At 55.0% G+C, this 57,671-nt stretch carries 54 protein-coding genes (2 of these 54 running past the window's edge); 38 read left to right on the top strand and 16 right to left on the bottom strand.

Annotation, left to right across the window (positions count from 1 at the left end; translation table 11 throughout):
• The 18 genes from rsmH to argJ form a co-directional block, all read left to right on the top strand.
• On the top strand, positions 1 to 634 hold the 3' portion of the coding sequence (gene rsmH, locus PHACT_RS14975; RefSeq protein WP_070119080.1) for a 16S rRNA (cytosine(1402)-N(4))-methyltransferase RsmH. 314 nt of this gene lie to the left of the window's left edge; only the last 634 of its 948 coding nucleotides appear in the window; the start codon falls outside the window, past its left edge; its stop codon occupies positions 632 to 634.
• 64 nt (positions 635 to 698) lie between these two features.
• Entirely contained in the window at positions 699 to 1,067 is a 369-nt protein-coding gene (gene ftsL, locus PHACT_RS14970) for a cell division protein FtsL (RefSeq protein WP_083264716.1), read from the top strand.
• Positions 1,060 to 2,787, top strand: coding sequence for a peptidoglycan D,D-transpeptidase FtsI family protein (locus tag PHACT_RS14965; RefSeq protein ID WP_083264714.1), 1,728 nt, complete (start codon positions 1,060 to 1,062; stop codon positions 2,785 to 2,787). Before ftsL ends, PHACT_RS14965 begins: the two co-directional genes overlap by 8 nt.
• A 5-nt stretch (positions 2,788 to 2,792) precedes the next feature.
• Positions 2,793 to 4,340 carry a UDP-N-acetylmuramoyl-L-alanyl-D-glutamate--2,6-diaminopimelate ligase gene (locus tag PHACT_RS14960; RefSeq protein ID WP_245730827.1) on the top strand — a complete coding sequence of 516 codons (1,548 nt, stop codon included), beginning with the start codon at positions 2,793 to 2,795 and terminating at the stop codon, positions 4,338 to 4,340.
• Between the two features lie 8 nt (positions 4,341 to 4,348).
• Complete coding sequence (locus tag PHACT_RS14955; protein ID WP_211284415.1) at positions 4,349 to 5,704, top strand: UDP-N-acetylmuramoyl-tripeptide--D-alanyl-D-alanine ligase; 1,356 nt, start codon at positions 4,349 to 4,351, stop codon at positions 5,702 to 5,704.
• The gene (mraY, locus tag PHACT_RS14950; RefSeq protein WP_070119078.1) at positions 5,704 to 6,786 is read left to right on the top strand and encodes a phospho-N-acetylmuramoyl-pentapeptide-transferase; all 1,083 of its coding nucleotides are present in this window, start codon (positions 5,704 to 5,706) and stop codon (positions 6,784 to 6,786) included. Before PHACT_RS14955 ends, mraY begins: the two co-directional genes overlap by 1 nt.
• A gap of 50 nt (positions 6,787 to 6,836) precedes the next feature.
• Entirely contained in the window at positions 6,837 to 8,189 is a 1,353-nt protein-coding gene (gene murD, locus PHACT_RS14945; RefSeq protein WP_245730826.1) for a UDP-N-acetylmuramoyl-L-alanine--D-glutamate ligase, read from the top strand.
• Positions 8,186 to 9,376: a putative lipid II flippase FtsW gene (gene ftsW, locus PHACT_RS14940; RefSeq protein WP_083264711.1), complete on the top strand. Its 1,191-nt coding sequence runs from the start codon at positions 8,186 to 8,188 to the stop codon at positions 9,374 to 9,376. Before murD ends, ftsW begins: the two co-directional genes overlap by 4 nt.
• Complete coding sequence (gene murG / locus PHACT_RS14935) at positions 9,373 to 10,470, top strand: undecaprenyldiphospho-muramoylpentapeptide beta-N-acetylglucosaminyltransferase (RefSeq protein ID WP_070119076.1); 1,098 nt, start codon at positions 9,373 to 9,375, stop codon at positions 10,468 to 10,470. Before ftsW ends, murG begins: the two co-directional genes overlap by 4 nt.
• A 25-nt stretch (positions 10,471 to 10,495) precedes the next feature.
• Positions 10,496 to 11,884 (top strand): UDP-N-acetylmuramate--L-alanine ligase, encoded by a 1,389-nt coding sequence (gene murC, locus PHACT_RS14930; protein ID WP_070119231.1) that lies wholly within the window; start codon positions 10,496 to 10,498, stop codon positions 11,882 to 11,884.
• 14 nt (positions 11,885 to 11,898) lie between these two features.
• The gene (locus PHACT_RS14925) at positions 11,899 to 12,831 is read left to right on the top strand and encodes a D-alanine--D-alanine ligase (protein ID WP_397389523.1); all 933 of its coding nucleotides are present in this window, start codon (positions 11,899 to 11,901) and stop codon (positions 12,829 to 12,831) included.
• Positions 12,828 to 13,739, top strand: a complete 912-nt coding sequence (locus PHACT_RS14920; RefSeq protein WP_083264706.1) for a cell division protein FtsQ/DivIB — start codon at positions 12,828 to 12,830, stop codon at positions 13,737 to 13,739. Before PHACT_RS14925 ends, PHACT_RS14920 begins: the two co-directional genes overlap by 4 nt.
• Before the next feature lie 16 nt (positions 13,740 to 13,755).
• Entirely contained in the window at positions 13,756 to 15,000 is a 1,245-nt protein-coding gene (ftsA, locus tag PHACT_RS14915) for a cell division protein FtsA (RefSeq protein WP_070119073.1), read from the top strand.
• Positions 15,001 to 15,070: 70 nt separating this feature from the next.
• Positions 15,071 to 16,258, top strand: a complete 1,188-nt coding sequence (ftsZ, locus tag PHACT_RS14910) for a cell division protein FtsZ (RefSeq protein WP_070119072.1) — start codon at positions 15,071 to 15,073, stop codon at positions 16,256 to 16,258.
• A 141-nt stretch (positions 16,259 to 16,399) separates the two neighbouring features.
• Entirely contained in the window at positions 16,400 to 17,311 is a 912-nt protein-coding gene (gene lpxC, locus PHACT_RS14905; protein WP_070119071.1) for a UDP-3-O-acyl-N-acetylglucosamine deacetylase, read from the top strand.
• Between the two features lie 41 nt (positions 17,312 to 17,352).
• Positions 17,353 to 18,285, top strand: coding sequence for a M23 family metallopeptidase (locus tag PHACT_RS14900; protein ID WP_070119070.1), 933 nt, complete (start codon positions 17,353 to 17,355; stop codon positions 18,283 to 18,285).
• A gap of 89 nt (positions 18,286 to 18,374) precedes the next feature.
• Positions 18,375 to 21,149, top strand: coding sequence for a preprotein translocase subunit SecA (secA, locus tag PHACT_RS14895; RefSeq protein WP_070119069.1), 2,775 nt, complete (start codon positions 18,375 to 18,377; stop codon positions 21,147 to 21,149).
• An 18-nt stretch (positions 21,150 to 21,167) separates the two neighbouring features.
• Positions 21,168 to 22,391: a bifunctional glutamate N-acetyltransferase/amino-acid acetyltransferase ArgJ gene (argJ, locus tag PHACT_RS14890; RefSeq protein WP_070119068.1), complete on the top strand. Its 1,224-nt coding sequence runs from the start codon at positions 21,168 to 21,170 to the stop codon at positions 22,389 to 22,391.
• Here the strand turns inward: argJ and PHACT_RS14885 are convergent.
• The 6 genes from PHACT_RS14885 to PHACT_RS14860 all read right to left on the bottom strand — a co-directional run bounded on the left by PHACT_RS14885 (position 22,369) and on the right by PHACT_RS14860 (position 28,258).
• Entirely contained in the window at positions 22,369 to 23,397 is a 1,029-nt protein-coding gene (locus PHACT_RS14885; RefSeq protein WP_083264704.1) for a Nudix family hydrolase, read from the bottom strand. The two genes, argJ and PHACT_RS14885, sit on opposite strands and share 23 nt — an antisense overlap.
• Complete coding sequence (gene yacG / locus PHACT_RS14880; protein ID WP_211284414.1) at positions 23,390 to 23,599, bottom strand: DNA gyrase inhibitor YacG; 210 nt, start codon at positions 23,597 to 23,599, stop codon at positions 23,390 to 23,392. The genes PHACT_RS14885 and yacG overlap by 8 nt, the downstream gene beginning before the upstream one ends.
• A gap of 10 nt (positions 23,600 to 23,609) precedes the next feature.
• Complete coding sequence (coaE, locus tag PHACT_RS14875; RefSeq protein WP_070119067.1) at positions 23,610 to 24,218, bottom strand: dephospho-CoA kinase; 609 nt, start codon at positions 24,216 to 24,218, stop codon at positions 23,610 to 23,612.
• Entirely contained in the window at positions 24,218 to 25,123 is a 906-nt protein-coding gene (locus PHACT_RS14870) for a prepilin peptidase (protein ID WP_070119066.1), read from the bottom strand. The genes coaE and PHACT_RS14870 overlap by 1 nt, the downstream gene beginning before the upstream one ends.
• Positions 25,124 to 25,178: 55 nt before the next feature.
• Positions 25,179 to 26,225, bottom strand: coding sequence for a type II secretion system F family protein (locus PHACT_RS14865; RefSeq protein WP_070119065.1), 1,047 nt, complete (start codon positions 26,223 to 26,225; stop codon positions 25,179 to 25,181).
• 269 nt (positions 26,226 to 26,494) lie between these two features.
• On the bottom strand, positions 26,495 to 28,258 hold the full coding sequence (locus PHACT_RS14860) for a GspE/PulE family protein (RefSeq protein ID WP_169819494.1): 1,764 nt from the start codon (positions 28,256 to 28,258) through the stop codon (positions 26,495 to 26,497).
• 225 nt (positions 28,259 to 28,483) lie between these two features.
• On the opposite strand from PHACT_RS14860, the gene PHACT_RS14855 reads away from it, so the two are divergent.
• Entirely contained in the window at positions 28,484 to 28,927 is a 444-nt protein-coding gene (locus tag PHACT_RS14855; protein ID WP_070119063.1) for a pilin, read from the top strand.
• 146 nt (positions 28,928 to 29,073) lie between these two features.
• Positions 29,074 to 29,469, top strand: coding sequence for a c-type cytochrome (locus PHACT_RS14850; RefSeq protein ID WP_139141593.1), 396 nt, complete (start codon positions 29,074 to 29,076; stop codon positions 29,467 to 29,469).
• A 20-nt stretch (positions 29,470 to 29,489) separates the two neighbouring features.
• Here the strand turns inward: PHACT_RS14850 and nadC are convergent, their stop codons facing one another.
• A complete protein-coding gene (gene nadC / locus PHACT_RS14845) occupies positions 29,490 to 30,353 on the bottom strand; it encodes a carboxylating nicotinate-nucleotide diphosphorylase (protein WP_070119061.1) in 864 nt (287 codons plus the stop codon).
• A gap of 46 nt (positions 30,354 to 30,399) precedes the next feature.
• Positions 30,400 to 30,960 carry a retropepsin-like aspartic protease family protein gene (locus tag PHACT_RS14840; protein WP_070119060.1) on the bottom strand — a complete coding sequence of 187 codons (561 nt, stop codon included), beginning with the start codon at positions 30,958 to 30,960 and terminating at the stop codon, positions 30,400 to 30,402.
• Positions 30,961 to 31,010: 50 nt separating this feature from the next.
• Here PHACT_RS14840 and ampD point away from each other — a divergent pair, with 50 nt between their 5' ends.
• From ampD to aceF, 4 genes are all read left to right on the top strand, one after another.
• Entirely contained in the window at positions 31,011 to 31,559 is a 549-nt protein-coding gene (gene ampD / locus PHACT_RS14835) for a 1,6-anhydro-N-acetylmuramyl-L-alanine amidase AmpD (protein ID WP_317622295.1), read from the top strand.
• Positions 31,556 to 31,819 carry a hypothetical protein gene (locus tag PHACT_RS14830; RefSeq protein WP_070119058.1) on the top strand — a complete coding sequence of 88 codons (264 nt, stop codon included), beginning with the start codon at positions 31,556 to 31,558 and terminating at the stop codon, positions 31,817 to 31,819. The genes ampD and PHACT_RS14830 overlap by 4 nt, the downstream gene beginning before the upstream one ends.
• A gap of 102 nt (positions 31,820 to 31,921) precedes the next feature.
• A complete protein-coding gene (aceE, locus tag PHACT_RS14825; protein WP_070119057.1) occupies positions 31,922 to 34,612 on the top strand; it encodes a pyruvate dehydrogenase (acetyl-transferring), homodimeric type in 2,691 nt (896 codons plus the stop codon).
• A 45-nt stretch (positions 34,613 to 34,657) separates the two neighbouring features.
• On the top strand, positions 34,658 to 36,352 hold the full coding sequence (gene aceF / locus PHACT_RS14820) for a dihydrolipoyllysine-residue acetyltransferase (protein ID WP_070119056.1): 1,695 nt from the start codon (positions 34,658 to 34,660) through the stop codon (positions 36,350 to 36,352).
• A gap of 117 nt (positions 36,353 to 36,469) precedes the next feature.
• Here the strand turns inward: aceF and PHACT_RS14815 are convergent, their stop codons facing one another.
• The 4 genes from PHACT_RS14815 to PHACT_RS14800 all read right to left on the bottom strand — a co-directional run bounded on the left by PHACT_RS14815 (position 36,470) and on the right by PHACT_RS14800 (position 40,430).
• Entirely contained in the window at positions 36,470 to 37,414 is a 945-nt protein-coding gene (locus PHACT_RS14815) for an HpcH/HpaI aldolase family protein (protein WP_070119055.1), read from the bottom strand.
• Positions 37,415 to 37,567: 153 nt separating this feature from the next.
• Positions 37,568 to 38,344 carry an ABC transporter ATP-binding protein gene (locus PHACT_RS14810; protein WP_070119054.1) on the bottom strand — a complete coding sequence of 259 codons (777 nt, stop codon included), beginning with the start codon at positions 38,342 to 38,344 and terminating at the stop codon, positions 37,568 to 37,570.
• Positions 38,341 to 39,321 (bottom strand): FecCD family ABC transporter permease, encoded by a 981-nt coding sequence (locus PHACT_RS14805; RefSeq protein WP_245730825.1) that lies wholly within the window; start codon positions 39,319 to 39,321, stop codon positions 38,341 to 38,343. Before PHACT_RS14805 ends, PHACT_RS14810 begins: the two co-directional genes overlap by 4 nt.
• A 119-nt stretch (positions 39,322 to 39,440) precedes the next feature.
• Positions 39,441 to 40,430, bottom strand: a complete 990-nt coding sequence (locus PHACT_RS14800) for a 2-dehydropantoate 2-reductase (protein WP_070119053.1) — start codon at positions 40,428 to 40,430, stop codon at positions 39,441 to 39,443.
• Positions 40,431 to 40,503: 73 nt separating this feature from the next.
• Here PHACT_RS14800 and PHACT_RS14795 point away from each other — a divergent pair, with 73 nt between their 5' ends.
• The 5 genes from PHACT_RS14795 to groL all read left to right on the top strand — a co-directional run bounded on the left by PHACT_RS14795 (position 40,504) and on the right by groL (position 45,255).
• The gene (locus PHACT_RS14795; protein ID WP_070119052.1) at positions 40,504 to 40,986 is read left to right on the top strand and encodes a YajQ family cyclic di-GMP-binding protein; all 483 of its coding nucleotides are present in this window, start codon (positions 40,504 to 40,506) and stop codon (positions 40,984 to 40,986) included.
• Between the two features lie 3 nt (positions 40,987 to 40,989).
• Positions 40,990 to 42,438, top strand: a complete 1,449-nt coding sequence (locus PHACT_RS14790; protein ID WP_070119051.1) for an AmpG family muropeptide MFS transporter — start codon at positions 40,990 to 40,992, stop codon at positions 42,436 to 42,438.
• Positions 42,439 to 42,495: 57 nt separating this feature from the next.
• Positions 42,496 to 43,020: an FxsA family protein gene (locus PHACT_RS14785; protein ID WP_070119050.1), complete on the top strand. Its 525-nt coding sequence runs from the start codon at positions 42,496 to 42,498 to the stop codon at positions 43,018 to 43,020.
• A 212-nt stretch (positions 43,021 to 43,232) separates the two neighbouring features.
• A complete protein-coding gene (locus PHACT_RS14780; protein ID WP_070119049.1) occupies positions 43,233 to 43,523 on the top strand; it encodes a co-chaperone GroES in 291 nt (96 codons plus the stop codon).
• A 73-nt stretch (positions 43,524 to 43,596) separates the two neighbouring features.
• Entirely contained in the window at positions 43,597 to 45,255 is a 1,659-nt protein-coding gene (gene groL, locus PHACT_RS14775) for a chaperonin GroEL (protein WP_070119048.1), read from the top strand.
• 98 nt (positions 45,256 to 45,353) lie between these two features.
• Here groL and PHACT_RS14770 read toward each other — a convergent pair whose 3' ends face one another.
• Positions 45,354 to 46,487: an OmpA family protein gene (locus tag PHACT_RS14770; RefSeq protein ID WP_070119047.1), complete on the bottom strand. Its 1,134-nt coding sequence runs from the start codon at positions 46,485 to 46,487 to the stop codon at positions 45,354 to 45,356.
• 159 nt (positions 46,488 to 46,646) lie between these two features.
• Between PHACT_RS14770 and PHACT_RS14765 the strand changes: the two genes are divergently transcribed.
• The 5 genes from PHACT_RS14765 (at position 46,647) to PHACT_RS14745 (ending at position 50,520) form a co-directional block, all read left to right on the top strand.
• Positions 46,647 to 47,585, top strand: a complete 939-nt coding sequence (locus tag PHACT_RS14765) for a sodium-dependent bicarbonate transport family permease (RefSeq protein WP_070119046.1) — start codon at positions 46,647 to 46,649, stop codon at positions 47,583 to 47,585.
• A gap of 2 nt (positions 47,586 to 47,587) precedes the next feature.
• On the top strand, positions 47,588 to 47,896 hold the full coding sequence (locus tag PHACT_RS14760) for a P-II family nitrogen regulator (RefSeq protein WP_070119045.1): 309 nt from the start codon (positions 47,588 to 47,590) through the stop codon (positions 47,894 to 47,896).
• A gap of 66 nt (positions 47,897 to 47,962) precedes the next feature.
• Positions 47,963 to 48,454: a 5-(carboxyamino)imidazole ribonucleotide mutase gene (gene purE / locus PHACT_RS14755; RefSeq protein ID WP_070119044.1), complete on the top strand. Its 492-nt coding sequence runs from the start codon at positions 47,963 to 47,965 to the stop codon at positions 48,452 to 48,454.
• A gap of 6 nt (positions 48,455 to 48,460) precedes the next feature.
• Positions 48,461 to 49,549, top strand: a complete 1,089-nt coding sequence (locus PHACT_RS14750; protein ID WP_070119043.1) for a 5-(carboxyamino)imidazole ribonucleotide synthase — start codon at positions 48,461 to 48,463, stop codon at positions 49,547 to 49,549.
• A 47-nt stretch (positions 49,550 to 49,596) separates the two neighbouring features.
• Positions 49,597 to 50,520 carry an alpha/beta hydrolase gene (locus PHACT_RS14745; protein ID WP_083264697.1) on the top strand — a complete coding sequence of 308 codons (924 nt, stop codon included), beginning with the start codon at positions 49,597 to 49,599 and terminating at the stop codon, positions 50,518 to 50,520.
• Positions 50,521 to 50,546: 26 nt separating this feature from the next.
• Here PHACT_RS14745 and PHACT_RS14740 read toward each other — a convergent pair whose 3' ends face one another.
• Both PHACT_RS14740 and PHACT_RS14735 read right to left on the bottom strand, forming a co-directional pair.
• Positions 50,547 to 51,338 (bottom strand): OmpA/MotB family protein, encoded by a 792-nt coding sequence (locus PHACT_RS14740; RefSeq protein WP_245730824.1) that lies wholly within the window; start codon positions 51,336 to 51,338, stop codon positions 50,547 to 50,549.
• Positions 51,328 to 52,137: a motility protein A gene (locus tag PHACT_RS14735; protein ID WP_070119042.1), complete on the bottom strand. Its 810-nt coding sequence runs from the start codon at positions 52,135 to 52,137 to the stop codon at positions 51,328 to 51,330. The genes PHACT_RS14740 and PHACT_RS14735 overlap by 11 nt, the downstream gene beginning before the upstream one ends.
• A 517-nt stretch (positions 52,138 to 52,654) precedes the next feature.
• On the opposite strand from PHACT_RS14735, the gene PHACT_RS14730 reads away from it, so the two are divergent.
• The 4 genes from PHACT_RS14730 to PHACT_RS14715 are packed head-to-tail and all read left to right on the top strand — an operon-like array spanning position 52,655 to position 57,321.
• A complete protein-coding gene (locus PHACT_RS14730) occupies positions 52,655 to 54,049 on the top strand; it encodes a methyl-accepting chemotaxis protein (protein ID WP_245730823.1) in 1,395 nt (464 codons plus the stop codon).
• A gap of 60 nt (positions 54,050 to 54,109) precedes the next feature.
• On the top strand, positions 54,110 to 55,261 hold the full coding sequence (locus PHACT_RS14725) for a porin (RefSeq protein ID WP_070119041.1): 1,152 nt from the start codon (positions 54,110 to 54,112) through the stop codon (positions 55,259 to 55,261).
• 10 nt (positions 55,262 to 55,271) lie between these two features.
• Positions 55,272 to 55,667: a type 2 periplasmic-binding domain-containing protein gene (locus PHACT_RS14720; RefSeq protein WP_070119040.1), complete on the top strand. Its 396-nt coding sequence runs from the start codon at positions 55,272 to 55,274 to the stop codon at positions 55,665 to 55,667.
• A gap of 58 nt (positions 55,668 to 55,725) precedes the next feature.
• Positions 55,726 to 57,321, top strand: a complete 1,596-nt coding sequence (locus tag PHACT_RS14715; protein ID WP_070119039.1) for an EAL domain-containing protein — start codon at positions 55,726 to 55,728, stop codon at positions 57,319 to 57,321.
• Between the two features lie 34 nt (positions 57,322 to 57,355).
• Here PHACT_RS14715 and secD read toward each other — a convergent pair whose 3' ends face one another.
• A protein-coding gene (gene secD / locus PHACT_RS14710) for a protein translocase subunit SecD (RefSeq protein WP_070119038.1) crosses the window boundary here: on the bottom strand, positions 57,356 to 57,671 show its final stretch. The gene runs 2,264 nt beyond the window's last position; 316 of the gene's 2,580 nt are visible here — the last part of the coding sequence; the start codon falls outside the window, past its right edge; it ends in the stop codon at positions 57,356 to 57,358.

Genomic DNA, 57,671 nt, shown 5'->3' with positions numbered 1-57,671 from the left:
GCTGGATCTGGGCGTGTCGTCGCCTCAACTTGATCAGGCAGAGCGTGGCTTCAGCTTTACCCAGGATGGGCCGCTGGACATGCGCATGAACCCACGGGCTGGTATCAGTGCGGCTGAGTGGCTTGCCAGTGCTGCCGAACAGGATATTGCGGATGTCATCTATCGCTATGGCGAAGACCGATTCTCGCGACGTATAGCTCGTGCCATTGTAAAGGAGCGCGACGTGGCGCCAATACAGCGAACGCTGCAATTGGCTGAAATCGTGAAGCAGGCCAATCCCGCATGGGAAAAGCACAAGCATCCCGCAACACGCGCTTTTCAGGCAATCCGCATACACATTAACGATGAGCTGGTGTCGCTTGAAAAGGTATTGGACAAGGCGCTGTCTGCGCTTAAGCCGGGAGGCCGGCTGGTAGTGATCAGCTTTCACTCACTGGAGGATCGGCTGGTCAAACAATTCATTCAGAAGCAAAGCAAAGGGGACGATTTCCCCAGAGACCTGCCAGTCACCGTGTCGGCATTGAGTCCAAAACTGATCAAGGTAGGCAAGGCGGTGAAGCCGACGGAACAGGAGATAAGACATAACCCGAGGGCGCGAAGCGCTGTGATGCGGGTAGCGGAAAAACCGGCCTGACTATCAGTTGAACAATAGTCAAACAAAGGCCAGATGCAGGAAAATTTATAACAGACAAGAAGTCATGATGAAGACAGAGCGCAGCAAAGACGAATCAGTAACACCGGCAGAATCAAGGGTGACTGAGACACCTGTGTCTGTTGTTGCCTGGCTGCAGTTGTTCAGTTCACGCTACCTGGGACTGATGATTCTGTTCGCGGCAGTCATGGTGTCGGCACTGGCGGTGGTCAATACCAGTTTCAAAAGTCGAACAGTATTTTACGAGTTACAGAAGCTGCGCGCTGAGAGTAACGAGCTTGATGTGCAGCGGGGACAGTTGCTGATCGAGCAAAGCACCTTCGGATTGGAGGGGCGCATAGAGCAAAAAGCCATGGAGGAGCTTGAGATGACGTTGCCGGACTGGTCAAGAATAATAATGGTGCGCCATGACTGATATGCACTCACAAAAGCGGTTTGGTGGCTGGCGCTTGTCGCTGGTCTGGTTTGCACTTGCACTGGCGGTTTTGGCCTTGCTGTGGAAATTGCTTACGCTGCTGCTGGTTGATCGTGATTTTCTGCAGGGACAGGGCGATGCCCGCACGATCCGGGTTGAGCCACTGGTGGCACATCGGGGCATGATTACCGATCGCAATGGCGAACCATTGGCAATCAGCACACCCGTTAAGTCGATCTGGGTGAATCCGCGCGAAATTGCAGGTGATCAGTCAGTTGTTCGTCGCCTGGCCCGATCCCTGCAGTTAAATGAAGACAGTCTTGTAGCCTCCGTGGAAGCCAATGCAGAGCGTGAATTCCTGTATGTGCGTCGGCGCATGCCTCCGGCTGAAGCCAATGCTGTGTTGGCGATGTCATTGCCGGGGGTTTACTCGCGTCAGGAGTATCAGCGCTATTACCCGCAAGGCGAAGTAACTGCTCACGTTCTCGGGTTCAGCAATGTCGATGATATTGGCCAGGAAGGTCTTGAGTTGGCGTTTGATGACTGGCTCAAAGGCGTGCCCGGACGTCAACAGGTCATCAAGGATCGACGTGGCCGCATCATTCGGGAGCTCGAAACCATCCAGACGGCTCAACCGGGCAACACACTGGCGTTGAGCATCGACTTCCGTATCCAGAATCTGGCCTACAAAGAGCTGAAGGCAGAGTTTGTGCACCGTGATGCCCGTGCTGCGTCAGCGGTTGTTCTTGACGTCAAGACCGGCGAAGTCCTGGCCATGGTCAATCAACCTTCCTTTAACCCGCACAATCGCTCAGGCCTGACAGATTTTGGTGCATTGCGAAACCGTTCAGTGACTGATCTGTTTGAGCCCGGGTCGACGTTAAAACCCTTTACTGCGATCGCTGCATTGGAATCAGGTCTGTATGACCGGAATACGATAATCAGCACTCATCCGGGCCGGATGCGCGTGGGCCGGGATGTGGTGCAGGACCGCGGACAGAACTTTGGTGACGTAACGCTGCAGGGCATGCTGGTGAACTCCAGCAACATCGCATCCGCCAAAATCGCGCTGGCAGTAGGCCATGAGGCATTACGTGATGTTCTGTTGCGCGTCGGGTTCGGTGAAAACCCCGCCAGTGGTTTCCCGGGAGAACGCGCCGGCGTAATGCCCAATCACCGGATCTGGCACGATATCGAACTGGCGACATTGTCATTTGGTTACGGTATGTCCACTTCCGCACTGCAATTGGCGCAGGCCTATTCTGTTATTGCCAACAAGGGGTTGCGGGTACCGGTAACACTGCTCAAGGACGGAAATGAGATGGCGGGGGCGAGTGAGCCACAGCGTGTCATCGATGCCAATGTTGCGGGGCAGGTTCAGAGCATGCTCGAAGCTGTCGTTGACCCGGCACAGGGTGGGTTTGATGGCGCCAGTGTTCCCTTTTACAGTATTGCTGGCAAAACCGGGACCGCCCGTGTCGTTGGTGCCAGTGGCTATGAGGCCAACCTTCATAACTCGATGTTTGCTGGCTACGCCCCGGCAGATGATCCGAGAATAGTCGTCATTATTGTGGTTAACGAGCCGAAGGGTGCTCAGCATTATGGCAGTCAGGTCGCCGCCCCAGTGTTCTCCCGAATTGCATCCGGGGCCATGCGCCTGCTTGAGGTGACGCCGAACGCAATTGATCCATCACGCATTATGACTCTGAGCGCGAGGTGAGAACTGTGAACACCGCCCGACAGACAGCTGCCGAGATGCCATTGACGCATTTGCTTGAGAGTCTCTCGCTTGATGGCGAGAGTCTGCAGGCATGTGATGGCATTTCCATTCGGGGCATGACCCTGGACAGTCGCAAGGCCAGCCCGGGAGACCTGTTTGTGGCGTTGTTCGGCAAGAATCACGATGCTCGCGACTATATTGATCTGGCGGTGCAACGCGGCGCCACGGCTGTGCTGGCCGATGCGAGCGGTGACTGGAAAGGGTGTCGCTGGGTTGGCAACGTGCCCGTTATCACAGTTGACAGTTTGCGCGTGAAGTTAGGTGCTATCGCGGCGCATTTCTATGCCCATCCATCTGAGCAATTGCCAGTTGTGGGCGTCACCGGCACCAATGGCAAAACCAGCTGTACTCAGTTTGTTGGTCAATTGCTGTCAGGCCTGGATCATCGCTGCGGTATCGTCGGAACGCTGGGTTATGGTGTGTTCCCGTCGCTGGAGGATACCGGTTTCACGACGCCTGATTCAATCGTATTGCAGGCAGCGTTAGCCGACGTTCTGCATCAGCGCGCGTCCTGTGTTGCTCTTGAGGTGTCGTCACAAGGTTTACATCAGCACCGATTAAATGGTGTCCGTTTCCATAGCGCCATTTTCACCAACCTGACGCGAGACCACCTCGACTATCACGGCAGCATGGCCGCGTATGCTGGCGCCAAGCGCCGACTCTTCGAACATGATGCTCTCAACGTGGGCATTGTTAATGCTGATGACAGTTATGCTGCCTGCATGCTGAATGCGCTGCCGCGATCAGCACAAAGCCTCACCTATAGCTTGAGTGACAGCCGGGCTGATGTATATGCCCGTGAGTTGAGTTTTGAATCCGATGGTTATCGCGCGCGTGTGCATACCCCCTGGGGTGAAGGCGACATCCGTGGCCGTCTGCTGGGTTCGTTCAATTTCAGCAATGTCCTGGCCGCCATAACAGCGGTGATGACATTGCCCTGGGAAACGGACCTGTCGGTCGTGCTGGCGCAGGCGGAACGTTTGAAGCCGGTTAGCGGTCGCATGGAACTGCTTGGCGATTCGGCCTCGGATGTCACTGCCGTTGTTGATTACGCGCATACGCCTGATGGTTTGCGCTCGGCGCTGAAAGCCATTCATGAACACGTGGATGGGCGTATCTGGTGTGTGTTTGGTTGTGGTGGCAACCGAGATCAGGGCAAACGTCCACTGATGGCCGAAGTCGCTGAAGAGCTGGCTGATTTTGTGGTGCTGACGGATGACAATCCACGTAATGAAAATCCCGACGACATCATTCGCCAGATACTGCTGGGCTTTGATCAGCGCGACAGTGTCCATGTCGAACGTGACCGAGCCAGTGCAATTGCCTATGCAATCTCTTCTGCAGCCCCTGGTGACATCGTGCTGGTTGCTGGCAAGGGGCATGAGAGTTATCAGGATATTTGTGGTCAGCGCATGGCGTTCAGTGACATTGCCCAGGTTCGTCTGGCGTTGCAGAAGCGCTCAGCGGCAGCAGACAGCGGGGTGCAGTCATGATAGGCACCATGAGCATCAGCGCCGTGAGTGAATATATGCCCGCCGCACTGGTAGGTAAGGATGTTTCGTTCTCGCGTGTCTGCACCGATTCCAGACAACTGGCAGCAGGTGACCTTTTTGTCGCCCTGAACGGTGAAAACTTTGATGGCAACCGTTTCGTGGCGCAGGTGGCCGAAAAGCACGCAGCGGCAGCCATTGTCAGCGAGGCGCAGGACGTGGCGATTCCGCAACTGGTCGTGGCCGACACAGCTGAAGCACTGGGCTGGCTGGGGCACATCAATCGTAAGCGCTCGCGTGCAAATATTGTTGCCATCACCGGCAGCCAGGGCAAAACGTCAGTCAAGGAAATCACTGGTTCGATTTTGTCACAGCAGTTCAATGTTCTGGTTACGCGCGGCAACCTGAACAATAACATCGGGGCGCCGTTGATGCTGCTTGAGCTTGAGGAGCAGCATCAGCAGGCGGTGATCGAGCTTGGCGCCAACGCCGGTGGTGAAATCGCCTGGACAGCAAAAATCACTGACCCGCATATCGTGCTTATCAACAATGCTGCCGAGACTCACCTGGAAGGCTTCGGCAGCCTGGCCGGTGTTGTCCAGGCTAAAGGTGAAATCATCGACTCTGCGCCATCCACACATACGGTGGTGCTGAATGCCGACGACCCGAACACCCGTCAGTGGCAAGAACGCGCCGGCAGACGACGATGCGTTACCTTTGCTCTGGATGCCAGTGCAGACTATCGGGCGGTGAACCTGACGTTGACAGCCAATGGCACACGATTCGATATCGAATCTGCGCGCGGCCGGATTGCGTGTTTTCTGCCGCTGCCCGGGCGCCACAATGTTGCCAATGCGCTGGCTGCGGCTGCCCTCTGTCTTGAGGCAGGAGCAACACCTGCCAGTATCTATGATGGGCTCGCCCGCGTCGTCGCAGTGCCTGGTCGCTTGTGTCCGGTGGATGGCATTAATAACAGTCGCCTGCTGGATGACAGTTACAACGCCAGCCCTTCTTCGTTCAGGGCGGCGATTGATGTGGTGGCTGCCATCAATGCAGGTAGCCAGGTGCGTCGAGTGCTGATCATGGGTGACATGGCTGAACTGGGTTCGCTGACCGTGAAGGCGCATCGGGACGTGGGACTTTACGCAGACGCATGTGGTTTCGACGAGCTCTGGAGTACCGGTGGCTGCAGTGAGCTGGCAAGCGAGTCGTTTGGTGAGGGCGGTCGTCATTTTGATGACAAAGATGAACTGATTAATTTTGCCGTGGATAACATGAGTGCGAATCACATTGTGCTGGTCAAGGGTTCGCGAAGTGCGGGCATGGATGATGTCGTACAGGCACTGCGCAACAAGGAGAGGATCTGATGTTGGTTCTGCTGGCTGATTATCTGATACAGATCGACCCGGGTTTCGCCGTGATTCAGTACATTACAGTGCGCGGCATTATGGGCATTCTGACTGCGTTGATTATCTCGCTCCTGATCGGCCCCTGGATGATTCGGCGTCTGAATTATCACCAGATCGGGCAGGTGGTCCGAACGGACGGGCCACAAAGTCATTTTAGCAAGGCGGGCACGCCGACCATGGGCGGCGCGCTGATTCTTGTCAGTATCGTGTTCAGTACGCTGATCTGGGCGGATCTGCGCAACCCATACGTCTGGGTAACCATGCTGGTGACTGTGTTATTTGGCGCTATTGGTTGGGTTGATGATTATCGAAAAGTCTTTCGCAAAGATCCTAAAGGGCTGCCGGCGAAGTGGAAGTATTTCTGGCAATCAGTGATTGGCCTGGGCGCTGCGCTGTTTCTTTACTACACCGCGACGGATCCGGTTCAGACGGCTTACATTGTCCCTTTCTTTAAAGATGTGTCGATCGAGACAGGATTGTTATTTGTTGTGATCAGCTATTTTGTCATTGTTGGCAGCAGCAATGCCGTCAACCTGACAGATGGTCTGGACGGCCTGGCAATTTTGCCTACCGTGATGGTAGGCGGTGCACTGGGCATTATCGCCTATCTGGCCGGACATGCTGAGTTCTCGGTGTATCTGAATATTCCGACAGTCACCGGAGCCGGAGAGCTGGTCATCTTCTGTGGCGCGTTGCTGGGGGCCGGGCTTGGATTTCTATGGTTCAACACCTATCCGGCGCAGGTTTTTATGGGCGATGTCGGCGCGCTGGCGCTTGGTGCCGCTCTGGGCATCGTCGCTGTGATTTCCCGACACGAAATCGTGCTTTTCATCATGGGTGGCATTTTTGTCATGGAGACTGTTTCTGTCATTTTGCAGGTGGCTTCTTTCAAACTTACCGGGAAACGGATTTTTCGCATGGCGCCATTGCATCACCATTTTGAATTAAAGGGTTGGCCGGAGCCTCGTGTAATCGTCCGTTTCTGGATCATTACAGTCATGCTGGTGCTGTTCGGGTTGGCAACGTTGAAACTCAGGTAACAGGTATAACAGGTTTTTTTGGTAACGGAGAGGCGTCGATGACGCAGGCAATGAATAACACACATGCAGTGATCGTCGGTCTGGGTAAGACCGGGCTTTCGTGTGCGCGTTATTTTCATGCCCGTGGGCGTCCGTTCAAGGTTATCGACAGTCGGTTCAGTCCGCCGTCACTGGCGGAGTTCGAAACCGAGTTTCCCGGTCAGCAGATCGAGTTGGGTGGTTTTTCGCAGCAAAGTCTGTTGCAGGCTGGGGAGATCGTGTTGAGTCCGGGCATCAGTTTGCAGACACCGGAAATTGCCCATGCCATCAGCCAGGGTGTGCCGGTTACCGGTGATATCGATATATTCAGCCGCGAAGTAACCGCACCTGTCATCGCTGTGACCGGGTCCAATGGCAAAAGCACGGTGGTCACCCTGGTAGCAGAGATGGCCAGACAGATGGGTATTAGAGTCGCGGTTGGTGGTAATCTGGACGGTCGCGCTAGCATGCCGGCGCTTGATCTGCTGCACAGCGGCGAGCGTGATCTGTATGTATTGGAGTTGTCCAGTTTCCAGCTGGAGACCACCAGCAGTCTGAACGCGGAGATCGCCGTAATTCTCAACCTCAGTGAGGACCACCTGGATCGATATGCATCAATGCAGGATTATGCTGCCGCCAAACAGCGAATCTACAAGGGTGCGCGTCAGGTGCTGATAAACCGCAATGACCCGGCCAGTGAACCCTGGGAAACGGCTGCGGGCCAACATTGGTCCTATGGTTTCGATCAGGCAGCCGGTGACCATGACTATGGTTTGTCATTAAAAGATGGCGACAGTTGGCTGATGCGCGGCAGCAATCATCTGATGAAAGTGCGGGAGCTGGCGCTGGTGGGACGACACAATGTCAGTAACGCCTTGGCCGCGCTCGCATTGGGTCATGCTGTCGGCATTCCTGATGCTGCCATGGTGACAACCCTGCGGGAATTCTCCGGGCTGCCGCACCGGTGTCAGTTGCTGCGCAATCTGCGCGGAGTCGATTATTTCAACGACTCCAAGGGCACCAATGTTGGCGCGACGCTGGTGGCCATCGAATCGGTGGCAGAGCGCACGCGCGGCGAGTTGATATTGATTGCCGGCGGTATCGGTAAAGACGCTGATTTTTCGCCGTTGTTGCCGGCCCTGGAACAGTATGTAAAGCGTGTTGTTCTGATTGGTCGTGATGCAGACAAGCTTGCACGTCTGATTGGAAGTAGGGCAGACATCATGCGCGCGACTTCCATGGAGGAGGCGGTGGCTGAGGCTGCCAGCAGCGCACTGTCGGGAGATGCGGTGCTGTTGTCGCCAGCATGTGCCAGTTTTGACATGTTCAAGGATTTTGCGCACCGCGGGCGTGTGTTTGCGGCGGCAGTGGAGGCTCTGACATGAGTACGTTGCTGAGCAAAGGCAGAGGCGCAATCCGGGTTGAGAAACGAGAGGCCGAGCAGCCTTTTAATACGCTGTTGCTGGTACTGGTTCTGCTATTGGGCACAGGCCTGATCATGATGACGTCTGCGTCCATGGAAATTGCCAACAGTCTGGCGGGCGATCCATTCTACTTTTTTAAGCGCCAGGTCTTTTTCATAGGCCTGGCGTTGGTGATCATGCTGATAACGCTGCACATTGATACCAGTCTCTGGTATCGCTGCAGCGCGTTGATGCTGTGTCTGGCGCTGGTATTGCTGGCGCTGGTTCTGATTCCGGGTATCGGCACTGTGGTAAATGGCAGTGCACGCTGGATTGACCTCGGATTCTATCGTCTGCAGCCTTCCGAGATGGCAAAGATCTCCATGGTGGTCTATATGGCTGCTTACCTGCATCGGCATCGTAGTGAGGTACATGAGCGCTGGTCCGGATTTCTCAAGCCCATGGTTATCCTGGCCGCCGCCATCACCTTGCTGCATTTTGAGCCAGATCACGGCGCGATGGTCATCATGATGCTGACGACATTCACCATGTTGTTCCTGGCCGGTGCGCGCCTGCATCGGTTCGTGCTGATTGTCATGGTCTGTTTTGCTGGCGTTGTGGCGCTGGCCATCATGAAACCTTACGTGATCAACCGACTGACGTCCTTCCTGAATCCATGGGCTGCCGAGTATGTTTATGGCGAAGGCTACCAGTTGACACAGGCCCTGATAGCGTTCGGTCGAGGTGAATGGCTGGGCGTTGGGCTGGGCAACAGTATTCAGAAGTTGTACTTCCTGCCGGAAGCGCACACTGATTTTGTGCTCTCGATTATCGCAGAGGAAATGGGACTGCTGGGCGTACTGTTTGTCATGGCACTTTTTATTGTTCTGATATGGACGGCATTGCGTCTGGGTCGCGCATGTGAGGCCAGGGGTCGATTTTTCGCTGCCTATACCGCATTCGGTATTGGCATGCTGTTCGCGACTCAGGTTTTTATCAATTTTGGAGTCAACACAGGCTTGCTGCCAACCAAAGGACTGACCCTGCCATTCCTGAGCTACGGCGGAAACAGTCTGCTGGTCAGCTGCTTCATGGTCGCGATACTCATGCGAATAGAGTATGAGTTGCGCATGAAACCCGATCCGGATCCGGCCGGAGGTGACGCATGAGTCAGCGCACAGTATTGATCATGGCGGCAGGAACCGGCGGGCACATATTCCCGGCGTTGAGCATTGCCCGAGTGTTACAGGCTCACAACATCCAGGTGGAATGGTTGGGTACGCCAGTTGGCATGGAGAACGAGGTGCTCAAGGATACCGGGATCAAACTAAACCGGTTGCGTGTCAATGGCCTTAGAGGCAAGGGTAAACTGGCGCTCCTGAAGGCGCCATTCATGTTGATCGCCAGTGTCTGGCAATCGTTGCGGCTGCTGCAGACATTGCGGCCCTGTTGTGTGTTGGGCATGGGGGGTTATGTCACCGGGCCGGGTGGCGTGGCTGCATGGCTATTGCGTCGCCCATTGCTGATACATGAACAGAACTCAGTTGCCGGTTTGAGTAACCGTCTGCTGAAACCTCTGGCGGCCAGAGTCATGGAAGCATTCCCTGGCACTTTCCCGGCCGGACCCAGAGTCATTCACACGGGTAATCCGGTCAGGGCCGATATCGGCACCACCAAAAAGGCTGACGATGAACAGGGCCTTGTGCGGCCCATGCATCTGCTGGTACTCGGCGGCAGTCTGGGGGCAGCGGCAATAAACGAATTGGTGCCACAGGTCGTACCGCATCTGACGCAGGGGCGCGGTATAGCGGTCTGGCACCAGACCGGGCGCAACAAGCATGAAAGCACGCAGCATGCCTACCAGCAATGCTCAGCAGCGACACACGAAAATACGCAGGCCCGAGTGGAACCGTTTATTGACGATATGGCGGCAGCCTATGCATGGGCCGACGTGGTGCTTTGTCGTGCCGGCGCCAGTACGGTTGCCGAGCTGACTGCTGCGGGTCTGCCGTCCATTCTGGTGCCCTATCCGCATGCCGTGGATGACCACCAGACCGTTAATGCCCGTTGGCTGGTTGACGCCGGCGCCGCAGTGTTATTGCCGCAATCCGATTTTAATAGTGACAGCCTGCGGCGCGAACTAGAGGAGTTTATGCTAGAGAGTAATCGTTTATCGGCAATGGCACAGCGCGCCAGCGAACTCGCAGTTCCTGATGCGGCAGAAAGGATTTCGGAGCTGTGCATGGAGGTCTGCCGTGGCTGATCAACGTTACTATCAAGTGCCAGAGATGCGCCGTATCAAGACCATTCATTTTGTTGGTATTGGTGGGGCCGGTATGTGTGGCATCGCGGAGGTCCTGCTGAACCAGGGCTACAGTATTACCGGTTCTGACATCAAGGCGTCGGCGGTAACCGAGCGACTGGCGGGAATGGGTGCCGGTATATTTATCGGGCACGCCAGTGACAATATTGCCAGCGCGGATGTGGTGGTTTATTCCAGCGCCGTTCGCAGTGATAACCCGGAACTGGTGGCGGCGAAAGCAGCGGCCAAACCGATCATACCCCGCGCGGAGATGTTGTCGGAGTTAATGCGATACCGCCATGCCGTTGCAATTGCCGGCACACATGGCAAAACCACAACCACGAGTCTGGTAGCGTCAATTTTTGCCGAAGCCAGGCTGGCCCCGACATTTGTGATCGGAGGTCGCTTGAACAGTGCGGGTGCCAACGCGGGGCTGGGTGAGAGCCGATACCTGGTTTGTGAGGCGGATGAAAGTGACGTGTCCTTCCTGCACCTGCAACCGATGGTTGCTGTGGTCACCAATATTGAAGCTGATCACATGGGCTCCTATGACGGTGATTTTAATAAACTGAAGAGTTACTTCGTTGAGTTTCTGCACAACCTGCCTTTCTATGGTCTGGCTGTGCTGTGCATTGATGATCCCGTGATTCAGGAGATACGACCGCGCATATCGCGTCCGATTCTGACGTATGGATTTTCCGACAGTGCTGACTACCGCATTGCCAATTTGCAGCAGAACAGGCAATTCACCAGCTTCGACGTACATCGCCCTGATGGTCGCGATCCGTTGCACGTCAGTCTCAGTATTCCCGGCAGGCACAATGCCCTGAACGCCACTGCGGCGATTGCGGTGGCAACGGATGAAGGGATTGCTGATGCAGCCATATCCAAAGGCCTGGCAGAGTTTGCCGGCGTGGGACGGCGCTTTGATATTCAGGGCGAGTTTCCGGTTAGTGACGGCAATATCATGTTACTGGATGACTACGGACATCATCCCAGTGAAGTTGCCGCCACGGTGGCTGCTCTCAGAGCAGGCTGGCCGGAATCGAGACTGGTCATGATCTACCAGCCGCATCGTTACTCAAGAACCAAAGACCTGTATGACGATTTTGTGCGTGTACTGTCAGACGTCGACGTACTGTTGATGCTTGATGTCTACTCGGCAGGCGAAGACCCGATTCCAGGTGCTGATGCGCGCAGTCTGTGTCGAAGCATACGGTTGCGAGGCAAGGTAGATCCGGTATTTGTTAAAGATGAAGCGGATGTGCGCGGTGTGCTGAAGGATCTGGCAAGAGACGGTGACATTGTGATTACCCAGGGCGCCGGCAGTGTTGGGGCGCTAGCGCGTACATTGGCCGAACAGGGGTTGATGTAATGAGTATTGTCAGTATGACTGAAGAATCTATCAAAGCGCTGGGTCGGGTCGCCGTTCTGTTGGGCGGCGATTCCGCCGAGCGGGAAATATCCTTGCTGAGCGGGCAGGCGGTGCTGACCGCGTTGCAGAGCCGTGGTGTTAATGCCATTGCCATCGATGTAAGTCCGGACATAGCCGAGCGGCTACGGTCCGAAAAAGTAGATCGGGTATTCAATATTCTGCACGGCCGCGGCGGCGAAGACGGAAAGCTGCAGGGTCTGCTGGAGATGATGCATATCCCCTACACCGGTAGTGGTGTGCTGGCGTCAGCGCTTGCCATGGACAAGGTTAAAACCAAGCAGTTGTGGGCTGCCAGTGGTTTGCCCACGCCACGCTTCAGTGTATTGCACGATAACAGTGACTGGCAGGGGTTGATAGAGGAGCTGGGTGAGGTAGTCGTCAAGCCGGCACACGAGGGGTCCAGTATTGGCATGTCAATGGCAGCAGACGCATCGGCGTTGCGTCATGCCTACGAAAAGGCCAGTCAATATGACACTGCGGTCATAGCCGAACAAAGAATCCGTGGCGCAGAGTTCACTGTACCGGTTATTCACGGCGAGTCATTCCCGGCTATTCAGTTGAGCACCAGCCATGAGTTCTACGACTACGATGCAAAGTATCTGGCTCAGGACACCAACTATTTGTGCCCGGCGCCATTAACACCGGAAAAAACGACTGAACTCGCTGAGCTTTGTTTGCAGGCATTTTCCAATCTGGGGGCAGAAGGTTGGGGACGCGTCGACGTGATGCAGGATCAGCAAGGTCGCTTCTGGTTATTGGAACTGAACACCGTGCCTGGTATGACCGATCACAGCCTGGTACCACTGTCTGCTGCCAGTAGGGGGATGGATTTCCCTGAGCTTGTGTTGCACATAATTAGTGGAGGCGCCGTCAGCGGAACACCATGAGCGATTCCAGGAGCAGGTCTACATTCTCAGCCTACGCAGGTGCTTCCGAAGTGCCGATGGACTTTGCGCCTGTTCGCGCGGAGGCCAGGCATGTGGCACCTGACACCCGTGAAGACAGGAAGTCCGCAGGTGTTTTGCGTCTGATCCTGCTGGGCATCATTCTTCTGGGCGCGGGTGGCATTGCGTTGCATCAATATCGGGGCGTCGCTGCAGACTACCTGGCAACTGTGTCGGACCGCCTGCCTGTGTTCAATCTACCGGAAATAAGCCGGCCTGTAATCAACCGGGAAATCAATACTGTCCGGCTGGATTCGCCTTTGCATCGACTCACCGGAGAGGAGGTCAGGACATTGCTGGCCAGATACACCGAATCCGGTTTTCTGGGTGTCGATGTGCAGGATCTGCGTGATGAACTTGAACAGAACCCGTGGGTGGCGCACGCGACGGTGCGCCGGGTCTGGCCGGATGTTCTGGTGGTCAGTATCCGCGAGCAGCAGCCGATCGCGCGATGGGGTGAGGCTGCGTTACTGAATGAGTCTGGTGACGTGTTTGCGCCGCCGTTGCGAGGTTTTGAGTCGGCGTTACCCGCGCTGGACGGTCCTGCAGGTAGTGAGGCCTTGGTGCTGACTCAGCACGGAATTTTTAGCCAGACGCTCGCCCCGCTCGGCATGGTGCCGGCGTCAGTGAGTCTGAGCCAGCGTGGCAGCTGGACAATTGAAGTAGAAGGCGGTCCGGTACTGCGTCTGGGTCGTGACGATGTCATGGCGCGGCTAGACAGGCTGGTAGCGGTTTACCGTAGTGGATTACAGGACCATTTGGCAGATGCACGCACGATCGACTTGCGGTACGGGAATGGATTTTCAGTCAGTAAAAATACGGTGGTCGCAGATGCTGTGGCCCGTCGGTGAGAGCAAGGTGTGACATATGAGCGCTCCAGATAACAGCAACATGATTGTAGGCCTGGATATCGGCACGTCCAAGGTGGTTGCCATCGTGGGCGAGGTTAAAGCCGATGGCAGTCTGAATATCGTTGGTATAGGCAGCCATCGCTCGCGCGGACTCAAGAAAGGTACCGTGGTCAATATCGAGTCCACGGTGGAGTCTATACAGAGAGCGGTTGAAGAGGCAGAGCTGATGGCGGGCTGCCGTATTCATTCGGTATACGCGGGAATAGCCGGCAGTCATATCCGGAGTATGAACTCGCACGGCATCGTTGCCATACGTGACCGTGAAGTGACGCGTGCGGATATAGACCGGGTAATCGACGCGGCACAGGCAGTGGCGATTCCGGCCGACCAGCGCGTGCTGCATATTCTGCCGCAGGAATACATTATTGATTCCCAGGAAGGTGTAAAAGAACCATTGGGTATGTCCGGCGTGCGTCTGGAAGCAAAAGTCCATCTGGTGACCTGCGCAATCAACGCCGTCCAGAATATCGAGAAATGTATCAAACGCTGCGGTTTGCAGACCGAAGAAATTATTCTGGAACAACTGGCATCCAGTTACGCAGTGCTGACCGAAGACGAAAAGGAACTGGGTGTGTGCATGGTTGATATCGGTGGCGGCACTACCGACATCGCTATTTTCACTGAAGGTGCGATACGCCACACCGGCGTCATTCCCATTGCCGGCGACCAGGTGACCAACGACATCGCCATGGCATTACGGACGCCAACGGATAACGCAGACGAGATCAAGATCAAGTATGCCTGTGCATTGACACAGCTTGCCAGTGCCGGGGAAATGATAAAGGTGCCGGGTGTCGGTGAAAGGCCGGCGCGGGAGCTGTCAAGGCAGGCACTGGCGGAAGTAGTCGAGCCCCGTTATGACGAGCTGTTCACATTGGTCAAGGCGGAACTCCAGCGCAGCGGATACGAAAATCTGCTGGCAGCGGGTGTGGTACTGACCGGGGGCACCAGCAAGATGGAAGGGGTTATTGAGCTGGCAGAAGAGATCTTCCATATGCCCGTGCGCATCGGCATGCCACAAAGCGTCAAAGGGCTGGCAGACATTGTACGTAATCCGATTTATTCCACCGGTGTCGGGTTATTGCTCTACGGCATGCGGCAACTGCAGCAGCAGGAGCGCAGCCATCATCCGGTAACCGTCAAGGAACCGAAGATCAGTATCGTAGAACGAGTAAAGAACTGGCTGAAAGAAAACTTTTGAGCCGTAAATTTTGCAAGAGAAACGCTATCAATTAACGCGTCATTAAAATCAAGGCATGACAGGGGGCCGTATGTTTGAACTTCTAGATAGTATTCCACAAAGTGCCGTCATCAAAGTTATCGGTGTCGGCGGAGGTGGCGGAAACGCCGTCCGTCACATGATCAGCAACCACGTTGAAGGTGTAGAGTTTGTCTGCGCCAACACCGACGCACAGGCGCTGACCAATCTGCAGGCGAAGACACTGCTGCAGATGGGCAGCACGGTGACCAAGGGGCTGGGCGCCGGCGCCAACCCGGATATCGGGCGCCAGGCTGCACTGGAAGATCGGGAAGAAATTGCCGAGATTCTCAGCGGTGCGGATATGGTATTTATCACGGCTGGCATGGGCGGTGGTACCGGTACCGGTGCCGCGCCGATCTTTGCCGAGGTTGCCAGGGAGCTGGGCATACTGACAGTGGCAGTGGTAACCCGCCCGTTCCCGTTTGAAGGCAAGAAGCGATCGCTGATTGCGGATCAGGGTATTGAGGAGCTGTCGCAGCATGTGGACTCGCTGATTACCATTCCCAACGAGAAGCTGTTGTCTGTGCTGGGCAAAAATGCCTCGCTGCTGGAGGCGTTCAAGGCCGCCAATGATGTGCTGCAGGGTGCCGTGAAAGGTATCGCAGATCTGATTATTCGCCCGGGGATGATCAATGTCGATTTTGCCGATGTGCGAACGGTGATGTCGGAAATGGGTATGGCCATGATGGGCACCGGTTATGCAACTGGTGAGAACAGGGCGCGGGAAGCGGCGGAAGCAGCCATTCGCAGCCCGTTGCTGGAAGATGTCAATCTTCATGGCGCTCGCGGCATCCTGGTCAATATTACAGCCGGTGAAAATCTGTCACTGGGCGAATTTTCTGAAGTGGGTGACACCATTTCAGAATTTGCATCCGACGATGCCACGGTCGTTGTGGGCACGGTAATCGATGCCGAGATGGGTGATGAAATCAGGGTAACGGTTGTGGCCACCGGTCTGGGCGAAGTACGAGCGGCCGAGGCACGACCGACCAAGGTGGTAGACAATACCCGTTCAGCGCAGGTGGCTGGCGGCAACTATCGCCCTGTGGAGCGACCAGCGGCACAGGCTGCCCGGCCACGCCCGGCGGCAAGTTCGCATACCATGCCGCAGAACAGTGGCTTTGCCAAAGCAGTGGGTGCCGAAGACAGCATGGATTACCTGGATATTCCAGCATTTCTGCGTCGTCAGGCAGACTGACAGAGGCCTGTCATCAGGGTGGTTGGGCTCCAGACGCGGCCAATTGAGTGTTTGGGTTCTCAACTGATATTTGCTATCATCGGCCGAAATACGCGGGGCGCAAGCCCCTGCGTGCCGCTTATTCCGGGATTCAAGCCAGCTATGTTAAAACAGCGCACCCTAAAAAATATTATCCGTGCCACCGGCGTGGGTTTGCACACCGGTACCAAGGTCTATCTGACGTTGAAGCCGGCCCCGGTTAATACGGGCATTATTTTTGTGCGCACCGATCTGGAGCCGCATGCGCATATTCCAGCAATGGCGCACCTGGTCGGCGATACCACCTTGTCCACGACCTTGATCAAGGACGGCGTTCGCGTGTCTACCATTGAACACCTGATGTCAGCGATGTCGGGTCTGGGTATCGATAACGCCTACGTCGAGGTCAGCGCGCCGGAAGTGCCGATCATGGACGGCAGTGCCGGTCCTTTTGTGTTTCTGATTCAGTCTGCCGGTATAGAAGAACAGGACGCGCCGAAGCAATTTATCCGTATCCTGAAACCAGTGCATCTGGAAGACGGTGATAAATCGGTCAGCCTGGAACCATTCGATGGTTTCAAGGTGAGTTATACATTGCTGTATGATCACCCGGTTTATCGACGCTATACAAAATCGGCTACAATCGACTTTTCCAGTACGTCATTTGTCAAAGAAGTCAGCCGTGCACGCACATTTGGCTTCATGCACGAGTTTGAAGAATTGCGTAATCGCAACCTGGCATTGGGTGCCAGTATGGACAATGCGATTGCAGTAGGCGATTATAAGGTCCTTAATGAAGACGGACTTCGATACGAAGACGAGTTTGTGAAACATAAAATCCTGGATTCAATCGGTGATCTGTACCTGCTAGGGCACAGTCTGCTGGGTGAATTTAAAGGGTATAAATCTGGTCATGCGCTGAATAACAATCTGTTACGCGCGCTGGATGCTAACAAGGACGCCTGGGAGCTGGTCAGTTTTGACTCTGAGTCCCAGGTGCCCATTTCTTATCTCAAGCCCGGACTGGCTGCCTGACGGAGACCCCGAATCGCAGCGATACGGGGCAGACCTGGCTTATGAAACTGATATTGGTTAATCAGCGTTACGGAAACAGTCGCACGATTGTTATCAAGGGCTGGCTCAAGGGCCTACTCTCGCTGTGCCTGCTCGGCGCTCCGGTAGCGCTGGGTTACATGGGCTATCACCTTGCCCTGGCCAATACCGCCAATCATATTGTCAGCGAAAAATCCGCGGAAGGCTGGGAACAGCAACTGGATGAGCAGGCGCAGGCACTGGCCGGTCTCAAACAGAATGCAGAACAGCAGGTCGAGGCCCTGACCCAGCGTCTGGCCACATTGCAGGCGCGCCTGCTACGCCTGGATGCTCTGGGCCTGCGACTCACCGAAGTCGCCGACCTTGACCCAGCGGAATTCAACTTTAACGAACAATCGCCCGGTGTCGGCGGTGTCCTGCTCGATGAAGGCGGCAGCATTCAGCCGCCTGACTTCATTCGCGCCATTACTCGCCTGGAACAGGAAATTGAGGCGCGTGGCAATCAGCTGGAAACCGTGGCCGGACTGATAAACGGCCAGCAATTCGAGCAGCAGACAACAATTGCTGGTCGCCCCGTCAACAGCGGCTGGCTGTCTTCCGGGTATGGTCGCCGGGCGGATCCTTTCACCGGTCGCATGGCCTGGCACAATGGCATTGATTTCGCCAGTGCCGCCGGCGACGATATCATCAGTGTCGGCACGGGTGTTGTGACCTACTCAGGGACACGGCCCGGCTATGGCCTGATGGTTGAAATAGACCATGGCAACGGTTACCTGACACGGTATGCTCATGCTCAGGATCTACTGGTCGAGCCGGGTGAGATTGTCAATCAGGGCCAGCCGATTGCACTGATCGGCAGCACCGGACGCTCTACCGGTCCGCACGTACACTTCGAAGTCTACAAAAACGGCCGCGTGGTCGATCCAGCCGCATACATACGCCGCACTCATCGCTGAATCCCAATCCCTCGATGCATGACAACTGACGACCCTCTGCTGGTCGTTGTGTTTCCGTATGTTCAATTATTCAGTCAAAACAGGTCACCATGAGCTTAAAAATTTTTCGTAAAGTATTTGGCAGCAGCAATTCCCGCAAACTGAAAAAACTGCATAAAATTGTCCGGCAGATAAATGCACTGGAAGAGGGTATCCAGGCGTTGTCTGACGAGGATCTGCGTGGCAAGACGATCGAGTTCAAAAAACGCTTTGACGAAGGTGAGTCGCTGGACGGGATTCTGCCGGAAGCATTTGCTGTGGTACGTGAAGCCAGCAAACGTACACTTGGACTGCGTCATTTTGATGTGCAGATGATTGGCGGCATTGTTCTTCATCAGGGCGACATCGCCGAGATGAAAACAGGTGAAGGCAAGACGCTGGTGGCAACGTTGCCAGCTTACCTCAACGGGATGAGCGGAAATGGCGTGCATATCGTCACCGTCAATGACTACCTGGCCAGTCGTGATGCCAATTGGATGCGGCCACTATATGAATTCCTGGGACTGACTGTCGGCGTAATCGTCGGCGGGCAGGGGCAGCAGGAGAAAAAGGCAGCCTACAACGCATCCATTACCTACGGCACCAACAACGAGTTCGGTTTCGATTACCTGCGCGACAATATGGCGTTTCGCATCGAGGACAAATTGCAGCGCAAGCTGAATTTTGCCATTGTCGATGAGGTTGACTCCATTCTTATTGATGAAGCCCGAACCCCACTGATCATTTCAGGTGCGGCACAGGACAGTTCCAAGCAATACCTTGCCATCAATTCACTGATTCCCGGGCTGGAGCGCGGGGAGGCGCCGGTGGAGAAAACTGCCACCATGGCGCTTGAGCGTGAAGAGAAAGTGGAATCCGGCCACTTTATGGTGGATGAGAAAACGCGGCAGGTCGAGTTGACAGAAGCAGGGCACGAACACCTGGAGGAATTGCTGACGCAACAGAAGCTGCTTGGCGAGGGCGAAAGCCTGTATTCAGCCGCCAATCTTGGTCTGCTGCACCACATCCATTCTGCTCTCAAGGCACATTATCTGTTCCATAAAGACATTGAATATATCGTCAAGGATGGACGTATTGTGCTGATTGATGAGCACACCGGTCGAACCATGGAGGGTCGGCGTCTATCCGAAGGTCTGCATCAGGCCATTGAGGCAAAAGAGGGTCTGGATATTCAGAGCGAGAGTCAGACTCTGGCTTCAACAACGTTCCAGAATTATTTCCGCCTCTACAATACACTGTCGGGCATGACCGGGACGGCCGACACCGAGGCGTTTGAATTCAAGCAGATCTACGACCTGGATGTGGTTGTGATTCCGCCCAACACACCGATGCAGCGAATTGACAAGAATGACCTTGTGTACCTGTCCATGGAAGAAAAGTTCGAAGCAATCGTGGCAGATATCAAGGAGTTTAGCGCCAAAGGGGCGCCAATCCTGGTAGGTACGGCATCCATCGAAACGTCGGAAATGCTGTCCAAATTCCTTAACAAGGAAAAAATACAGCACGAAGTACTGAACGCGAAGTTTCATGAGAAGGAAGCGTTTATTATTGCCCAGGCCGGCCGGCCCGGTGTAGTAACCATTGCCACCAACATGGCAGGTCGTGGTACCGATATTGTGCTGGGTGGCAACTGGGAATCAGAAGTGTCAGCCATGGACAATCCTTCGCCTGAGCAGATCGCTGCTGCCAAAGATGCCTGGCAGCAACGTCACGATCAGGTACTGGAAGCTGGTGGCCTGCATATCATTGGCACTGAGCGTCACGAATCACGGCGCATAGACAACCAGTTGCGGGGTCGCTCGGGGCGTCAGGGGGATCCGGGTTATTCGCGGTTCTATCTGTCGCTGGAAGACAGTCTGATGCGTATTTTTGCGTCTGAGCGGGTCAAAGGGTTTATGCAGAAACTGGGCATGGAGCGCGGCGAAGCAATTGAGCATGGCATGGTGTCCAAGTCCATTGAAAAAGCTCAACGTAAAGTGGAAGGCCGTAACTTTGATATCCGTAAACAGCTGCTGGAATATGACAACGTCGCCAATGATCAACGTACTATCGTCTATCGACAGCGTAATCAGGTCATGGCCAGTGACGATATCGGCGAGCTGATATCGAGTATGCGCAATGAGGTGGCTGACGAAGTTATCAGCAGTCACATTCCACCACAGAGTATTTTTGAACAGTGGGATATCGAGGGACTGGAACAGGCCATGGAGGCAGAGTTTGCCATTCACCTGCCAGTCAAGTCGTGGCTCGAGGAAGATGAAAAGCTCTACGAAGAAACGCTACGCGAGAAAATCAAACAGGAATTGACTGACGCCTATGCGAAGAAGCGGGAAACCGTGGGTGAAAAAATGGCGTTGCTGGAGAAGCAGATAGTTCTGCAGATTCTGGACACCTTGTGGAAAGAGCACCTGGCAGCAATGGATCAGTTGCGGCAGGGTATTTTCCTGCGTGGGTATGCGGGCAAAAACCCGAAGCAGGAATACAAACGCGAAGCCTTCGAGCTGTTTCAGAGTTTGTTGTCACGACTGCAGCATGATGTTATCCGTTTCCTGAGTCACGTTCAGGTACGATCGCCGGAAGAAATTGACGCCATAGAAAAAGCGCGTGACGCCGAGCGGGCAAAAGAGAAAATCAAATACCAGCATGCCGAATCCTCAGCCATGGAATCCGAGAGTGGCTCGGGCACCAACAATCCGGACAGCGGACAAAGTGCCCAGGATGGCGGTGCGCCGTTTGTCCGCGAAGAACCCAAATTGGGTCGCAATGATCCGTGTCACTGTGGTTCCGGTAAAAAGTTCAAGCACTGTCATGGCAAATTAGGCTGATTCGCGGGGTTAGACATCATGGCTACAGGTAACAATGCAATAGGAACGCTGGTACCCGTCCCCGGTATCAGAATGTCAGCAGTCAGCGCCGGCGTACGCTACCAGAATCGTCTGGATCTGGTGCTGTTTGAACTGGCAGAAGGAACCCGGACCGCGGGTGTTTTCACACGCAATGCATTTTGTGCTGCACCTGTTGTGCTGGCCCGAAAGCATCTGCAGGCCAGTGCGGGTGCTGTTCGCTATCTGCTGGTTAATACGGGCAATGCCAATGCCGGTACCGGCGACCAGGGCATGATTGATGCCCGACATTGTTGCCAGGCGCTGGCTGACGCGGCAGACGTGGAACTGACCCGAGTACTGCCTTTTTCAACAGGTGTCATCGGTGAACGGTTGCCAGCTGAAAAAATTGCAGCAGCCACGCCCAGCGCGCTGGCGGCGTTGCAGGATGATCAGTGGCTGGCAGCGGCAAAAGGCATCATGACCACGGACACCCGCCCCAAGGCTGTGTCGGCTGTGGTGACCCATAATGGCCAGAACATCAGCCTGACCGGTATCACCAAAGGCGCGGGCATGATCAAGCCGAATATGGCGACAATGTTGGCTTTTGTTGCCACCGATGCAGACATCGAACAGGACACGCTGCAGGCGCTGTTAATGTCTGCTGTTGAGCAGTCATTTAACCGCATTACCGTCGATGGCGACACCTCGACCAATGATTGCTGTGTTGTCAGCGCGTCGGGGAAAAGCGGGATCAAGGTCGACAAGTCAGATGCAGGATTGTATGACGCCTTCAGCCGGGCCCTGCACGAGCTGATACTGGACCTGGCGAAGTTGATTATACGGGACGCGGAAGGCGCGAAAAAATTCGTCACGGTTGATGTTCGAGGCGGCGCCACCACCGGAGAGTGTTTGCAGGTTGCCTATGCCATTGCGGAATCTCCGCTGGTAAAAACTGCATTGTCTGCGTCTGATCCGAACTGGGGAAGAATTCTGGCGGCAGTGGGTCGTGCCGGTGTGGATAATCTCGACGTATCCCGGATCGATCTCTACCTTGATGATGTCTGTATTGTTAAAAAAGGAGGCCTGGCACCTGACTACACAGAGGCAAAGGGGCAGGCGGTGATGAACCAGGAGGACATCTGCCTGCGCATAGAGTTGGCGCGTGGTGATGTCAATGAGCAGGTGTGGACAGCAGACCTGTCCGAAGAGTACGTGCGGATTAACGCATCGTATCGCAGTTGAACAGACGGATACCGGCAATGCCACGGCCACCGTGGCTGTGGGCGGTGATCAGGTCGGACGCCTGCATGCCGCCCAGGGCATAAACGGGCACCGTGGAATGTTGTGCCAGCGACTGAAACCTGTCCCAGCCCAGCGGCCTGACATCCGGGTGGGTCGCCGTTGCCTTGACTGGGGAAAGCAAAGCGTAGTCCGCGTCCACCTTCGCGGCCAGTTCAAGCTCATGCTGGTCATGGCAGGAGACCCCCAACAGCAGATGCTCGGGCACCGGGCGTTCGCTGAGGGTTTGCAACAGCCCGCCATGAACGTGCAGACCCTTGAGGCCGGGAAGTTGGCACAACTCCTCGCTGACGAAGCCGTTGCCGGCCAGGCTGGCAGCTGACAGGTCAAGAATAATACCCGGCGAATTGTCTCCCCATGCCTGAATGGTCTGCCTGACAGCTGTCAGGTAAGCGCTGTATTGGTCTTTTTGCCAACATCGTAAGCGCAGCAGCACATCAGTGACGGGTAGCTGTGGCGGTAAGTTGATATTGGCCGCAGGCAAATCAATAATGGCCAACCTGTCGCTAAGCTGCAGGCGGCGAATGATGAGTCGGTTTGCCTGCGGGAACTCCGCGGGGTCGAGTTGTGCCGTCGGCAACCAGCGCAGCGGCTGATGTTCGATGCCCCTGGGTGTGCCTTTGAATCGATCCACAATCCACACATCCAGCAGTACCGCCTTGCCCGGATAATTGTGTTCTATCCGGCATAGCGGGCGTGAATGCTCTACCTCAATGTCGAGTTCCTCTTTGAGCTCCCGACACAATGCCGTATGTACTGTTTCACCCGGTTCAAGCTTGCCGCCGGGAAATTCCCACAGACCGCCCAGATGTTGCTGTTCGGCTCGTCTGGCAACCAGCACCTGACCAATAGAATCAAGTATGACGCCGACGGCAACGTGCACACGCCTGGTTGACCCCGGTTCCGGGACCGGTAATTCCTCGTTTGCAGCAGCCGGACGCTCAGTCATCAGCCTGACGACCACCGCTGACTGGCGGGAGATCTTCCGGGTCAACCGGTTCACCGGCTATGCTGTGCCTTTCGCTGGCCCATTCGCCAAAATCAATCAATTTGCAGCGCTCCGAACAGAATGGCCTGAACGCATTGCTGTCAGTCCAGGTCACAATTTCTTTGCAGGTCGGGCAATTTACTTTCAGGGTGCGTTCAGTCATAAAGCTTGGTTCACTTGCTCAATTCAAGGTAGGTTTCATGCATCGCGTGCACTGCGTTGTGCAAGGTGGTCAGGTCGCCATCATTAACAATGATATCGTCGGCATGGTCAAGCCGCTGCTGGCGACTGAACTGACTCGCCATGATGGCTTTTATGGTGTCGACACTGCTGTTGTCGCGGGCCAGCGCGCGTTCCAGTTGCAAGGCTTCCGGGGCATCAATGACCAGTACGCGAGAGCACAGCGTCTGTTGATCGGTTTCCAGCAATAACGGAGAAGACAGCAACGTGTAAGACGATTCGCTTTGCTGCAACTGGTCCATGATCTCCTGTCGTATCAGTGGGTGCAGCAGTGCCTCCAGCCATCGCTTGGCCGCCGGGTCACGGAAAATCAGTTCGCGCAGGGCGCGGCGATCAAGGTTTCCATCAGCCAGTAACACATCCTGCCCAAAGTGTTCTGCGATGGTTGTCAGCGCAGGTTTTCCGGGTTGTACGACCAGTCGTGATACCAGATCTGCGTCGACGATGCCAATGCCCAGTGCCGCGAATGCATCGGTGGCGGCGGTCTTGCCGCTGCCGATGCCGCCGGTTATGCCAATGACTGTGGATTGCAAAGAACCCATCAGGGCACTACCAGCATGGAGACGTAGGTGTTGCTGATACTGTCTCCCCAGATTAGCGCAATAAATCCGGCAATGGCCAGATAGGGACCAAACGACATGGGGATATTCTTGTCGCGTCCGGCGATCACCGCCATGGCGATGCCGATAATGGCGCCGGTAAGAGAGGACAGAATAACCACGGTCAACAAGTGTTGCCAGCCCAGCCACGCGCCGATGACAGCAAGCAATTTGAAGTCACCATAACCCATACCCTCGCGGCCGGTGAGCAATTTAAAAATCCAGTAGATACTCCACAGGCTCAAATAACCGATGCTGGCACCGATCAGGGCATCTGCTGGTGTTACACCTGTGCCGTGACCGGTGACACTGAGAACCAGACCCAGCCACAACAAAGGCAGGGTAATGTTGTCAGGCAACAACTGATGATCGATATCAATCACGGTCAGGCTGACCAGACACCAGGTAAAGACCAGAGCGGCCAGGCAGGTCCAGGTTGCGCCAAAATACCAGCCTACCAGTGCCGACAGCAGTGCGGTAACGATTTCGACAATCGGGTAGCGCCAGTGTATGGCTGTCCTGCACTGACTGCAGCGGCCGCGCAGCAATAAATAACTCAGCACTGGAATGTTCTGCCAGGGTCTGACCGGCTTGCGACACACCGGGCAGTGTGAATCGGGTTTCAGCAGGTTAAAGGTTTTGTGTTCAATGACCGGGTCAGTGGATTTGACTTTGGCTGGGTCCAGCTGCAGATATTCCAGACACTGGCTTCGCCATTCGCGTTGCAGCATCAGTGGCAGGCGATAGATCACGACGTTCAGGAAGCTGCCTACCAGCAAGCCCAGTATCCCTGACAGCACCGCTGTCAGCGCCATTGATCCCTGCATCAGTTCCACGAGTGTTGCCATCAAGAGTTCCTGTCATTGGTCACTGGTAGTCATTTGGGTGCTGCAACGGAGCCCGCTAAAGCACGGCGCCAAGACGAAAGATGGGCAGATACATGGCAACCATCAGTCCCCCTACAAACAGGCCCAGCATTGCCATGATCAGAGGTTCCAGCAGGCCGGTGAGACCTTCAAGCAGGTCATTGACACTGCGTTCGTAATGGTCAGCGCAGCGCTCCAGCATGGTATCCAGTGTGCCTGACTCCTCGCCCGCATTTGTCAGCTGTGTCATCATAACCGGAAACAGGTCGGTCTTGCGAATGGAGAAGGCCAACGACTGGCCCTGTTCTATATCGATAATGATATCGAGACAGGCTCTCTCATAAACTCGATTGCCGGCAGCGTCGGCACTTAATTTCAGTGCTTCCATGATGGGCAGGCCTGCCGCCACAGTCGTTGCCAGGGTACGGCAGATCCGTGCCAGCGCGGCGGTGCTCAGCAATGCGCCCAGTGCCGGAGTGCAAATCAACAGTCGGTGAAAAAGCAACTGTGCTCCACTATGGGTCCTTACCAGGTGACAGCTTCCGAAGACCGTTACGGTCACCAGTATTAACCATAACCAACCGAATCTGATAACCAGATCCGACAGTGCCAGCACCGATTGGGTCAGCGCCGGCAAGGGGGCCCCCAGGTCGGCAAAGGTAGCAGCAAATTGCGGCACCACCTTTATCAGTAACACCGCCGTGACTGCGATGGCAGTGGCAAGCACGGCCAACGGGTAGGCCATGGCTTTTTTAACTTGTCTGATGACAGTATCGTCCCGCTGTCGGCAGGTGGCCACGCGCTCCAGTGCCGTGGCCAGTGTCCCCGTGTGTTCGCCGATACTGACGAGACTGACAAACAGGCAATTAAAGTGCCCCGGGTGTTCTGCCAGCGCTTCATTGAAACTGCCGCCGGTGGCAATCCTGTCACGCAGCGCAGACAGTAGGTGCCGGACCCGCTGATGCTCACTGCCGGCGGCAACAATGGTCAGTGCCTGCAGCAATGGTAATCCGGCCTTGACCATGTTCGCTGTCTGCTGGGTGAGCAGCGTGATGTCAAACGCCTTGATGCGCGGTCCTGACATGGGCCCAGGGCCTGGTTTTGAACGTGGCTCTGCGTCCGGGTTTGTGTCTGGTCCTGAGCATGGTCTTGCCTCTGGTCTTGATCCGGGCCCTGAGCGGTCCGGCCGGGCAGCCTCGGCGAGTGTCGTGGCCACTGCCACTCGCGTGGCCGAGATTCCCTGGCGATGCAGGAGCAGCCTGACCTGTTCGCCATGTGCCGCCATCATCTGGCCGCGCTGAACTCTGCCCTGGCGATCGGTCCCGCGCCAGTGATATCGTGCGCTGAACCCGGTCACAGTTCCAGTCGCTCCGCGTCAGCGAGTGTAATATCGCCATTGGCAACCCGGATCAGAGCCGATTCACGCAGCGACAGGTGACCCATTTTTCTGGCAGCATCCTCAATGCCGGTACTGGTCGCTCCGTTGAGCATCAACGCATCAAGCTTCCCTGACATGGGCAGGGTTTCAGCAACACAAATGCGGCCGCGGTAACCCTGATGACAGCGTTCGCAGCCCACTGGCAGACAGGTATTGGCGCTGGCAGCCTGAGCGGCCGTCATGCCGGCGGCGCGCAACTGAGATGTCGCATCGGTATCAGGTACCTTGCAGGCGCCGCAAAGTTGGCGTACCAGCCGTTGAGCGACTATCAGACTGAGAGACCCAGACAGGTTGTAGGGGGGTATTCCCATGTTCAGCAACCGGGTGATGCTGCCGGCAGCGTTGTTTGTGTGTAAGGTGGCTAGCACGAGGTGTCCGGTCTGGGCTGCTTTGACGGCAATGTCGGCTGTTTCCTGGTCACGGATTTCACCAACCATGAGAATGTCCGGATCCTGCCGCATGAACGCCTTGAGCGCGGAGGCGAAATCAAGCCCCGTACGTTTATTGACAGCCACCTGGTTAATACCGTCTATTTGCATTTCTATTGGATCTTCAACGGTTGATATGTTGCGTTCCAGTGTGTTGAGCAGGTCAAGCCCGGCATACAGCGATACTGTCTTGCCGCTGCCCGTAGGTCCGGTAATCAGAATCAGGCCATGAGATTTTCTTAAGGCCTGACGATAGTGAGATGTCTGTTGAGGCGTATACCCCAGTTCTTCGAGGCTTTTTTGCGTAGCAGCTTTGTCCAGCAGTCGCAGTACAACTTTTTCACCCCATAGGGTCGGCATGCTGTTGACTCGAAAATCAGTGCTCTCGGCGATCACCTCTGTTCCTGAACGCTGATTCTGTTTTTCCCGGCTTAGTCGCAACCTGCCATCCTGAGGCAGGCGACGTTCGCTGATGTCCATGTCGGCCATTACCTTGATCCGCGAAATGATGCGTGGCGCCATGCTGACGTCTGCGCGCGTGACTTCGCGCAGAGTGCCGTCGATGCGGCAACGAATGCGTACCGTTTTTTCAAACGGTTCAATGTGAATGTCGGACGCATCCGTGGCGATTGCCTCACGCAGAACCTGATCGACGAAACGTACCAGGGGCGCATCATCGGTTTTTGCCTCGCCCCGGACTGGCGGATCGGCGACCTGTTTGTTGGTGGCGTTGTTCAGGTTGTCGATAGTGCCGGGATTAAGCCGCTGGCTTTTGTCTGGCTTTGTGCTTTCGCTGGTTGTTGCCGGGACCGGGGCCTGAAGGTCTGCCAGCATCTTCCACAGGACGACACCGTCAGCGACAACGGCGTTTATCTCGCGGCTGCCATGAAGGCGCAATTCATCAATCACCGTCAGGCTGGCAGGGTCAGCAAAAACAATAAACACAGGAGAGCCTGACAACTTGCCGGTCGGGGCCCGCAACGGTATTAGCCGGTGCCGTTGCATCAACTCAGGGTCCATTGTGTCATCCAGACAGGCCTTGATATCGATAGCGGCGAGGTCAAGCAAAGGGTAGCCGAGGCAGTTTGCAATTGTTGCCGCCAGACGGTCGCTGTCAGTAATACCCTGCCTTATCAGCAGGGTGACAAACGGAATATTTTCCTGCTGCGCCATCATACGCGCAGACTCGGCCTGGTCGGGCAGTAGCAGGCCTGAGTCAATCAGGGTTTCAGCCAGTCCTTGTGGCAACATGTCCATGAATTCCTGCCTTGGTTTGCTGGTTATATAGCAGCTGCCAGATTGCCCTGCTATAAAGATTAAGCAATCCCTGGCGAAGGATGTAGCCGGGTGCCGCTTGTCACAGCTGGCACATGGGCTCGCACACGGTATCCGGTGGTTGCTCCGCTGGCAGGGCTTCATGAATGTCAGGGGTGCTCAGGGTTGACTGTCAATTTCAGGTCCAGGGAGGACAAAAAGATGAGTGACAACAAATTACAGACGCAGGCATTACACAATCGTGGCTTTACACTGATAGAGCTGATGATGGTGGTAGCCATCATTGGTATTCTGGCATCGGTGGCATTGCCTGCCTATCAGGGGTATGCCGCCAGGGCCAAGTTTGCAGAACTCGTCACAGCAGCCACACCGGCAAAAACAGCGGTTGACCTGTGCGTTCAATCGCGTGGCGCCGATAGCTGTAGCGGCATCGAGGCGCAGCCGGGATGGTCGGTGTCAGACGAAGTGGATTCGGTGGCAATTGCGCTGACTGACGACACGTTTCGGGTCACCGTAACACCGACAGGCTCATACGCCGGCATCGCCGTCACGGATACCTATGTCCTCAGCGGAGAGGTCAGTGGTGGCTCGGTGGTCTGGTCAGAGGACGCGGAGTCTGGATGCCTGGCCAGTGGTTTGTGTTGAGGTTTTTTGATACATTAGCGCCTCAAGAACAGATACAGATACCGTTAAGCCAGCATTAAGGCCGATAGCACTATCCTGACATCGTAGCTTTGAAGCAGTATCTGATTAACAGATGTGGGCACCAGAAGGTGTCGGAGTAGAAACGTATGAATAGAATCAGAGTGTCCATGATGTCCGCGGCCATATCAGCCATTGTGGCTTGCACCGCCGCAGCGCAACCGAAGACTATTGAAGATGGTGTTTACACAGTAGAGCAGGCTGACGCCGGTCAGGAATTGTTCGAACAACGTTGTTCGTCCTGCCACAACGCAGACTTTTATCGTGGCACATTTTCCAATCGAAACAATCAGCCTCTGGCCTATCTGTTCGAAGAGATTCTGGTCACCATGCCAGCTGATCTGCCAGGCTCGATGATGGATTCGGAATACGAATCCATTCTCGCCCATATCCTGCAGCTTACGGGCTACCCTGCCGGTGACGCGCCACTGGACTACGCCAGCGGTACCATGCACACCGTCAATATCGTCCCGCCCAAGGATTGAGCCAGGGCTGACACCGACGCCTACCAAAGGCGCTCAAAGCGCATGGACAGGTCTATCGCCTTGAGGTCTTTGGTCAGTGCTCCGATGGATATAAAATCCACGCCGGTCTCTGCAATTTCCACCAGTCGCTGGCGGGTTATGCCGCCAGACGCTTCCAGTTTTCTGCGGGCATCGCCAAGAACAAGATTCTGGCGCACGGCTTCGTGCATATCGGCAATGCTGAAGTTGTCGAGCATGATGATATCGACACCCGCATCCAGCGCTTCACTGAGTTCGGCAAAGGACTCCACTTCCACCTCGACCGGTTTGTCCGGCGCCAGCTTCCTGGCCTTGGCCACTGCCTGCCTGATACCACCGCAGGCGCTGATGTGATTTTCCTTGATCAGAAACGCATCAAAGAGTCCCATGCGATGATTGCTGCAACCGCCCACGGCAACTGCATATTTCTGGGCAGTTCGCAGGCCGGGAATGGTCTTGCGGGTATCGAGCAGGCGGCAGGATGTGTGTGAAATCAGGCTGGCATATTGCCGACTGAGTGTTGCCGTGCCAGACAGGGTCTGCAGGAAATTGAGCATGCAGCGCTCTGCGCTGAGCAACACGCGGGCTGAACCGGTAAAGCGCGCAATGATCTGATCGGCTGAGGCCTCCGTGCCTTCGCCAGACAGCCATTGCAACGTGATATTGCTGTCACCCAGTTGTCTGATGACCTCTTCTGCCCAGGGAATACCGCAGATGACTGCCGTCTCGCGGCAGATGATACTGGCGCTGGCCATGGTGTCGGGTTCGATTAGTGCGGCGGTAATGTCGCCGCTGCCGATATCTTCTTCAAGGGCGCCTGCCACGGTATGTGCAATGTCGCCGGGCAGGTCTGGTTTAATATTCATGGCTGAATTCACTGTTGTTAAAGGGTAAGGGCACTCAGTAACGGGTTCAGGGTAGAGTTCGCAGTGTCAGGGTATCTGCCCGTTGCGTGAATTCAACCTGGCGCAGGGCACTCATGCCAAGCAGCACGGTGTCTCCCTGCATCCCGGGATTGATACTGGCGCGAACATCATACAGCGTGATATCACCGAGATGAAGCGTCGGAATGGTGGTGCTGTACACCGTCACCAGGCCGTTCGCAGTCATTGCGCGCATGGCCTGGCCGGGTTGCAGGCCGGCGCTTTCAGCGAGCTGAGCGGGGATGACGACATCGGTGGCGCCGGTGTCGAGCAGAAAGGTCGCGGGCTCACCGCTAATGTCGCCTCCCATGACGTAGTGGCCCTGGCGGTTTCGCTGCAGCACCAGTTCCATTCCGCCACTTTGCATCAGTCGGGTGTCGGGGCGTTGATTGGGATTAAATTGCTGCTCTAGCATGTCATCAAAAAACAGGGTCAGTAAACCAATGCCAAGTGCAAAACTGATGACCAGCATACCCACGCCAGCGTGTCGGCCGGGTCTTTGTTGCTGCTGTGATCGTTCTCGTGGTGATTGCGGTTGCTTGTCGCTCATATCTCTGGCTTCGGTGCTATACTCAAAGCCGACTTTAGCACATCAGCGAGGTGATCTGCTTGACTCGGAAACACTGGCTACCCAAGGCCCGGCACGTGGCATCACCCAATTTCAGTGAGCGGCCCGAAGGCATCACGATAGACCTGTTGGTTATTCACAATATCAGTCTTCCGCCAGGCAAGTTTGGTGGCAGCTGGATCGATGACCTGTTCTGCAATTGCCTGGACTCAAATGCACATCCCTATTTTCGCGAAATTGCTGAGCTTCGTGTGTCGGCGCATGCGTTGATAGATCGCAATGGCAACGTCACTCAGTATGTTGGCTTCGACAAGAAAGCCTGGCACGCTGGTCAGTCCAGTTATGACGGGCGCCAGCAATGCAATGACTTCTCTATTGGCATTGAGCTGGAAGGCTGTGATGATCAATCATTCACTGACGCGCAATACAGTACCCTGGCCGAGCTCACGCGCCACCTGCTGGAAGCTTATCCGGCCATGACGCCTGACAGGATTGTAGGGCACAGTGATATCGCACCGGGCCGTAAAACAGATCCCGGGCCCTGTTTTGACTGGCGCCGTTATCAGAAGGCCCTGACATGATTTTTGTACCTGCGTTTCCTGCCTGTTGGTCAATCATTACAGCGACGCGCTCATCACTAAGCATGGGAGCCGAGAATGCTGAATATGACGTACAGGCCTTGTGGCGGCTGGAGGCCCTGCGAGACCTGGTTCCGCAAAGGCAGGGCATCGGGGTTGTCGCGGTCGCGCTGACAATTCTTGTAGTTAAACTACAAGACGTGCTGGCGGGACTTGAAATGCAGGCTCTTAAAGGGTGCTATTTAGCACGTCATGTAATTTAATTACAAATATTGTCGTCAGAATCGGTTTCTGCCACACTCGACGACAGTTTGTCACAACTGTAATCACTACATAATCAAAACCACACAATAGAATTGACGCTTATGACCGATCATCAGGAAGACTTTAATCCCGCCGAAACCGAAGAATGGCTTGAGGCACTGGGATCCGTAATTGACCACGAAGGCGCTGATCGCGCCAATTACCTGCTTGGCCGCCTGTCAGACAAGGCCTCCAGAACGACATTGCAGGTGTCCGGATCATCGATAACCACGCCTTACCGCAATACGATCCCGCCGCAGGAAGAGGATCGCATGCCAGGCGATATGTTCATGGAGCGCCAGATCCGCGGTTTTATCCGCTGGAACGCGCTGGCCATGGTCATGCGAGCCAATCTGGACAACTCCGAGCTGGGCGGTCATATCTCCACGTTCTCCTCGTCGGCTACACTTTATGACGTTGCATTTAACTATTTCTTCCGTGGTCCAACGGAAAACCATGGTGGCGATCTGATCTATTTTCAGGGGCACTCGGCGCCAGGCATTTACGCTCGCTCCTATCTGGAAGGGCGCATCACTGAAGATCAGTTAGACAAATTCCGTCGTGAAGTTAATGGCGATGGTCTGTCATCGTACCCGCATCCCTGGTTGATGCCGGACTACTGGCAGTTTCCCACTGTATCCATGGGGCTGGGGCCATTGCAGGCCATCTACCAGGCGCATGTGATGAAGTATCTGTCCAGCCGTGAATTGCTGGAGCAAGGTGACCGTAAAGTCTGGGCCTTTCTGGGTGACGGCGAGATGGATGAGCCGGAATCACTCGGTGCGATCGGCAAGGCAGGTCGTGAGAAACTGGATAACCTGATTTTTGTGATCAACTGTAACCTGCAGCGCCTCGATGGGCCGGTGCGTGGTAATGGCAAAATCATTCAGGAACTGGAAGGTATCTTCCGCGGTGCCGGCTGGAATGTTATCAAGGTCATCTGGGGACGTCACTGGGATACTCTGCTGGCAAATGACAAAGACGGACTCCTGCAGGCTCGCATGGACGAAGTTGTTGATGGCGAGTACCAGAACTACTGGGGTCGTGGTGGCGCTTACACGCGTGAGCATTTCTTCGGCAAGAGCCCGGAGTTGCTTAAGATGGTCGAACACCTGTCTGACGATGACATCATGGCGCTCAACCGTGGCGGGCATGATCCATTCAAGATGTATGCAGCCTACGCGGAAGCGATGAATACCAAGGGCAAGCCCACGGTTATTCTGGCCAAGACCGTCAAAGGTTATGCCTTTGGTGATGGCGCCGAGGCGCAAAACGCATCGCACCAGACCAAGAAACTTAACGTCGAAGGCCTCAAGCGTTTCCGCGATCGTTTCAATATCCCGATTCCGGACGATCAGCTGGAATCCGTGCCTTACTACCGGCCGGAAGAAGACAGTCTGGAAATGCGCTACATGCGCAAGATGCGAGAGGCACTGGGTGGCGCGGTGCCGCAGCGCCGAGCGCAGAGTTATTCGTTACCAACACCGGATATCAGCGCCTTTGATGCGCAGCTTAAAGGTACGGGTGATCGTGAAGTATCCACTACCATGGCGTTTGTAAGAATCCTGAACACGCTGTGCAAAGACAAGGAAATCGGCCATCGTATTGTGCCGATTGTGCCTGATGAAGCGCGAACATTTGGCATGGAAGGCATGTTCAGACAACTGGGTATCTACTCATCCGTTGGTCAGCTGTATGATCCCGCCGATTCCAATCAGGTCATGTATTACCGCGAAGACAAGACCGGTCAGATGCTGGAAGAAGGCATCAGTGAAGCGGGTGCATTCTCGTCCTGGCTGGCAGCGGCAACATCCTACAGCGTCAACGATTTCCCGCTGATTCCGTTCTACATCTATTACTCGATGTTTGGTTTCCAGCGCATTGGTGATCTGGCCTGGGCAGCAGGCGACTCACAGGCGAGGGGTTTCCTGATTGGTGCCACGGCCGGTCGTACAACGCTGAATGGTGAAGGCCTGCAGCACCAGGATGGCCACAGCCATCTGCTGGCGTCGACGATCCCCAACTGCGTTACCTACGACCCGACTTATTCCTATGAACTGGCAGTGATCATTAACGATGGTCTGCGCCGGATGTATCAGGACAAGGAGTCGGTTTACTACTACATCACGACCATGAATGAAAATTACACCCATCCGGAAATGCCAAAAGGTGTTGAAAAGGACATCCTCAAGGGCATGTACCTTCTGGAAGACGGCACCGCAAAAGAATACAAAACCACTGGCAAAGCGGTGAGTGATCAACGTGTTCGCCTGCTGGGTTGTGGCACCATTTTGCGTGAAGTACGCGAAGCGGCGACCATTCTGCGCGAGCGCTACAAAGTGATTGTTGATGTCTGGAGTGTGACCAGTTTCAATGAACTGCGTCGCGATGGCATGGATGTCAGTCGCTGGAACATGTTGCACCCTGGCAAGAAAGCCAAAGTGCCTTATGTCACCAAATGTCTGGAAGGGCAGGAAGGACCGGTAATTGCGGCAACCGATTACATGCGTATTTACGCCGACCAGGTTCGTGAATATGTACCAGCCGCTTACCGGGTTCTGGGTACGGACGGTTTCGGTCGCAGCGACACGCGACAGCAGTTGCGTCGCTTCTTTGAAGTGGACCGCGGTTATATCGTGGTGGCGGCACTGACCGAACTGGTAGCCAAAGGCATCGTCAATGCTGATGTAGTGACCAAGGCAATCAAGGAACTGGGGATAGACCCTGACAAACCCAATCCGCTGTTGGTGTGATACACAACAAAAACTGAAACGAATAACAGTTCAGGAGCATGTAAGGTGCCTGTAGAAAGTATAAAAGTACCCGATCTGGGGGATACCAAAGACGTCGAAGTTATCGAGATCCTGGTTAAGGAAGGCGATAGCGTGCAGGAGAATGATTCCCTGCTGGTGTTGGAAAGTGATAAAGCCGCCATGGAAATCCCGTCACCGCGCAGCGGCGTGATCAAGAAGATCATCGTCAAAGTCGGTGATGAGGTGAACAAGGGCGACGAGATCTTCAGTTTTGAAGTAGAAGAAAGTGAGCAGGCTGAAGATACATCTGACAAAGGCTCGAGCGCTGACGCCAAAAAAGAAAAGGCGGACACCAAGACAGATAAAAATTCTGATAAAAAGTCGGAACAAAAGCCCGAACAGAAGCCGGAACAGAAGTCCGAAGGCAAAACCGGCGAAAAGTCCGTAGAACTGATTCGCGTTCCCGATATCGGTGGCGACAGTGACGTTGAAGTCATCGAGATACATGTTGCTGAAGGCGATGAAGTCAAAGCCGAAGACACCCTGATGACACTTGAGTCCGACAAGGCGGCGATGGATGTGCCATCGCCTGCCTCCGGCATAGTGAAGTCTCTGAAGATCAAAGTGGGTGACAAGGTCTCTAAGGATTCACCGATCCTGGAAATGGAGGTTGTATCATCGTCTGACGGCTCTGCTGCCGCCAGTGGTGGTGACACCGCGGCGAAAGCAGAGAAAGACGAACCTGCACAAGAATCCGATTCAGCCAAACTGGATGATAAACGTCTGGCCAAAAAACAGGCTGAATTTGCCGAGACTGCGTCCCAGCGAACGGACAGCAAGGTGTATGCGGGTCCGGCAGTGCGTAAGCTGGCGCGTGAGCTGGGCGTCGACCTGACACTGGTAGAGGGCAGCGGCAACAAAGGCCGTGTGCAGAAAGAAGACCTGCAGAATTTTGTCAAATCCCGACTGCAGGGTCCGGCGACAGCCGGCGCAGCGGGCGGATCCGGCATTCCGGCGATTCCGGATATCGACTTCAGCCAGTTCGGTGAAGTTGAAGAGAAGCCCATGAGCAAGCTGCATAAAGTGACGGCAGCGAATATGCATCGGAACTGGCTCAATGTGCCTGCGGTGGCGCAATTCAATGAAGCCGATGTCACCGGGCTGGAAGAGTTCCGGAATGCTCAGCGCAAAGAGTCTGACAAGCGCGGGGTTAAGCTGACGCCGTTGCCCTTTATGCTCAAAGCCTGTGCCAAAGTGCTGGACGAGTACAAGCAGTTCAATGTTTCCCTGCATTCGTCGGGTGAAACGCTGATACAGAAAAAATATATTCATATCGGCGTGGCGGTTGCCACCGAAGCCGGGCTTGTTGTTCCTGTGATCCGCAATGTGGATCAGAAGAACATCTGGCAGATCGCGGCAGAGCTGACGGAAATGACTGACAAAGCCAAAAACCGTCGTCTGAGCAAGGAAGACATGCAGGGAGCCTGTTTCACCATATCGAGTCTCGGTGCCATCGGCGGTACGTCGTTCACGCCAATCGTGAATGCTCCGGAAGTGGGTATTCTGGGCATATCCAAGACTCAGGTTAAACCGGTTTATATCAACAACGAATTTGTACCACGTCAGATGCTGCCATTTGTGTTGTGTTATGACCATCGTGCAGTCAATGGCGTCGATGCGGGTCTGTTTGTCACGCGTCTGGCAGAAATATTGTCCGATATTCGTTTGCTGATGATGTAAAGGTTGACGAGTTAGCGTCTGGATGAGCTAAAGCGCATACAAAAAAGGCCGGAGAGCAAACAATGCTCCCCGGCCTTTTTTGTACCACTGTTTTCAGGTCATGCAATCGAGCCTGACTTAGTCAGTACGACCTGCTGCCTCGCGTGCAACCCCCAGCGTTTCTGCTGTGCCGCCTGCGATGCCTGCATCACCCCAGTAGCCGACTGTCGGCATCAGGAAACCCTGTTCCAGTCGTGACGCGACATCACGCGCGTTGGTGGTAATACCACAGGGGACATCATACTGCAGACACAGTTGCAGAACGCTATCAATGGCCGCCTGCACCTCAGCGTGATTGCTGGGCAGGCCCATGGACATGCCCAGGTCAGCCGGGCCAACAAATATGGCACTGACGCCTGGCACCTGAATAATTGCTTCGGCATTTTCAACACCCTTTGCTGATTCAATCTGAATGAACGAGATTAACTCACCGCGCTCATTCAATGGCCAGACGTCGGCGCGCTGTACATAATCTGGTGCGCCCCAGTACCAGGCAGATACCCCCGGAGAGGCTCCACGCAGCCCTTGAGGTTCCGCAATCTCGGAACCGCGTGGCTGTGGGTAGCGCATCGCACGGACGGCACGCTCGGCTTCTTCGGCAGTCTCTACGTAGGGGAACATGATACCAAAGGCACCAATGTCCAACACCTGCTTGACCAGCCACTCCGGATCATTACGGCCGTTGGCGGGGATCCGCACGATCGGCGTGGTTCGCATCTGGGCGTGGCCCTGGCTGGCAATGGCGGCTTTATCGGTCAGGCCTAACAGGAATGCCTGCAGTGCTTCCATGTCGTGCGCGGTATGTTCCATATCGATGAGGATATAGTCGAGACCAGAGCGCGCCAGACCGCGGGCATTGGCCATTGAGAAATTACCGGTAAACAGACCAAAGACCGGGTCACCGTTCTCCAGTGTCTGAATGCTTCGATTCAGTCGCACGTCATCCTGTGCCATCGCAGGGGCAGCAGCCAGACCAACTACGGTCAGCACCGAAAACAATGCCGAAAGACATGTCTTTTTCATGATTGATATTCCTTAATGTTACAGCTGTAAAGGTTTGTAATAACTTGTAATGAAAATCATTTTCATTAAAGGTGTCGCTCGCAGAGTAAACCAACATGAGAATTTTTACAATTGTGGAAAGTCGGGATGGTCAGACAGAGACGTCTGCCGGGATCAGACAACAGGAAAGTAGAAGCGACCCGCTTCTGTTACCACATGGCGAATCTCACAGCCATACGCTCGTGTCAGTGCAGCGTCGGTGAGGACTTCCTGCTGAGCCCCCAGCAGGTAGTGACCGTCGCCGAACAACAGCAGGACCTGATCGCAGAAGCGAGCAGCGAGATTGATATCATGCGTGGCCATAATCAGGCCACTTCCCTCACGCTCGACGGTGTCAGCCAGCAGTTTCAGGGTTCGTATCTGGAATGAAATGTCCAGGTGGTTGCTTGGCTCATCCAGAAGGTACAGACGTGGCGCCTGAGTAAGCAGGCTGGCTATGGCAAGTCGTTGCCGTTCGCCGCCTGATAAGGTGCTGACGTCACGATGGGCAGCGTTCTCCAGGCCGACGGTTTTTAATGCACTGTCGGCGAGTGCAAAGTCTTTTGCACTTTCCCAGCGCCAGGCCTGTAAATGTGGCAACCGGCCCAGCATGACGGTTTCATGCACTGAAGACGGCATGTCGTCGTGATTGTCCTGAAACAGAATGCCAACTGTTTTTGCCAGCTCGGCCCGAGACCAGTGAGTCAGTGTGCGACCGTCGATTTCGATACGGCTAGCATCCGCCGGACAAAGCTTCAGTAGTGAGTGCAGCAGTGTGGTTTTACCACTGCCGTTCTGTCCCAGTACTGCCAGCCGCTGGCCGGCTGTGACAGACAGGTCAAGTTGATCGCACAGAGTGCGCTTGCCAATGCTCAGGCTCAATTGCCGGGTTTGCACAATGGGGGCCGTCATGTTGTTCGCGCCCCCCGGTGCAGAATAAACAGAAAGGCAGGCACACCGATCATCGCCGTCAGCACACCAACAGGCAACTGTTGTGGAGCAACGATGGTGCGGGCGAGGCTGTCAGCGAGTAGCAGAAAGCTGCCGCCGAGCATGACGGAACACGGAACCAGCCAACGGTGGTCGCGGGCTCCCAGCAGTCGCAACATATGAGGAATGACCAGTCCAACAAAACCGACAGACCCTGCCACGGTAACGGCTGTGGCCGTCAGTATGGAGGCACTGAAATACAAAATCAGTTTCAGTCGCCAGACGTTGACTCCCAGCGCGGCAGCCATAAGTTCACCGCGCGCCAGCGCATTCAGTGCGCGAGCCTGACTCAGGATAAGGATTACACCTGCCAGCAATAGTAGAAAATGCCAGGCATCGGTCCGACTCTGGCTGAGGTCTCCCATCAACCAGAACAGCATGCTCTGCACATTGTTGCTGGTACTGGTGGTCAGCATGACATTAATCACGGCGCCCCAGCCGGCCGAGACCACCACCCCGGTCAACAGCAGTCGCGTGGCCGACCATTGCTGTCGGCCTGCCAGGCCAAACACAAGAAACACGGACAACAGTGCGCCGGCGAATGCCGCCTGCGTAATCCAGATACCTGCCACACCGAGCAGGATCGCAGCCAGCGCACCGACCGCTGCGCCGCCGGAGACGCCAAGAATATACGGGTCGGCCAGCGGATTGCGCAGAAGCACCTGCATGACGACGCCTGACAGCGCCAGCAGACCACCGGTGACAAAGGCAGCCACGGCCCGCGGCAGTCTGAGTTCCCACAAGATCTGTTGTTCGATACCGGGTGTCGGGTCCAGCAGCTGCTGCCAGATCACACCGACCGGCACAGGCACGCTGCCGCTGCTCAATGCCACCACAACACTGATCACTAACAATGCTGTCAGTGCTGACAGCAGCGTGTATTGCCGAAACGGTGTCACTGCCGGATGATGCTCCTGTGGCTTGGCTATTTGTCGGGCTTGGCTAATTACAGGACTTTGCTATTCATCAAGCGTTGCCATGATGAATGAGAAATCAAACCATCAGGGTTTGATGCTGACTATGCCCGCAAAGCCTGCGATTCTATCACACGCATCTGCTGCAACACTGACTGGTTGACCGGGCAGGGCAGGTGTTGTTGTGCTGCCAGGTTGCAGAGGTAGCCGTTCAGGTGATCAATTTCAGTTGCACGGCCTCGCCGTATATCCTGCAACGTTGATGACACGTTGTCTGCGGTCACGGTCAGCACATGCTGTACCTGCGCGCTCAGGTCAGGCATGGCCGGCGCACCGGCGATTTCTGGCAGCAGCTGGCTGATTTCGTTGCATAGCGCGGTGAGCGTTTGCCTGGCATCGGGGAGGTGCAACAACTCGCCATTGCGACAGTCATGAATAACGGTCAACGCGTTAATGGCGCAATTGATGGCCAGCTTGCGCCAGAGGCGGTCGCCGATATTGTTGTCAATCCTGATGTTAAGCTGCTGAGCTGGCAGCATATCAAGCAGGCGCTGCAGTGGCGCCGGTGTCTCCGCGCTGGCTGGCGCAAGCTGCCCCAGCCAGGTGTCACCGTCACCGGCATGCACCACGTTGAATGGTTCCCGCAACCAGGCGCCCTGACTGGTGGACAGGCAGAAAACACGCGCGGTGCCATATAAACGGCTGAGTTCCTGTTGCACTTTGAGCCCGTTCTGCAGCAGCACGAGTCGAGAATCAGGTGCCAGTTGCGAAGACACACTGGCAATGGCAGCCATGGTGTCCTGCGCCTTGGTAGCGACCAGCAGATTGTTGATGACATCGGTGGTAGTGCCCGAATCGTGACAGACCGTGCGTGCGGGGACGTTCAAGGATTGCGGCAGGTCGCTGCATGTAATGTGGCCGGGATAGCTTGATAATGCTGCCCGGTTGCGCAACAACAGGGTCACTGGGGCGCCGGTGTGTGCTTCCGGCACTGACCGGGAATGCATGGCGCAGGCCCACAGGCAGCCCATCGCGCCGGCGCCCAGTATATGCCAGCGTGTGGGCGTTGGTATCGGTTTATCCGTCAGGGTCATGGTGATAGTATAGGCGCCATTGTCGGGTGCTGTCTGCGCCGCGTGTAGAAATTCTTAAAGATGAGGGTTGGCCATGCCATCGTTCGATATTGTATCCGAAGTTGAGTTACCTGAAGTTCGCAATGCCGTTGATCAGGCCAGCCGCGAAGTAGGCACCCGGTTTGATTTCAAGGGTGTTGATGCCAGTTTTGAATTGAGTGAAGCCGAGATCACCGTGGCAGCGGAGTCAGACTTCCAGATTCAGCAGATGATGGAAATTCTCAAAGCCAAGCTGGTCAAACGTGGCGTTGATATCAAGAGCATGGAAGAGGGCGATATTGTCGAGACTGGCAAAAAAGCCACCATGAAAGTGGTTATCAAACAGGGTATCGAAGCCGACATGGCGCGCAAAATTGTCAAAATGATCAAAGATAAAAAAATGAAGGTTCAGACGGCCATTCAGGGCGAGAAGCTCAGAGTGACAGGTAAAAAGCGTGATGATCTGCAAGAAGTGATTGCCATGCTGCGGGAAGCCAAACTCGACATTCCACTGCAATTTGACAACTTCCGGGACTGATTTTTGCTCCCCGGCCGCGTTAACAGCTTTCGCGAATCCCTGCTGACGCTGCGAGACCGGCGGTTTGTTGCTATTTTCCTGCTCGGTTTTTCCAGTGGTTTTCCCTGGGTGTTGCACGGCTCCGTGCTCACGCTCTGGATGCAGTCATCAGGCCTGTCTCGCTCCGCCATTGGCTATATAGGCGCCGTCGCGACTGTCTATGCCATCAACTGGATGTGGGCGCCCTTCGTCGACAGGCTTCGTCTGCCGCTGTTATACAGAGTGTTTGGTCAGCGCCGGTCCTGGATTCTGCTGACACAGGCTTTTATCGTGTGTTCCATTTTGCTGCTAAGCATGGGAGACCCGCAACAGAATCTGATGCTGGTCAGTCTGTGTGCACTCAGCGTCGCCCTGTTTTCGGCGACGCAGGATATAGCGGTGGATGCCTACCGAATCAATATATTCACAAAGCAGGAAATGGACGCCAAAATGCCATTTGCGGCCGCCGTGACCACCACGGGCTGGTGGGCCGGGTATGGATTTATCGGCGGTGCGCTGGCGCTGGCACTGGGCGGGGAAACCATCGGAATGACATGGCCCGATGTGTATCGTGTGCTGGCGTTGCTGTATATCGGGCTGATGGTCTGCGTGGCGCTGGTCAGGGAGCCTGACGTAGAAGGTAGCGCCGCATCCGCAACGGTGGCTGCTGCTGAGACGGCCGGTGACTGGCAAGCGCTGGAGGCGTCAGGTGTAGGTTCCGACCGCGGCTCTAAGCCCGGTTCTGATAGTGCAGAAGACGAACTGAGCCCGTTTGCCAAAGTCAGGTCGTGGTTCAGAACCTTGCTGATCGAACCGTTTCGGGAGTTTTTCCAGCGTTGCGGCTGGAAGCTGGCTGTTTCCATTTTTGCGCTGTTGATTCTGTTTCGGCTCGGCGATGCCATGCTGGGCCGCATGTCGTTGGTGTTTTATGTTGAGATCGGTTTTAGCCGCGACGAGATAGCGTTTTATACCAAGTTCTTCGGCGGCTTGATGACGGCGTTTTTCTGCCTTGCCGGTGCCCTGATCAATACCCGTTTTGGCGTGCTCCGTGGCCTGTTTGTGGGTGGTATCGCCATGGGTGCGGCAAACTGCATGTTCGCCATCATTGCGCTTGTCGGGCCCAGTGTGCCGTTGTTGCTGATGACCCTGGTGGTGGACAACTTCACCGCTGCCTTTGCCACAGTTGCGTTTATCTCGTTTATTTCCTATTTCACCAGCCGCACCTATACCGGAACCCAGTATGCCCTGATGGCATCGGTTTCCAACTTCGGACGCACCACTCTGGCGGCCAGCAGTGGTTTTCTGGTTGACTCGCTGGGCGGCAACTGGGCGCTGTTCTTTGTCCTCACCGGCGCCATGGTGATCCCGGGTCTGTTAATGTTATGGTACATCGGCAGGCAGGTCGAAGAGTACCGGGGTCGACAACTCGACTGAGTGCACCGGACCAGACAGTCTCCACGGTTTAGCCAACTTGTAATGACGGGAAATGATATGCCATTGCCTTTACTCGCCTTTATTATTATCCCCATCGCCGAACTGCTGTTGCTATTCGAGGTAGCAGACCTGATTGGTGGTCTGGCCACGCTCGGGTTGGTTATCGTGACTGCGTTCGTTGGCATTAATGTATTGCGAATCCAGGGTTTCAGCACGCTGACCCGGGCCAATCAGCGCATGGCGGGCGGCGAGCTGCCGGGCCTGGAAATCGTTGAAGGCCTGTTACTTGCGTTTGCCGGCGCTCTGTTGCTGACGCCTGGGCTGATCACTGACACCATCGGTTTTGCGTTATTGACGCCACCCGTGCGGCGCCGTCTGGCGGGCCGCATGATCCGTAATGGCAGCCGTTTCTTTGTCGGTGGGATGCGCGGGCAGGGCTCTACTTTCAGTGGCGGCTTTACCGGTTTTGGCGCTGGCCCGAATCGGGCCGGAGGCGACACCATTGATGGCGAAATCGTTGATCGTGACGGTGACAGCCCGCATGACAAGCTCTCCGGCGAAGATGACGGCAAGCAGCCCTGATTATCTCACGCCCATACGTCTGGCCTGAGGCATGGGCAACCACTGTCGGCAAATGCAGGCGAAGTGAATTTTTTTTCCACCGGCCATTGAAATTCGCTGTCTGAACCCCATTTACGCAGACACAAGCAGTTAATGAGTTTTGCTGCCCGGTGAATGCCGGGCAGCGTTTCGTCCATCATCACTTTAGATGTTAAGTCAGGAGTATACGAATAATGAAGATTCGACCTTTGCAAGACCGTGTTGTCGTGCGCCGCAAGGAAGAAGAGACCAAGACCGCCGGTGGCATCGTACTGCCAGGCTCGGCAGCTGAAAAGCCCGCTCAGGGTGAAGTGCTGGCAGTCGGCCCGGGCCGGATCATGGATAACGGTGACAAGCGTCCGATAGACCTGAAGGTCGGTGACACGGTGGTATTTGGCAAGTATGCCAGCAATACCGTCAAAGTAGACGACGAAGAGCTGCTCATTCTGAGCGAAAACGAAATTTTCGGTGTGATTGAAGGCTGATAAGCCGCTCACCCAGCTGTTTAGTCTGACGAATTCAATTTAAGCCCAATTTCAGAGACAGGAAATAAATAACATGGCTAAAGACGTAAAATTTGGTGATTCCGCCCGCCAGAAACTGCTCAAAGGCGTTAATGTACTGGCAGATGCGGTAAAGGTAACCCTCGGCCCCAAAGGCCGTAACGTAGTGCTGGACAAGTCTTTTGGTGCACCCACTGTGACCAAGGACGGCGTTTCCGTAGCCAAGGAAATCGAACTGAAGGACAAGTTCGAAAACATGGGCGCGCAGATGGTCAAGGAAGTTGCTTCACAGACTTCTGATGTCGCCGGTGATGGTACCACCACAGCAACAGTGCTAGCTCAGGCCATCCTCAATGAAGGCCTGAAATCAGTGGCCGCTGGCATGAACCCGATGGACCTCAAGCGCGGCATCGACAAGGCTGTGAAAGCCATGGTTGAAGAAATCGGCAAACTGTCTACGCCATGCGCCAATTCCAGAGCGATTGCCCAGGTAGGTTCTATCTCTGCCAACTCAGACACTGAGATTGGTGAAATCATCGCTGAAGCGATGGAAAAAGTTGGTAAAGAAGGCGTGATCACGGTTGAGGAAGGCTCAGGTTTCGACAACGAACTTGATGTTGTTGAAGGCATGCAGTTCGACCGCGGCTACCTTTCGCCTTATTTCATCAACAACCAGGACAACATGAGCGCGGAACTTGAAAACCCGCACATCCTGCTGGTAGACAAGAAAATCTCCAACATCCGCGAAATGCTGCCGTTGCTGGAAGGCGTAGCCAAATCCGGTCGTCCGCTGCTGGTGATTGCAGAAGACGTGGAAGGCGAAGCGCTGGCGACTCTTATCGTCAATAACATGCGCGGCATTGTTAAAGTGGCTGCGGCCAAGGCACCGGGTTTCGGTGACCGTCGCAAAGCCATGCTGGAAGATATCGCCATTCTGACCGGCGGCACCGTGATCTCGGAAGAAGTAGGTCTGAGCCTGGAGCAGGCCGATGTGTCGCACCTGGGTAGTGCCAAAACAGTGACACTGTCCAAGGAAAACACCATCATTGTTGATGGATCCGGTGACTCCAAAGCGATCGAAGCCCGTGTTGGCCAGATCCGCAAGCAGATCGAAGACACGTCGTCTGATTACGACAAGGAAAAGCTGCAAGAGCGCGTGGCCAAACTGGCTGGCGGTGTTGCCGTGATCAAGGTCGGTGCTGGCACCGAGATGGAAATGAAAGAGAAAAAAGCCCGCGTTGAAGATGCGCTGCACTCAACCCGTGCTGCGGTTGAAGAGGGCGTGGTTCCTGGCGGCGGTGTTGCTCTGGTACGTGCCCTGCAGGCCGTTGAAGGCAAGGTTAAAGGCGACAACGAAGACCAGAATGTTGGTATTGCCCTGTTGCTGCGTGCGGTTACGTCACCGCTGCGTCAGATTGTGAAAAACGCAGGCGATGAGCCTTCGGTGGTTCTGGACAGGGTCAAAGGTCTGGAAGGCAACATGGGTTATAACGCCGCCAATGGCGAATACGTGGACATGGTAGAGCAGGGCATCATTGACCCGGCTAAAGTCACACGTAGTGCGCTTCAGGCTGCCGGATCCGTTGCTGGTCTGATGATCACCACTGAGTGCATGGTCACTGAGATCGTGGAAGACACGCCAGCTGGTGGCGCCCCTGACATGGGCGGCATGGGTGGTATGGGCGGCATGGGTGGTATGGGCGGCATGATGTAAGCCCGGCTCTCCAAAGCCAGATATAAAAAAGGCCAGCGTTTTAGCGCTGGCCTTTTTTTATGGGTTTCCCTTATGGGTCGCCCGTACGAGCTGACAGATCAGGGCTCGCGAGTGCCGTCTATTTCGATAACAACACGACGATCTGGCTGCAGACACTCAATGGTGGCTGCATTGCTACCCAGGTTGCGGCAATCTGATGAATCAAGTATGGATTCGTCGTTGGCAACCCCTCGGGCAGTGATGCTGTTTGCCGGGACACCGCCCTGAACCAGATATGCGCGCACTGATTCAGCTCGGCGCTGAGACAGGTCAAGGTTGTAGTCACGGCTACCGATCCGGTCGGTGTGACCAACCACGATGGCGGCATCGTAATCGAGTTCGTTTATCTGGCGCACCAGCGCGTCGAGCTCCTGGCGACCTGATGCTCTGAGGGTTGAGTCGTCAAAATCAAACAGTACATCGGCTTCCAGTGTTACATTGACAGGCTCTGGTGCCGGTGGTGTAGGCTCAGGCCTTGGTGCCGGTGTCGGGGCTGGTGTCGGAGCGACTGGCGCAGGCGCTGCTGCTCTGCGTCCAAAGCGGTACACGAGACCAACGCTGGCCATGTGCGCGCTGTCGCCGATCATCTGGTTTGATGGCAGATTGAAGTATTCCACTTCTGCACGGGCGGACAGAGCATCGCTGAAAGCATACTCAAGACCAACACCGGCTTTGCCTTCAATATCGCGAGGCGTTCGGCCGTTAAAACCGGTTGCCGGTGTCGTCGGGAAGGTGGAAAACGACTGTGTAACAGACGTATGCGTCACACCGGCCCGCAGCAACGCTGACAGATTGTCGGTAATCGGCATCTTGGTGACCAGATCGAGAGCGAACCCATCCACCGTGGCTCTGCCCCGCATGTTCTGCGCGGGCGCCAGCGTCGCATTGAATTCATAGTCGCCCAGATGGAAGTAGCTGAACTCAGCCGCGAAAATGTCATTTATATCGTAACCAATCAGCAGTTTGCCCGCGCCATCTTCGTCTTCTTTGGTCAGCGTGAGGGCCTGCCGGCCATTGGCCTCAAAGGTATCTGCCACCTCGGCGCGTGATAGGTTGCCATAACTTTCGCCATAATTTGCGCCAAGATAAAAACCACTGTCCTGCGCGAGCGCGAATGAACTGGCAAACAGCATCGGTGTTGACACAATAAAGGCTGCAAGTGAACCTTTGCTAAAGTTTTTGGGGTGCATCATGCGTTTTAACTCCCTTGAGAATGAGTGTACCGTGCAGATTCTTTCTGAACAGGGCAAGAATTGCAAGTTAAACCCGATGCAAAGAGTGTTTTGGTGCCGTAAAACAGTAGTTTTTGGGTGCGCAAATGACTATGCTGGCCTGATTATCTGGGGAGCATTATGGGCTGGGATCCGGTTGTACTGTTTTTTGTGTTTGGTGTGGTCGCAGGGTTGTTACGAAGTGAACTCAAACTACCGCCGGCGCTATATGAGACTCTTTCCATTTTGCTGCTTTTGGCAATCGGCCTGCATGGGGGCGTAGAGCTGGCAGCGCAGGCAAGCCCTGCTCTGGTGGGGCAGATGCTTCTGGTGCTGGTGATGGGTGTTGTGCTGCCCCTGATCGCTTTTCCGCTGCTGCGCGCACTACGCTTCGGCAGAGTGGATGCTGCCAGTGTTGCGGCCCACTATGGCTCAGTTAGTGCCGGCACCTTCGCTGTCGTTGTGGCTTACATGCTTGCCGAAGGTGTCTTCTTTGAAAGTTATATGCCCTTGTTTGTGGCGATTCTGGAAATCCCGGCAATTCTGGTCGGCATCGTACTGGCGCGCGGTCTCAGCACAACCACTAACTGGAGTGAATTGGGGCGCGAGATATTTCTAGGCAAAAGTATTGTCCTGTTGCTGGGCGGCTTATTGATTGGTGTGCTGGCAGGCAAAGAGGCAGTTGCCCCGCTGGAACCTTTATACACCAGTATGTTTGCGCCAGTCCTGGCCCTGTTTCTGCTGGAAATGGGTCTGATTGCTTCGCGACACATGGGTAGTTTGCGTGAGTCAGGGCTGCGCCTGGCGATCTTTGCGCTGGTCATGCCTTGGGTGGGCGCCGCCGTGGGGCTGGGGTTCGCCACCTTAATGGGGCTCTCGGTCGGTGGCGCAGCAATGCTGGCCACGCTGGGCGCGAGCGCGTCCTATATTGCTGTTCCTGCCGCCATGCGTCTGGCCCTGCCTGAGGCCAATCCCTCCCTGTCCCTGGGCGCCTCGCTTGGTATAACCTTTCCTTTTAACATCATCTTTGGCATCCCTTTATACCTGCAGGCCGCCCAATGGCTACAGGCTGGAGTATGAGTATGGCTGACAACAATGGTACCCGCACATTGCTTACCATCATTTGCGAAGCCGTGCTGGAGACGCGCCTGTTGCACGATCTGGAGTCTCTGGGCGCTCCCGGCTGGACCGTGTCCGACGCGCGCGGGCGGGGCAGTCGTGGCATTCGCACTGCGGGCTGGGATAACGACGGTAATGTGCGGGTGGAGGTCGTCTGCGCCCGGGAGCTGGCAGTCAAGCTCAGTGAGCATGTACAGCAGCATTTTTATCAGGATTACGCCATGATCTGCTTTCTAACCCCGGTGGAGGTGCTGAGGCCGCACAAGTTCTGAAACCATTACTGAATTGACCCGTTTTCAGGTATACTACGCGCTTTTTCTTGCACAGGGGCGACTTCTATGTCTGCACTGGTAGGCGTGATCATGGGGTCGAAATCAGACTGGGCTACCATGAGCCACACGGTTGATATGCTGGAACAGCTGGGAATACCACATGAGGCCAAGGTGGTTTCGGCTCACAGAACCCCTGACTTGCTGTTTTCCTACGCAGAGACGGCCGCCGAACGCGGAATTGAAGTGATCATCGCGGGTGCCGGTGGTGCCGCGCATCTGCCGGGTATGTGTGCGGCTAAAACGCATTTGCCAGTGCTCGGTGTGCCGGTGCAGTCATCCATGTTGTCCGGTGTTGATTCATTGCTCTCCATTGTCCAGATGCCTGCCGGCATAGCCGTGGCAACGCTGGCAATCGGGCGAGCCGGTGCGGTGAACGCGGCCTTACTGGCAGCCAGTATTCTGGGTAACAAGTACCCTGAGCATCAGCAGGCGCTGCAGGCGTTCCGTGCCAAGCAGACCAGCAACGTGCTGGACAATTCAGATCCACGACAGGCCTGAACCATCATGAAAATTGGCGTAATCGGTGGTGGCCAGCTGGGACGTATGTTGGCGTTGGCTGGCACTCCACTGGGTATGAAATTTGTTTTTCTGGATCCGGCGCAGGATGCCTGCGCCGCCATGCTGGGTGAACATATCCACGCGGACTACCACGATCATGAGCATCTGCGGCAATTGGCCGATCAGGTCGACATGGTGACATTCGAGTTCGAGAGTGTACCCGCCGATACCGTGGCCTTTCTGTCGCAATTTGTACCGGTCTATCCGTGTGCCGAATCCTTGCGTATTGCCCGTGACCGTCTGCTTGAGAAAAACCTGTTTCGCAATCTTCAGGTGCCGGTGGCACCTTACGCTGCGGTTGACTCGCAGGCTGAGCTTGAACAGGCCGTCGCCAGCATCGGACTGCCGGCTGTGTTGAAGACGCGCACGCTGGGTTACGATGGCAAGGGTCAAAAGGTACTGCGTGCTCCGGTTGATGTCAGCGCCGCATTTGCTGAGCTGGGCAGTGTGCCCTGTATTCTGGAAGACTTTGTTGAATTCAGCGGCGAAGTGTCATTGATTGCAGTGCGTGGCCGCGATGGCGCCTGCCGGTTCTATCCACTGGTCCACAATACCCATAATGACGGTATATTGCGCTTATCCATTGCCAGTGAGCAGCATCCCTTGCAGGCATTGGCTGAGCAGTATACCTCGGCAGTGCTTGAGCATCTGGACTATGTCGGGGTGATGGCGTTCGAATTTTTTGAAGTCGATGGCGGACTCAAAGCCAATGAGATTGCGCCCAGGGTACATAACTCCGGGCACTGGACAATTGAAGGGGCCGAGTGCAGTCAATTCGAAAATCACTTGCGGGCGATTACCGGTTTACCCTTGGGTTCCACCAGGAAGCTTGGTGAAAGCGCCATGGTTAACTTTATTGGCTGTGTGCCAGAAATAGCCAGGCTCGCAGCCATTGCTGACTGCCATGTGCATGACTACGGCAAGGCCTTCAAGGACGGCCGCAAGGTCGGACACGCTACTGTGCGTAGTGTCGATTCTGATACGCTGCACCGCCAGCTGGATGAAATCAGTCTGCTGATGGCAGCTGACAATTAATCTGCGCCTGTGGTACAACACTCAAAACCTAAGCCACAGGTGACAAGATGCTGACCCGCACAATGGTTAAACGCCGCTCCATTCGTTCCCGATTTCTGAGCTGGTTCCTGCGCCGCCGTTTCAAACCAAAACTGTTACGCCCTGACTTCGATCCGGCCCGGTTTCGCAAAATGCTGGACCGCGATATGGGTAAAAACCCGATTGCCAGTGATGTAGACATAACGCCACTGCAGCATGAAGCGGTCAATGGCGAATGGATATTGCCAGCAGCGTGCACCAGTAAACGAGTTGTACTTTACAGTCACGGCGGCGGCTACCTGTTTGGTTCACCGCTGTCTTACCGGGCGTTTACCTCGCGGCTGGCTGTGGCCTGCGATGCCAGGGTATTTGTACTGGATTATCGACTGGCGCCGGAGCATCCGTTCCCGGCTGCCGCCGATGATGTTATCGCGGCATACCGATACCTGTTAACTGAGCATGATCCTGCCGATATCGTGCTGGCAGGTGATTCCGCCGGTGCAGGTTTGTCCCTCTCGCTGCTGGTGCAAATACGTGCGCTCGGTCTGCCGATGCCGGTAGCGGCGGTGCTGCTGTCTCCATACGCTGATCTTGCCGTTACCGGAGAATCTGCGGACAGCAACACACGCACCTGTGCCATGTTCAGTGGTGACGCAATCCGCCGGGCGGCGGCAACGTATCTCAATGGCGCACATGCCCTGGACGCCCGCGCATCACCTTTATATGCTGAATACGCCGACTTCCCACCAATGCTTATTTACGTCAGTGACACTGAGGTGCTGCGTGACGATGGCTTGCGTGTAGCAGAGCGGGCGGCAGCGGCGGAGGTACCGGTAGATCTGCGCATCTGGCGCGGCCAGCCTCATGTCTGGCCATTGTTTGTACCCATGTTGCCGGAAGCAAATCAGGCATTGAGTGAAATCGGCGAGTATATTAAAGAGCAGGCCAGGTAAGCGTCTCTTGCTTGCTGATTTGGGGGTCAGGGCTCACGCAGAATCAACTCTACACGACGGTTGCCAGCGCGGCTTTCAGGCGTGTCGTTGGCCTGCAGTGGCCGGGTATCGGCATAACCCACTGCGCGCATGCGGGTTGCGTCTATGCCGTCATACTCCAGGTAACGCAGCACTGAAATGGCGCGATCGCTGGACAGTTCCCAGTTGGACGGAAACTGTGGCGTATTGATAGGGATGTTATCAGTATGCCCCTCGATGGAGATCTCACCCTCAAAGGCATTGAGAAACCCGGTCAACTGACTGATCAGCACCATGCCCTCATACCTCAGCTCTGCCTGCCCACTGGCGAACAATAAATTGTCCGAGATGCGCAAGGTCAGGCCCTCGCGTCCGGGTTCGGCATCAACGCCCTGCAGCGACAGTGAATTCAGGCTGTTTTCCAGGTCGCCGAAGCGTTCGTCAGCGTCGTCATCGGTACCTTCGTCCTCAGCATCCGGTGCTGACTCTCCCGATCTTCCCTGAAGCAGGCTGTTGTATTCGGGTAGTACACCGATGCCGCCAGGCATCACGCCACCGGTTTCATCCAGTGGCGTCTGTGCAGTTGCCCCTGCGTCCGAGCCGGCGGATCCGGTCTGTGATACCGCATCAGGCGTGTCGTCATCGTCGGTCTTGGGCTCGCTCATTGCCAGCAGCAGCACAAAAAAAGCGATCAGCAAGGTCAGCACGTCCAGGTAGCTGAGCATCCAGCTATTGTCAGTGCTGTCGGATGATCCGGAGTCGTCGCCGATCATGTCGACGGCATAACGGCTATTTTCCACGCACAGCTCCCTTCATGGGCGGCATGCCTTTGTCGCGTATTTCATCCTGGTAGGTGGCGGCAAATGATTTTAGCGTATCTTCAATGAATGAAGGCGGCCGCCGCTTGCTCATCATGGCAATGCCTTCCAGTACCATGTTCATGGCGATCAGTCGCTCCTCAGTGCGCCTTTCAAGTTTAACCGCGATCGGTTGCAGGAAAACGTTGCCCAGCAGAATGCCGTAGAAGGTCGTCAGCAGCGCCACCGCCATTTGTGGGCCAATCAGGTCGAGACTGCCAGAGTCCATGACTGCCAGCATATTGACCAGACCCACCAGTGTGCCAATCATGCCGAACGCGGCGGCGTAGGTCGACATGGTGCGGAATATGTGTGCCTCTGCCCGTTCGCGCGCCTTGACGCGGGCGATGCGCCAGCGCAGTGTGTCGACAATTTCCTGTTCATCGGTATTGGCGATGACCAGTTGAATGCCGGTGCGCAGGAATGGGTTTTTGATTTTTGCCAGCGCGTCGTCAACATCCTTGATATTGCCCTGAAACCAGAGCCGTGATACCTGCACCATCTCTTTGATGTCATCGCGGGAATAGGTATTTTCGCGACGAAAAACCAGCGCCACCAGTCCGAAAACACGAACGACCTCTTTCAGGGGGTAACTGATGAAGGTGGCTGCCATGGTGCCGGTAATGACAATCGCCAGACCGGGCAGGTTGAGAAAACTGGACTCGGACTCCGCAGAGAAGAACAGAACACTGCCCAACAGCGCAATACTGGCGAGCATGCCAATGATGGTGGATGGATTCATGCGGTGTCCTGTATGTCTGGCGTGAGTTTGGTACTAAAAGTTAAGGCTTTAACGCAAATACTATCGGCGGTTTGCTGACAATCTTTAGCTGGCTGGCGACCTGCGTAGTATTTTTCTGATAATGGCTCAAGTTTTCCGCGATCCGGTCGTAATGAGTGGAGCGGGGTGGATGAATCTGCCTCCATTCGGCATCTGCAGTAGCCTTGCCGGGCTTTATTTTCCGGCCTGACAGGTGTTGTTTGTCAGCGTACACACTGACACTTCCTATTACCGATATTCAGATAATATTTAGCCAATTTTATGAAGAATCTATCGATCGTGCTGAAAATCTGGCTCGTACTTGGTCTGGCCGTCATTTCCTTTACGACCGTCGTTGCCGTCAGTGTGTTTTTTACTGCCAGAAACAACATGACAACTCAGGAAATGGGCGATTTCATGTACGAAACCTCCAAAACTGGCCTCTCAGGTCAGAACCGAGTTTCGCGCCGCCGATGAGTTTTTCACCCAGGCTGTTACCTTGTCCGACCCTGACCTGTTGGCGACTGCTCAGCAGAATAGTGACGCGCTCGTGGCTACCATCGATCGCCTGATCACACTGAATCCGCGCAACGCAAGCCAGCTTCGAACGCTTCAGGATGACACTGCACGGTACGCAGAAATATCCGCGGCGATCGCTCAGGATTTTATCGACGGCATCGTTGACTTTAACTCCATTCAATCGGATATCGCAACCAAAACAGAACTGTTTGAACAGTTGAGTCAACAGTTTGAAGACTTTGAAACACGCGCCGATGAACAGTTTTCCCAAGCGATTGACGCCCTGTCGGAGAATATGAATTTTGCCCTGGTTTTTATGCTGGTGCTGGGCGGCGTATTGTTGTTGCTGACCATCAGTATCGGACATTATACAGCGCACCGCATCAGTGCCTCAGCCAGAGGGCTGGGCGAGTCGCTTGCCGAGCTTGCCAGCGGCAAGGGCAGCCTGGCTAGTCGGCTGCCTGTCTTCGGCAACGATGAGCTGGGAGTTGTTGCCACTGAGTTCAATCAGTTCATTGCGATGTTGCAGACTTCCTTTAATGACCTGACCAGTATTATCGAGCCATTAACGGCCAGCGCTCACAATCTGACGCGTGGTATGGATCGTCTGGACGAGATGACCACCGAACAGACATCGGACTCGCAGATTGTCACCCAGAGCATGTCTGAGCTGCAGTTGTCGGTTCGTGAAATCAGCCAGTCGGCCAGCAACGCTGCCAGAAATGCCGAAAGTGGACACGACCTGTCTCAGACTGGCCAGGAGAAAACGTCGACGGTAGTTTCCTATTCCAAAAAACTGTCCAATGAGATACGCCAGACACAGAACGTTATCTCGGATCTGGCCGTTCGCACCAAGGATGCCACAGAAATCCTGAAAAGCATCAATGACATTGCTGACCAGACCAATCTGTTGGCATTGAATGCGGCGATTGAAGCCGCGCGAGCCGGTGAACAGGGCCGGGGCTTCTCCGTCGTTGCTGACGAAGTCAGAAGTCTGTCACTGAAAACAGCGAACTCGGTAACCCTGATTCAGGACGTGCTCAAGCAGTTAAACGACAACGTTTCATCGGCTGTAGGCATGATGCGAGTAGCTGTCGGCGTCGCGGAGGAGTCAGAGGCACTTGCCAGTGATGCAGGAGATACCATCCTGAAAATCAATAACGAAATTGAGCAGATCAGTCTGTTGAATACGCAGATTGCTGCAGCAACGGAGCAGCAATCAATGGCAACGGAACAGATTGTCGCCAATACCAGCAAAATGACCTCGTCATTTACTGAAGCAAAAAGTATTCAGGTATCTGTGTACGACATTTCAGACAAGCTCAAGAGCCTGTCTGATTCACTGGTATCAGTCAGCTCGAAGTTTGAAACGTAAGATTATCCATGATGAACACCTCAATTCCTGGGGTGGGACTACACGAAAGAAGAGGGGAAAATGGTTAAGTATTTGGGTATGGCGGCACTCGCCGCTGCGATGTCGAGTGCGTCATTTGCAGACGTCAACATTAACGGCTTTGCATCAATCAAAGCAGGCGCAACCACGGGTAGCAACGATAGTCTGTACGGCTACGATGACAGCTTCGACATGAAAAACGAAAGCCTGTTTGCTATTCAGGTACAGTCAGATCTGGGCGACGACCTGTCGGTCACCGGCCAGTTGCTGGGACGTGGCGTTGATGACTTTGATGTCGACTTCGAATGGGCATTCCTGACCTATGACTTTGACGACCAGACAAGTATCAGTGCCGGCCGCCTGCGCACACCTTTTTTCCAGTACTCCGATTTCCTTGACGTTGGTTACGCTTATGACTGGATGCGACCACCGCAGAGCGTCTATGGACTGGGCTTTGAGAATATTGAAGGGCTGACACTGTACCGTACCGGGCAGATTGGTGGCTTCGAGTCGAGCCTGCAATTTGTGTTCGGCAATTATGATTCCGAAATCCAGTTTTCTGGCACAGAGATCGACGCCAAGATTGACAGTATTACCGGTGCCTCATGGACATTGAGCCAGGGTTCACTGAGCGGTCGAGTGGCTTATCTGGTTGGCGAAACAACGTTCCAGACTGATCCCGTTGAGCTGGCGCCCGGTTTCTCGTTTGGCAATCTGTTTGCGGCGCTGAACCAGGCAGGATTGTCAGGCCTTGTTTCCGGACTTGATATTCAGGAAGAGGATTCCAGTTTCCTTGGTTTCGGTTTGACCTATGACAGCGCCAACTGGATTATCGTGTCCGAGTTTACCAGGGTTGAGGTCGAAAACAGCTTCGTTGCGGAACAGGATAGCTACTACCTGTCGGTTGGTCGACGATTTGGCAGCCTCACGCCATACCTGTCTTACGAGAAGGATGACAATGAAGCACAGACGGACATTTATGCCGGTTTCCAGACAGTTTTGCCAGCTCAAGTGTTTGTTCCGGTAAAGGCACTGGTAGACAGTCAGAAATCGGAAACTGAAACCTGGAATGCGGGTTTCCGTTATGACTTCCATCCGTCGGCTGCGTTCAAGGCGCAATATACGGAACAGGACAATCAATTGACCGGCAATCGCAGGTCTTTACTGTCTGTTGGCGTTGATCTGGTATTCTGAGGAGAAGCAAATGTTGAATAAAATTCTTGTCCTGCTGTGTCTGACCATGGCATGGCCTGCGTACGCTGACATCGCTGTGATTGTGCATCCGTCCAGCTCTGCTGAAATTGATGTTGATGAGCTTAACAGGCTCTACACGGGGCGCTCGTCAGCCTTGACCGCGGTTAATCTGCAGGAAGGGCTTGCCATGCGTTCCGAATTTGACGAAAAAGGCGCAGGCAGGGCTTCGGCGCAGTTAAAGGCGCATTGGTCAAAACTCGTGTTCACTGGCAAAGGCACGCCACCTGCTGAGGTGGCGAACGAAGCAGCCATGCTAAGCCATGTCGCATCCAATCCGGATGCCATTGGTTATGTCGATGCTGGCAGTGTTGACGACTCGGTCAAAGTGATACTGACACTCCAGTAAGTACTTCTCCTGAGCGCCACGGTGGTCTACACTAAGCGCTGTTGAACCGGAGATTGCAGTGCCGAGAATCAATAATGCAGGAAACCTGCTGATTCTGTTAGTGGGTGCAATAGCCTTTCTGGCACCATTATTCGCGGGCATCTGGTATGCCCGCGATAATGCTATTTCCCAGCAGCGTGAGTATCTGCAGAGTACTGCCAGCAGTGTTCTGGCAAGAGCATTACAGATTGGTGGACAGCATCGAGCTGTCGTTGAGCAACTGTCCGCTTTCATTGATGCCCCGTGCTCAGACAACGCACTTCGCGCCATGCGAATCAGTGCACTGTCCTATCGCTATATTCAAAGTGCGCTGTATATCCGTGACGGTCAGGTCCTGTGCTCGAGCATCGACGTGCACGATCCGCCCTTTTTTCTGGGGAGCGCACCAGGTCGCAACCTTCAGGGCACCCGGGCCTGGGCGGACATCACGTTGCCGTGGGCGCCGCAAGCTCAACCATTACTGATCGCACAGGCGGATACCGGATTTGGCGTTGCCCTGGACGCAGATGAAGTGTTTTTTGGAATCGACCCGACACAGTTCGGAGTCGTAGTATTTGAGCGCGTTGAAAGCGGTACACAACGACTGGCGGAGTTTGGCCATCTGGTACCTAATCAAGCCCTCGCCGATGAAATCAGTGGTCGCACCTCGGGCGCGTTTGTAGCCGGTGATCTGGTGGGTCATTTTGATTCCGACTTCAATGATTTCACGCTCGGTGCGATTGTTGTCACCCCGGCGAATACGGTTAACGCTGGCCTGTGGGGTCAATTGCTCCGGGTTTTTCCGTTTACCCTATTCGGTAGTGTGGTGATTTTTTTATTGGTGACTCGTCTGCTTTCACGACGTCGTTCGATCAGTAAAGACCTTCAGATGGCCATCAGGCAACACGAGTTCTACCTCGATTATCAACCTATCCTGGATATTGAAACTCAGCGCTGTATTGGTGCTGAAGCATTGTTACGTTGGCGCAGGAATGGCGAAGTGATCGCGCCCGACATATTTATTCCTCTGGCTGAGAGTAACGGCGTAATGACATTGTTGACTGACGAGGTTTTTCGTCTGGCTGCTCGCGATATGTCAAAAGTAATGCAGGACTCCGAAGACTTCTATCTGTCCATCAACCTGAGTGGTCACGACCTGACCGTACCCGGGTTGACGGAGAGGCTGCGACATATGCTGGAAGCATTTGGCCTGGCAGGCGACCGTTTTATGTTGGAAGTTACCGAAAGCAGCTTCGTCGACAATGAGCACTCACGAGAACTCATTCGGGAAGTCAGGCGTCTCGGGTTTAAAGTGGCGATTGACGATTTTGGCACCGGATTCTCAAATTTTGCCTATCTGCAGCGCTATGAATTCGACTTCCTGAAACTCGATCGGCTGTTCGTTGAAACGATCAGTGTCGATGATGTTCGGAGCAACCTTGTTTTTCACCTGATTGAACTGGCGGAAAAGTTGAATGTGCAGGTGATAGCGGAGGGTGTAGAGGAATCTGAGCAGGCGGTGAAACTGCTGGAGAAGGGTGTCAGTCGCGCGCAGGGCTGGCTTTACGGCAGGCCCTGTCGCGCACGCAGGTTTATCAGAGATTTCTGCAAACCTGCGGCGCCTTTGACTGTCTGAGCATTAACAGTCTGATCAGGGATGCTCTGAAAAGTCAGGGCCGTGTCGTGACCGTGTCAGTCGACACAGGCGCATGTAGCTGCCCCAGTCCGCGATTGGCCCGCCGTCGGCCCAGCCTCAGCACAATGGGTGCCGCGATAAAAATCGACGAGTTGGTACTGATGATGATGCCGAACAACATGGGCAAGGCAAAGCTGGACACCGCGCTGCCCCCGGCCACGGCCATGGGCAGGATAGCGACAAGCGTGCTGCCGGACGTGAACACGGTTCGGGTCAAGGTGGCACTGATACTCCGGTCGACCAGTTTCGCCAGATCCTGATCGGGTTTGGCATGCAGATTTTCCCGAATC

It is taken from the genome of Pseudohongiella acticola, assembly GCF_001758195.1.
Lineage (GTDB): Bacteria > Pseudomonadota > Gammaproteobacteria > Pseudomonadales > Pseudohongiellaceae > Pseudohongiella > Pseudohongiella acticola.
This window is presented reverse-complemented; position numbering and strand designations above follow the sequence as displayed.

Excerpts from the sequence above, each read along its gene's own strand:
- ftsL (WP_083264716.1), top strand. The coding sequence starts at position 699 with ATGATGAAGACAGAGCGCAGCAAAGACGAATCAGTAACACCGGCAGAA.
- PHACT_RS14965 (WP_083264714.1), top strand. The coding sequence starts at position 1,060 with ATGACTGATATGCACTCACAAAAGCGGTTTGGTGGCTGGCGCTTGTCG.
- PHACT_RS14955 (WP_211284415.1), top strand. The coding sequence starts at position 4,349 with ATGAGCATCAGCGCCGTGAGTGAATATATGCCCGCCGCACTGGTAGGT.
- mraY (WP_070119078.1), top strand. The coding sequence starts at position 5,704 with ATGTTGGTTCTGCTGGCTGATTATCTGATACAGATCGACCCGGGTTTC.
- murD (WP_245730826.1), top strand. The coding sequence starts at position 6,837 with ATGAATAACACACATGCAGTGATCGTCGGTCTGGGTAAGACCGGGCTT.
- ftsW (WP_083264711.1), top strand. The coding sequence starts at position 8,186 with ATGAGTACGTTGCTGAGCAAAGGCAGAGGCGCAATCCGGGTTGAGAAA.
- murG (WP_070119076.1), top strand. The coding sequence starts at position 9,373 with ATGAGTCAGCGCACAGTATTGATCATGGCGGCAGGAACCGGCGGGCAC.
- murC (WP_070119231.1), top strand. The coding sequence starts at position 10,496 with ATGCGCCGTATCAAGACCATTCATTTTGTTGGTATTGGTGGGGCCGGT.
- PHACT_RS14925 (WP_397389523.1), top strand. The coding sequence starts at position 11,899 with ATGACTGAAGAATCTATCAAAGCGCTGGGTCGGGTCGCCGTTCTGTTG.
- PHACT_RS14920 (WP_083264706.1), top strand. The coding sequence starts at position 12,828 with ATGAGCGATTCCAGGAGCAGGTCTACATTCTCAGCCTACGCAGGTGCT.
- ftsA (WP_070119073.1), top strand. The coding sequence starts at position 13,756 with ATGAGCGCTCCAGATAACAGCAACATGATTGTAGGCCTGGATATCGGC.
- ftsZ (WP_070119072.1), top strand. The coding sequence starts at position 15,071 with ATGTTTGAACTTCTAGATAGTATTCCACAAAGTGCCGTCATCAAAGTT.
- lpxC (WP_070119071.1), top strand. The coding sequence starts at position 16,400 with ATGTTAAAACAGCGCACCCTAAAAAATATTATCCGTGCCACCGGCGTG.
- PHACT_RS14900 (WP_070119070.1), top strand. The coding sequence starts at position 17,353 with ATGAAACTGATATTGGTTAATCAGCGTTACGGAAACAGTCGCACGATT.
- secA (WP_070119069.1), top strand. The coding sequence starts at position 18,375 with ATGAGCTTAAAAATTTTTCGTAAAGTATTTGGCAGCAGCAATTCCCGC.
- argJ (WP_070119068.1), top strand. The coding sequence starts at position 21,168 with ATGGCTACAGGTAACAATGCAATAGGAACGCTGGTACCCGTCCCCGGT.
- PHACT_RS14885 (WP_083264704.1), bottom strand. The coding sequence starts at position 23,397 with ATGACTGAGCGTCCGGCTGCTGCAAACGAGGAATTACCGGTCCCGGAA.
- yacG (WP_211284414.1), bottom strand. The coding sequence starts at position 23,599 with ATGACTGAACGCACCCTGAAAGTAAATTGCCCGACCTGCAAAGAAATT.
- coaE (WP_070119067.1), bottom strand. The coding sequence starts at position 24,218 with ATGGGTTCTTTGCAATCCACAGTCATTGGCATAACCGGCGGCATCGGC.
- PHACT_RS14870 (WP_070119066.1), bottom strand. The coding sequence starts at position 25,123 with ATGGCAACACTCGTGGAACTGATGCAGGGATCAATGGCGCTGACAGCG.
- PHACT_RS14865 (WP_070119065.1), bottom strand. The coding sequence starts at position 26,225 with ATGTCAGGACCGCGCATCAAGGCGTTTGACATCACGCTGCTCACCCAG.
- PHACT_RS14860 (WP_169819494.1), bottom strand. The coding sequence starts at position 28,258 with ATGTTGCCACAAGGACTGGCTGAAACCCTGATTGACTCAGGCCTGCTA.
- PHACT_RS14855 (WP_070119063.1), top strand. The coding sequence starts at position 28,484 with ATGAGTGACAACAAATTACAGACGCAGGCATTACACAATCGTGGCTTT.
- PHACT_RS14850 (WP_139141593.1), top strand. The coding sequence starts at position 29,074 with ATGAATAGAATCAGAGTGTCCATGATGTCCGCGGCCATATCAGCCATT.
- nadC (WP_070119061.1), bottom strand. The coding sequence starts at position 30,353 with ATGAATATTAAACCAGACCTGCCCGGCGACATTGCACATACCGTGGCA.
- PHACT_RS14840 (WP_070119060.1), bottom strand. The coding sequence starts at position 30,960 with ATGAGCGACAAGCAACCGCAATCACCACGAGAACGATCACAGCAGCAA.
- PHACT_RS14830 (WP_070119058.1), top strand. The coding sequence starts at position 31,556 with ATGATTTTTGTACCTGCGTTTCCTGCCTGTTGGTCAATCATTACAGCG.
- aceE (WP_070119057.1), top strand. The coding sequence starts at position 31,922 with ATGACCGATCATCAGGAAGACTTTAATCCCGCCGAAACCGAAGAATGG.
- PHACT_RS14815 (WP_070119055.1), bottom strand. The coding sequence starts at position 37,414 with ATGAAAAAGACATGTCTTTCGGCATTGTTTTCGGTGCTGACCGTAGTT.
- PHACT_RS14810 (WP_070119054.1), bottom strand. The coding sequence starts at position 38,344 with ATGACGGCCCCCATTGTGCAAACCCGGCAATTGAGCCTGAGCATTGGC.
- PHACT_RS14800 (WP_070119053.1), bottom strand. The coding sequence starts at position 40,430 with ATGACCCTGACGGATAAACCGATACCAACGCCCACACGCTGGCATATA.
- PHACT_RS14795 (WP_070119052.1), top strand. The coding sequence starts at position 40,504 with ATGCCATCGTTCGATATTGTATCCGAAGTTGAGTTACCTGAAGTTCGC.
- PHACT_RS14785 (WP_070119050.1), top strand. The coding sequence starts at position 42,496 with ATGCCATTGCCTTTACTCGCCTTTATTATTATCCCCATCGCCGAACTG.
- PHACT_RS14780 (WP_070119049.1), top strand. The coding sequence starts at position 43,233 with ATGAAGATTCGACCTTTGCAAGACCGTGTTGTCGTGCGCCGCAAGGAA.
- groL (WP_070119048.1), top strand. The coding sequence starts at position 43,597 with ATGGCTAAAGACGTAAAATTTGGTGATTCCGCCCGCCAGAAACTGCTC.
- PHACT_RS14770 (WP_070119047.1), bottom strand. The coding sequence starts at position 46,487 with ATGATGCACCCCAAAAACTTTAGCAAAGGTTCACTTGCAGCCTTTATT.
- PHACT_RS14765 (WP_070119046.1), top strand. The coding sequence starts at position 46,647 with ATGGGCTGGGATCCGGTTGTACTGTTTTTTGTGTTTGGTGTGGTCGCA.
- PHACT_RS14760 (WP_070119045.1), top strand. The coding sequence starts at position 47,588 with ATGGCTGACAACAATGGTACCCGCACATTGCTTACCATCATTTGCGAA.
- purE (WP_070119044.1), top strand. The coding sequence starts at position 47,963 with ATGTCTGCACTGGTAGGCGTGATCATGGGGTCGAAATCAGACTGGGCT.
- PHACT_RS14750 (WP_070119043.1), top strand. The coding sequence starts at position 48,461 with ATGAAAATTGGCGTAATCGGTGGTGGCCAGCTGGGACGTATGTTGGCG.
- PHACT_RS14745 (WP_083264697.1), top strand. The coding sequence starts at position 49,597 with ATGCTGACCCGCACAATGGTTAAACGCCGCTCCATTCGTTCCCGATTT.
- PHACT_RS14735 (WP_070119042.1), bottom strand. The coding sequence starts at position 52,137 with ATGAATCCATCCACCATCATTGGCATGCTCGCCAGTATTGCGCTGTTG.
- PHACT_RS14725 (WP_070119041.1), top strand. The coding sequence starts at position 54,110 with ATGGTTAAGTATTTGGGTATGGCGGCACTCGCCGCTGCGATGTCGAGT.
- PHACT_RS14720 (WP_070119040.1), top strand. The coding sequence starts at position 55,272 with ATGTTGAATAAAATTCTTGTCCTGCTGTGTCTGACCATGGCATGGCCT.